This window comes from Variovorax sp. DAIF25 (genome assembly GCF_050711835.1).
GTDB lineage: Bacteria > Pseudomonadota > Gammaproteobacteria > Burkholderiales > Burkholderiaceae_C > Variovorax.
The window spans coordinates 840,191-897,861 of the sequence record NZ_CP136636.1; the positions used below are offsets into that span (position 1 = coordinate 840,191).

Genomic DNA, 57,671 nt, shown 5'->3' on the forward strand with positions numbered 1-57,671 from the left:
GAAGCGGAGGGTCGCAGACAGTGGGGTCGCCTTTCTTTGCTTACTTTCTTTGGCGAGACAAAGAAAGTGAGCCGCCCGCCGGGGCGGGACCCGGCCGACAGCCTCCCGCCAGGAGCAAGCCCCGAAGAGGCCCGGAGGACCCGATGACCGAAGAAACCAAACCCGAAGGCAACGACGACCGCACCCGAGTCGTCCCCCGAACCACCCCCCTGGACGACAGCGCCACAGTTATCACGTCCGGCCAACCCACGCGCACCAACAGCCCGCTGTTCGCCCCCACGAACCCCCCGACAAATCCGGCCACGGGCCCATCCCAAGGAACACCCCACGAAGCCGGCCTCCTCCCCGTAGGCAGCCGCCTGGCCGAGTTCGAGATCACCCGAGTCATAGGCCAGGGCGGCTTCGGCGTCGTCTACGAAGCCTGGGACCACACCCTCGAACGCGTCGTAGCCATCAAGGAATACCTCCCTTCCTCCCTCTCCACCCGCCAGGGCGACGGCAGCGTAGTCCCCTTGTCGGAACGCCACCGCGAAACCTTCGACCTAGGCATGCGCAGCTTCATCAACGAAGCCCGCCTGCTCGCCCAGTTCGACCACCCCTCGCTGCTCAAGGTCTACCGCTTCTGGCAGGAGCGCGGCACCACCTACATGGTGATGCCCTTCTACCGCGGCGACACCCTGCGCCAGGCGCTGGTGTCGATCCCCGCGGGCGTCGACGAGGCCTGGCTGGTGCGCATCATGGACGGCGTCACGCAGGCGCTCGGCGTGATGCACGGCGCCAACTGCTATCACCGCGACATCGCGCCCGACAACATCATCCTGCTCGAAGGCTCGGGCCGGCCGGTGGTTCTCGACTTCGGCGCGGCGCGGCGCGTGATCACCGACAAGACGCAGGCGATCACGGTGATCCTCAAGCCGGGCTACGCGCCGATCGAGCAGTACGCCGAGATGCCCGACATGTCGCAGGGCGCATGGACCGACGTCTACGCGCTCGCGGCCGTGATGCACGTGGCCGTGTGCGGCCGCGCGCCGCCGCCGTCGGTGGCACGCCTCCTGTCCGACAGCTACGTGCCGCTCGCGGGCAACGAGATCCTGCGCCAGCGCTACAGCCCGCAGCTGCTCGCGGCGATCGACGCCGGGCTCGGCGTGCGGCCCGAGGCGCGGCCGCAGTCGATGGCCGAGCTGCGCGCGGCGCTCGGGCTCGAGACCAGCCAGAGCATCGCGCCGCCCGCGCATCCCTCGCAGCATTCGCGCGGCACGTCGGCGACACCGGGGCCGAACAGCCGCAGCGGCGGTGGCGGCAAGACCGTGGTGCTACCGCCCGCGCCGGCACCGTCGGCGGGCACGCGCTCGGGCGGCGGCAAGACGGCCGTGGCGCTGGTCTCGGTGGCGCTGCTCGCGGCCGCGGCCGGCGGCGGCTGGTGGTGGTTCCAGGGCCGCGGCCATGGCGACACGCCGCCGCCGATCGCGAGCGCGCCGCCGCCGCCCGCGCCGGCGCCATCGCCGCGCACGCCGCTCGAATCGCTGCAGTCGCTGGCTGGCGGTGCCGCGGCCGGCTTCGAGGTCACGGCCTCGGCCAGGAAGCCCGAGGTGGCGATCGGCAAGGACAAGCTGGCCTTCGAGGTGCGCAGCAAGCGCGACGGCTTCGTCTACGTGTTCCTGCTGTCCAGCGGCGGCGAGATGTTCCTGCTGTTCCCGAACCTGCTCGACAAGTACAACAAGATCACCGCCGGCAGCCCCCTCGCGCTGCCGCGTGCCTCGTGGCCGATGGAGGCCGGTGGGCCCGCCGGGACCAACCAGTTCGCGGTGCTCGTCAGCGAGCACGAGCGCGACTTCGGTGCCTCCGGCGTGCAGAACGAGGGCGTGTTCCCGCAGTTTCCGCTGCCGGTGCTCGCGGCCCTCGAGACCACCCGCGGCAGCGGACCTTCCCCCCTGCTGGGCAAGCCGGTATGCGCGCCCAACACCCCCTGCAACGACGTCTATGGCGTCGCCAATTTCAAAATCGTCGAGAAGTAATCGTCTGTAGAGCGTGACCCGACGGGCCACCTTTCCACGAAGGAGATCTTCACCATGAACAAGCACCTGCCGGCCCTCGCGCCGACGCCCGCGCCGGCCCTGCACCGGGCCGCCGTGGCAGCCGCGACCGCCGCCGCCGCCTTCCTCGCGGGCTGCGCCGTGCCGCCGCCCGCCGCGACCGAGACGCCCGCCGCCAGCACCGACACGGCCGCGGCGGCGCCTGCTCCCGCCCCGGCGCCGCGCCCGCCCTCGAGCGGCAGCGTGGCCGGCCAGGCGCGCACCTTCTCGACCCAGCTCGCGACCTACACCGCGGTCGGCTTCGATGCCGTGCCGGGCTGGACGCGCGACGACTTCGCCGAGAGCTGGCCCGCCTTCCTCGGCAGTTGCAAGGTGCTCAACGGCCGCGGCACCGAGTGGAAGTCGGTCTGCGACCGCGCGGTCAAGGTCGACGGCAAGAGCAATCCCTCGATCCGCAACTTCTTCGAGACCGAGTTCTCGGTCTACCAGATCCGCGACGACGACCGCCGCCCCGACGGCGTGGTCACGGGCTACTTCGAGCCCGAGATCCAGGGCAGCCGGAGCTACGCGCCGCCGTTCATCTACCCGGTGTACGGCCAGCCCGAGGACATGCTGTTCGCCGACGCGCGCAAGCTGCCCGCGGGCGACGGCACCGTGGCCGCGCGCGTGCAGGGCCGCAACGTGGTGGTGCAGACCGGCCTGAGCACGCGCGACATGGGCGCGCCGGGCCTCTACGCGCTCGACCTCTCGGGCATCGTGCGCGACACGCTCGACCGCAAGGTGCGCCTGCGCGTCGAGGGCAAGCAGCTGCTGCCGTACTACACGCGCGAGGAGATCGAGACCAAGGGCGCGCCCAACGCCAAGGTGCTGGCATTCGTCTCGAGCGCCACCGCGCTCTACGAGATGCAGATCCAGGGCTCGGGCCGCATCCGCCTGGCCAGCGGCGAGATGATCCGCGTCGCCTACGCCGAGCAGAACGGCCAGCCGTTCCGGCCCACGCTGGCGCAGGCCGCCAACGGCAAGCCGCGCAGCCCGGTCAAGGTGCGCGGCTCGTCGATCGAGCTCGACCTCGACGACGGCGACGACGACGATGCCGGCAACGTCTCGACCACCATCCGCACGCGCGGCTTCACGCTGGCGCGGCCCGCCACCAGCGGCGCGGTGATGGTGCCCGGCCGGCGCGCGGCCGGCCCGGTGGCCGGCACCGGCATCAAGGACCCGAGCTACGTGTTCTTCAAGGAGGCGACCACGCCCGGCGGCCCGGTGGGCGCCTTCGGCGTGCCGCTGTCGGCCGGCCGCTCGATCGCGGTCGATCCGCGCAGCACGCCGCTCGGCTACCCGGTGTTCGTCTCGACGCGCACGCCCGGCAGCGGCGCGCCGATGCAGCGCCTGACCATCGCGCAGGACACCGGCGGCGCGATCCGTGGCGCGGTGCGCGCCGACTATTTCTTCGGCAACGGCCAGCAGGCCGCGACCAATGCGCGCCGCATGAAGGAACGCGGCCAGCTCTGGATATTGCTGCCGCGCGGCCTGGCGGTGGCGAGCGCCGCCGTGTCCTCGGCGATCCGCACCCGCGGCGCGCCGGTCGGCGCCGGCCTCGCGCAATGCCTGGTGCCCACCGAGGGCGTCTGCGAGGACGATTGAGGAGATGACAGCGTGAATGCCGCCACGAGGCCCGGCCCCGGCCGTTGAATCCATGCAGGAAACGCTGTCGTCCGAGGAAAGCGGAGAACTCGTGCGCCTGTGGCGCCGGCGCCAGACGCTGACGTCGAACGACATGGGCCGCATGTACCGCATCGTGGGCGACGCGCTGGTGGCCTGCAATCCGCCCGAGCTGCAGGTGCTCGGCGAAGGGCGCCAGGAGCTGGTGGCGCAGTTCATCTACGTCAAGGTGCTGCGGCTCGATGCCGATCCCGACGAGGCCGAGGAGCGCGCGGGCCACAGCGCGCCCTCGACCGCCTTCGCGCTGTGCGCCTATTTCCGCCGCTACCTGATCGACTGCACGCGCTCGGCCGCCTTCAAGCGCAAGCTGTCGATCGGCGACCAGATCACCGAGGCCCAGCTCGAGGACGAACTGGGCGCCGACGAGGACCTCGAGGGCTGCCTGGCCGAGCACGGCCTCAGCAGCCTCGCAGTGCAGCAGGCGGCGCGCGCCTTCATCGCCGAGCTGCCCGAGCCCGAGCGCATCCTGCTGTGCGAGGGCTTCGGCAAGGAGGCCGAGGGCGGCCTGTCGGGCATCGCCTCGCGCCATGCCATCGCCTCCTACCACTACCGCGCGGGCCGGCTCGGCCTGGTGCACAAGCGCGAGGGCCTGACCGCCGACTACGCCAAGACCCGGCTCGGTGGCTGGCTCCAGGGCACGCTGGGCATCGCCATCGAGGCCGACAACATGGCGGCGATCCTGCAGGTTTTCAAAATCCTGGGCGCTGAAGCGTCTTATGCCTGAAGACATAGCCATTCAGGAACAGACGCCATGACCACCCATCTCTGGCCACCGCTCAGCGCGATCCGCAGCGCCTTCGAAACCGGGCCCGGCGCCGCTTCGGCGTTCGCGCCCGAGACGCCCGGGCTCGCGACCGTCGCCATGCCCGGCGCGCGCGGCGAAGCGCCCGCAGCGCCCGAAGCGGCTGCAGCGCCGCCGCCGGTCGACCTGCTGCTGCCGCTGGCCGAGCTCGCGCGCCGCCGCGAGGCCGTTGCGCAGCGCAGCTTCGGCGCGCGCTGGGCGCCGGGCCGGCTGGTCAGCGTGGTGCACGAGGGCCGGCTGCTCGGCGTGCTGCTCGACCGCTGCATCCACGGCGAACTCTGGCAGGGCTGGATGGCGGCCGGCGAGGCCGACTGGGCCTCGGCCTTCGACGTGCTGCTCGAGCCCGACGACGAACCCTTCGAGCCGGCCTTCGGACTGATCCAGGCCTGGAACGTGTTGACGCTCGAGCCGAGCCCGCAACTGGCGGCGCGCGTGCTCGGCGAGGTCTCGGCCACGCGGCTCGCCGCGATCCGCGCGGTGCACGACGAGTGGGCCGCGCAGGCCGCGCCCGCCATCGCGCCCGAGCCCGGCCGCATCGCGCTGCGCACCGTGGGCGGCGTGTTCGCCGTGCTGTCGGGCACGCCGCTGGGCCCGCGCGATCCGCGCGTCGAATACCAGTCGCTGTACCGCGACGCGGCATCGCAGCTCGGCGCGGCCTGGCTGCCGGCCGCGCGCAACGCACCCGGCCCGGCCGCCGCGCCGCGCGCGCGGCCCCAGCCCGGGCCCGAGGGCGGCTGGTGGGGCAGCGTGCGGCGCTGGCTCGGCGCCGACGGCTGGATGCGGCCCGCGTTCGCGGTGCTGGCCCTGTGCGTGGTGGTGCAGAACGCGGGCCTGTTCGGCGGCCACGATGCGCAGGACGACGTGCGCTTCCGCGCCGTGCCCACGGCACCGGCCGCGGCCGGTGCCGATCTCACGGTGCGCTGGAAGGACGGCGTGCGCGTGGACGAGGCCGACCGGCTGCTGCAGGCGATCTCGGCCGACGTGGTCGGCGGTCCCGGCAGCAACGGCGTGTGGCGGCTGCGCGTGCCCGACGTGGAGAAGAGCCTGCAGGTGCTGGCCGCTTCGCCGCTGGTCGAAGCGGCGGTACGGGCGTCGGAGCGGCCATGAGCCATGGCGCGCGACCTCCGGCCCGGCTCCCTCCCCCGCTGGGGGAGGGCTGGGGTGGGGGCACGCGGCGCTCGATGGTGGCGCGGTGGCTGCTGCTGCTCGCGCTCGCCTGCCTCGCCCCGCGCGCCTTCGCCACCCAGCGCGCGCTGCTCGTGGGCGTCTCCGAACTCGTCAACCAGCCGCAGTCGCTGTGGCTGCAGGCGCCGCGCAACGACGTGGCGCTGATGCGCGACGCGTTGCTCAGGCAGGGCTTCGGCGCCGGCGACATCACGACGCTGGCCGATGGCGTGAGCGGTGCCGCGCTGCCCGAGTCGCAGGCCATCCATGACGCGCTGTCGCGGCTGCTCGCGCAGTCGCGCAGCGGCGACTTCGTGCTGCTCTATTTCTCGGGCCACGGCACGCGCTGGCGCGATGCCACCAAGCGCTACCAGGAGCCCGACGGGCTGGCCGAGAACTTCCTCGCGCGCGACGTGCGCGGTGCCGTCGGCGTCGACAGCGCGCTCGCGGGCGGCGTGCGCGACGTCGACTTCGACGGCTGGGTGCAGGCCTTCCTCGCGCGCGGCGTGTTCGTCTGGTCGGTGTTCGACACCTGCGCCGCCACCTCGATGACGCGCAATGCCGCCGCCGCCGTGCCCGCCGTGGCCGAAGGCCCGGCCGACGACGAGGTGCGCTGGCGCGGCCTGCGCGCGGGCCAGCTGCGCGCCGCGCCGGCGGCCTCGCCGCTCGCCGCCCCCGCCGCGCCGCCCGTGGCCGAGCGCGTGGCGCGCGCACGCTACGTCGCCTTCTTCGCCTCCGAGAGCCACCAGATCACGCCCGAGCTGCGGTTGCCGCGCCAGGGCCGCAACGCGCGGCCGCAGGGCCTGCTGACCTGGGCCGTGGCCGGCGCGCTCGAACGCCGGCCCGCCACCTGGCGCGAGCTGTTCGACGGCGTGCTCGCGCTCTACCCGCCGGTGATCGACGAACTGGCGCAGCGCTTCCCGACCCGCGAGCTGCCCTCGCCGGTGGCCGAGGGCAACCTCGATGCGCCGCTGTTCGCCAACAGCGCCGGCGCCGTCTCCACCTTGCCGGTGTGGCGCGCGCAGCGCAGCGGCGACAGCCTGGTGCTGCAGGCCGGCCTGGCCGACGGCCTGCAGCCGCAGCAGGAACTGCGCATCAACGCCACGCTCGAGGACGGCACCGTGCGCAGCGTGCAGGCGCGCGCATCGCAGGTCGACCTCGACGGTGCGAGCCTCGCGGTGCCCGCCGCGCTGCGCGAGCTGCCGGGCGCGGTGCTGTGGAGCGCCTCGCCGCTGGCCGCGCCGCCTTCGACCGCGCTGCGCGTGCGCAGCGACGGCCCGCTGCCGCCCGGCATCGGCCTCGACTACCCGGCCTCGGTGGTGGCGGTGGGCGCGGGCGCGCCGGCCGACCTGCGCTGGAGCGACCTCGGCGCGGCCGGCCAGCGCCTCGAATGGCAGTCGCCGGCGCTCGGTGCCGGCAGCGAGCGCCTGGGCGACAAGGCCGCGGTGCGGCGCCGGCTCGAGACGCTGGCGCGGCTCAAGTGGTGGCGCCAGCTCTGCGCGCTCGGCGAGGGCACGCAGATGCCGATCGACGGCTTCGAGGCCGTGCTCGAGATCTGGAACGGCGACCGGCTCGCGCGCAGCGGGCCGCTGCGCACCAGCGGGGCGAACCTGCTGCCGCTGCGTGACGGCGAGCGCGCGGCGCTGAACGTGCGCAACACCAGCGGCCATTCGGTCGACATGGTGGTCGCGGGCATCGACGCGCAGGGCCGTCCGCGCGCCGAGTACCCGTCCGATCCCGGCGAGAGCAACCGCTTCGAGCGCGGCACGCGCGAGGCGCCGGCCGCCAAGCGCTTCGAGCTGCCCTGGCTCTCGGCCGAGGGCGCGCGCCTGTTCGTGCTGGCCACGCCGGCCGCGCCGCAGAGCGGGCCGCGGCTGTTCGGCGCCGCGGTCGAGCCGGTGCTGGCCGACCTGCGCGTGCGCGGCCAGGTGGAGCCGCCGCGGCGCCGCCTCTACGCGGCGATGTTGTCCTGGGGCGCCGCGGACGCCGCGCCCCGATGATTTTTTCAAGGAGATTGCAATGAGCTTTTCTGCAGAAGGCGCCCTCGATCCCGACGAGCTGCTGCGCCTGCTCGACCTGATGGCCGGCGAACCGGTCAACGACTTCCTGATGTCGATCGACAACCGCGGCACCAAGGTCAAGGGCGAATCGGAACGCGGCCTCGAGTTCATCGACATCGGCGGCTACTGCCACCAGATGGAGGTGGTGTCGCCGCCCGGCTCGACCAAGGGCTCGGTGCGCGTGCATCCCTTCGTCATCGTGCGCGAGGTCGATGCCGCCACCGCGTCGATCGCGAGCCTGCTGTTCAGCCAGGAGGCCAACCTCGAGGTCTCGATCTTCGTCTACCGCGCCAGCGGCGACCACCTGCCGTCGCAGCCCTTCTTCGAGGTCATCCTGACCGGCGCGCGCGTCGTGAGCCAGGCCATCCTCACCGGCGGCACGCCGCGCCAGCCGCGCGAGGTGACCGTGTTCGAGAGCCGCAACGTGCAGATCAAGACCGCGCCGCAGCTCGCCTCGGGCATCCGCGGCGCCGTGCGCACCGCGGTCATCGCGGCCACCCAGTGAAGCGGAGCCAGCCATGACCACCGCCGCCGAATTCCTCAAGGCCGCCGATCCGGTGGCCGCCCTCAAGGCGCTGAGCGACGACGTGCGCGCCAAGCCCGCCGACAGCAAGCCGCGCGTCTTCATGGCGCAGCTGCTGTGCGTGCTGGGCCAGTGGGAGCGCGCGCTCAACCAGTTGACGGTCGCGGCCGAGCTCGATGCGCTCGCCGTTCCGATGAAGCAGGTGTACGGCGATGCCGTGCGCTGCGAAGGCCTGCGCGCCGAGGTGTTTGCCGGCACGCGCACGCCCATGATCTTCGGCCAGCCCGACGAATGGCTGGCGCTGCTCATCGAGTCGCTGCTGCGGCAGGGACGCGGTGAGGCCGAGCTGGCCGAAGACCTGCGCCAGCGCGCCTTCGACGCGGCGCCGGCCATCGCCGGCAGCATCGACGGCGTGCCCTTCGACTGGCTGTCCGACGCCGACATGCGGCTGGGCCCGGTGCTCGAGGCCTTCGTCAACGGCAAGTACTACTGGATCCCCTATGCGCGGCTCGCCTGCGTGAAGATCGAGCCGCCCGAGGACCTGCGCGACTGCGTGTGGATGCCCGCGCACCTGGACTTCGAGAACGGCGGCGAGACGCTGGCGCTGATCCCCACGCGCTACGAAGGCACCGAGCGCTGCAGCGACGGCCAGCTGCTGCTCGCGCGCCGCACCGAGTGGCGCGAGCTGCGGCCCGAGGTCTGGGCCGGCCATGGCCAGCGCGTGTTCGGCACCGACGCCGGCGAGTACGCGCTGATGGACGTGCGCGAGATCGTGTTCACGGCCGCCGCTCCGGAAGAAGAAAGCGGCGAAGCGAACGGCGAAGAAAGCGGCGCAGGTGGTTGACCTCACCGCGCAGGAGCGGCTGCAGCCCTCGCTGCTCGACCGGCTGGTCGACAGCGCGCCCGACGAGCAGCGCGAGGGCGACGACAAGCGCACGCTCACCAAGCAGGCGCTGCGCGCGGCCGTGCTGCGCGACCTGAGCTGGCTCTTCAACGCCACCAGCTACGGCCTCGGCATGGACGACCGCCAGTACCCGAATGCCGCGCGCTCCGTCATCAACTACGGATTGCCTATGCTGTCTGGCCAGTTCACCTCGTCGATACAGCGTGTCAGCATGGAACAGGCTCTGAAGAACGCGATCCTGCAGTTCGAGCCACGCATCCTCTCACGCACTCTCGAAGTGGAACTCGTCATGGAAGGCTCCGCCCTGGACTCGCACAACTGCGTCGGCCTGCAGATCCGCGGCATGCTGTGGGCGCAGCCGGTGCCGCTGGAGTTCCTCATGCGCAGCCGGGTCGACCTGGAAGAAGGACGCATCGAGATCGAGGACGCGACCCAGAAGCCATGACGCCGCCGGCCCCGCATCCCGCTTCGCCGCGCGCCGGTTCCCGCCTGCCGCGGGGCGCGCGCGGGCCGCTGGCCACCTGGAGGTAGCGCCGCGATGGATCCCCGACTGCTGAGCCTGTACGAGCAGGAACTGCGCTACTTCCGCGAGAGCTCGGCCGAGTTCGCGCGCGCCTTTCCGAAGATCGCCAACCGGCTCGGCATCGAAGGCCAGGAGGTCGCCGATCCCTACGTCGAGCGCCTGATCGAGGCCACGGCCTTCCTGTCGGCGCGCGTCAACCTCAAGCTCGATGCCGAGTACCCGCGCTTCACCGGCCACCTGCTCGACATCGTCTATCCGCACTTCCTCGCGCCCACGCCCGCGATGGCGGTGGTCAGCATGGTGCACGACCCCGACGACGCCAACCTCGCCGTGGGGCCGACCCTGCCGCGCGGCGCGGGCCTGCGCTCGCGGCACGCGGTCGGGCAGAGCACCTACTGCGAGTTCCGCACCGCGAGCGCGATGCGGCTGTGGCCGCTGGAGCTGCTGCGTGCCCAGTACTTCAGCTACGCGCCCGACCTGCCGCTGGCCACGCACCCGCAGTCGCGCGCCATCCGCGGCGGCCTGCGCATGGTGCTGCGCACCACCGCCGACCTGAACTTCAGCCAGATCGCGCTCGACGACCTGGTGCTGCACCTGGGCGGTGCCGACGACGTGGCCTGGCAGCTGCACGAATGCGCGCTGGGCCAGCCCATCGGCGTGCTGGTGCGGCCGCTGGGCGCCGGCGGCGCGCTGCAGGGCGAGGCGCGCAGCCTGCCGCCGAGCGCCATCGGCGTGGTCGGCTTCGAGGACGACGAGGCGCTGCTGCCGGTCACGGCCACCGGCTTCTCGGGCTTCCGGCTGCTGCAGGAGTACTTCGCGTTTCCGCAGCGCTTCCAGTTCCTCAAGATCTCGGGCCTGCAGTCGGTGCTGCCGTCGATGCCGGTGACGCAGATCGAGATCGTGCTGCTGTTCTCGCGCGGCGACGCGGCGCTCGAGAAGCTGGTGACGGCCGAGAACGTGCAGCTGCACTGCGTGCCCGTGGTCAACCTGTTCAACAAGCGGCTCGACCGCGTGCCGCTCAGCGAAGGCGTGAGCCAGTTCCACCTGGTGCCCGACCGCACGCGGCCGCAGGACTTCGAGGTGCACACCGTGACCGAGGTCGTCGGCCACGGCGCGCCGGGCGCGGACTCGGGCTCGGCGGCCGCGGTGGAGCAGCTGTTCCGGCCCTTCTACTCGGCCTTCCACGGCACGCGCCACAGCCATCCCGCCTACTACACGACCACGCGCGAGCCGCGCATGCTGTCGGTGCGCCAGCGCACCGAGGGCAACCGCAGCAGCCACATCGGCTCCGAGGTCTACATGCAGATCGTCGATCCGCAGCAGGCGCCGTACGCGGCCAGCCTGCGCCAGCTCGCGGTGTCGGCGCTGTGCACCAACCGCGACCTGCCGCTGTTGCTGCCGATGGGCCGCGACAACGACTTCGACTGCGTCGACTCCTTCCCCGCGCAGCGCGTGCGCATGGTGCGCGGGCCCTCGCGGCCGGTGTCGCCGGTGGTGAGCCAGGGGCTGGGCTGGCGCGTGCTCGACCACCTCGCGCTCAACTACCTGTCGATCTCCGACAGCTCGCCGCAGCAGGGCGCGGCCGCGCTGCGCGAGACGCTGATGCTCTACGCCTCGCATGCCGACGAGATGCGCCAGGGCCAGGTGCGCGGGCTGCTGTCGGTCAGCAGCAAGGCGGTGGCGCGCCGGCTGCCGATGAAGGGGCCCATCGCCTTCGGGCGCGGCCTGGAGATCACGCTCGAGGTCGACAAGGACGCCTTCCACGGCCACAGCGTGTTCCTGTTCGGTGCCGTGCTCGCGCGCTACCTGGCGCGTCACGTCGAGGTCAACCATTTCGTCGAGACCGTGGTGCGCATCGCGGGCAAGGGCGAGAACATGCGCTGGAGGCCGCTGTGCGGGACGCGCCAGATCCTCTAGCCGCGCCCGCGCTGCCGGCGACGCCCGAGGGAACGGTGGCCGCGCGCGTCGATGCCGCGCTGCGCCGGTGGTCCGACCAGCCCTGGGCCTACGACTACTTCGCGGTGCTGCGCCGGCTCGAGTCGGCCGCCGCCACCACGCCGCGCTGGGGCCGCGCGCTGCTGCCGAGCGCCGAGCCGGTGCGCGTGGGCCAGGAGCCCTCGCTGTCGTTCGCGCCCGCCGCCTTCAGCCGCTTCGAGCCGGCCGGCGCGCATTCGCCGCCGCGGCTGCGCCAGCACTTCTTCGCCTACATCGGCCCCAACGGGCCGTTGCCGGTGCACCTGAGCGACTTCATCCGCGAGCGCAGCCTGAACCACGGCGACCCGACCTGGCTCGCCTTCCTCGACAGCTTCCTGCACCGCTTCTCGCTGCACTTCTACCGCGCCTGGGCGCAGGCGCGGCCCGCGGTCGCGCTCGACCGGCCCGGCGAGGACCGCTTCCGGCTGCAGATCGGCGCGCTGGTGGGCATCGGCACGCCGGGACGCACCGGACGCGACGAGATCCACGACGACGCGCGGCTGCACTTCTCGGGCTGGCTCGCGCGTCGCGTGCACAGCGCCGAAGGGGTCGAGTCGGTGCTGTGCAGCTACTTCGGCGTGCCGATGAAGCTCGAGCGCTGGGTTGGCCACTGGATGAGCCTGCCCGATGCCGAACTCACGCGGCTGGGCCGCGGCGAGAGCTCGTGCGCCATGGGCATGGGCGCGATGCTCGGCACCCGCGCCTGGGACCGCCAGCACCGCGTGCGCCTGCACGTCGGGCCGCTCGACCTCGCGCGCTACCGCATGTTCCTGCCGATCGGCGACGCGCAGCCCGTGCTGCAGCGCTGGATGCTGCAGCTGCTGGGCGGCGAGCTCGAGTGGGATGCCGAACTGGTGCTGCGCAAGGAGCAGGTGCCGCCCACGCGGCTCGGCCAGCAGCGCGGCAACGCGCCGCGGCTGGGCTGGATCTCGTGGCTCGGCGAGCGCCCGCGTTCGCGCGACGCGAGCGACGTGCGCATCGCGAGCCGACCCGGTGGCGAGGCGCATCCGCGCGCGCCGGCCTTTCAATGAAACCCCTTTCGTTCGTCTTGAAGAGATACGGAGTCCTCCATGAGTGAAATCAGCCGCACCGCCCTGTTCGGGAAACTCAATTCGCTGGCCTACAAGGCCATCGAAGGCGCGACCGTCTTCTGCAAGATGCGCGGCAACCCGTACGTCGAGCTCGAGCACTGGTTCGCGCAGCTGCTGCAGGCGCAGGACTCCGACCTGCACCGCGTGATCCAGCACTACGGCCTCGACGTCTCGGTGATCGCCAAGGACATGACGGCCGCGCTCGACCGCCTGCCGCGCGGCGCCACCGCCATCAGCGACTTCTCGCCGCACATCGAGAACGCGATCGAGCGCGCCTGGACCTACGCCACCCTGCAGTTCGGCGAGGCGCAGGTGCGCACCGGCTACCTGCTGGTGGGCATGCTCAAGACGCAGAGCCTGCGCAACCCGCTGTTCGGCCTGTCGAAGCAGTTCGAGAAGGTCAAGGTCGAGGACCTGGCCGAGAACTTCGTGAAGATCTGCGATGCCTCGCCCGAGGCCCAGATGCGCGCGCAGGACGGCACCGGCATGGGCAGCGGCGCGCCCGGCGAGGACGCGGGCGCGATGGCGCCGGCCGCCATGGGCAAGGGCGATGCGCTCAAGAAGTTCGCGGTCGACCTGACCGAGAAGGCGAAGAAGGGCGAGATGGACCCGGTGACGGGCCGCGACGAGGAGATCCGCCAGATCGTCGACATCCTGATGCGCCGGCGCCAGAACAACCCGCTGCTGACCGGCGAGGCCGGCGTCGGCAAGACCGCCGTGGTCGAGGGCTTCGCGCAGCGCCTGGCGCGCGGCGACGTGCCGCCGCAGCTCAAGGACGTGAAGCTGCTCACGCTCGACATCGGCCTGCTGCAGGCCGGCGCGAGCATGAAGGGCGAGTTCGAGCAGCGCCTGCGCCAGGTGATCGACGAGGTGCAGAGCTCGCCCACGCCGATCATCCTGTTCATCGACGAGATCCACACCCTGGTGGGCGCGGGCGGCGCGGCCGGCACCGGCGACGCGGCCAACCTGCTGAAGCCCGCGCTGGCGCGCGGCAACCTGCGCACCATCGGCGCCACCACCTGGGCCGAGTACAAGAAGTACATCGAGAAGGACCCGGCGCTGACCCGGCGCTTCCAGGTCGTGCAGGTGCCCGAGCCCGACGAGACCAAGGCCATCCTGATGCTGCGCGGCGTGGCCAGCGTGCTCGAGAAGCACCACCGCGTGCAGCTGCTCGACGAGGCCATCGAGGCCGCCGTGAAGCTGTCGCACCGCTACATTCCCGCGCGCCAGCTGCCCGACAAGGCCGTGAGCCTGCTCGACACCGCCTGCGCGCGCGTGGCCGTGAGCCAGCATGCGACGCCGCCCGAGGTCGAGGACTGCATGCGCCGCATCGAGGGCCTGACGGTCGAGCAGGAGATCATCGGCCGCGAGGAGGCGATCGGCATCGACGTCACCAAGCGCGCGGCGCAGGTGTCGGCGCTGCTGGCCGAGTCGAAGGCGCAGCTCGAGGTGCTCAATGCACGCTGGCAGGAAGAGAAGGGCCTGGTCGACCGGCTGCTGGAACTGCGCGCGAAGCTGCGCACGGGGAACAAGCCGGTGGATGCGGCGGCCGCCGGTGAGGCCGCGCCCGCCGAGGCCGCGCCCGACCGCGCCGCGCTGCTGGCCGAGCTGCACGAGCTGCAGGCGAAGATCCACGCGGTGCAGGGCGAGTCGCCGCTGATCCTGCCCTCGGTCGACGAACAGGCCGTGGCCTCGGTGGTCGCCGACTGGACCGGCATCCCGGTCGGGCGCATGGTCAAGAACGAGGTCGAGGCGGTGCTCAAGCTCGCCGACACGCTGAACCAGCGCGTGATCGGCCAGAAGCACGGCCTCGAGATGATCGCGCGCCGCATCCAGACCTCGCGCGCGCGGCTGGACAACCCGCAGAAGCCGATCGGCGTGTTCATGCTGTGCGGCACCTCGGGCGTCGGCAAGACCGAGACCGCGCTCGCGCTGGCCGAGGCGCTGTATGGCGGCGAGCAGAACATCATCACCATCAACATGAGCGAGTTCCAGGAGGCGCACACCGTCTCCACGCTCAAGGGCGCGCCCCCGGGCTACGTGGGCTACGGCGAGGGCGGCATCCTGACCGAGGCCGTGCGCCGCCGGCCCTACAGCGTGGTGCTGCTCGACGAGGTCGAGAAGGCCCATCCCGACGTGCACGAGATCTTCTTCCAGGTCTTCGACAAGGGCTGGATGGAGGACGGCGAGGGCCGCATGATCGATTTCAAGAACACGATCATCCTGCTGACCACCAACGCCGGCAGCGAGCTGGTCATGAGCATGTGCCGCGACCCCGAGCTGCTGCCCGACCCGAATGCGCTGGCCGATGCGCTGAAGGCACCGCTGATGAAGGTGTTCCCGCCCGCGCTGCTGGGCCGCATCGTGACCATTCCCTACTACCCGCTGTCGCCCGAGATGATGAAGAAGATCGTGCGGCTGCAGCTGGGCCGCATCAAGAAGCGCGTCGAGACCAACCACGGCGTGCCCTTCGAGTACAGCGACGCGGTGGTCGACCAGGTGGTCGCGCGCTGCCAGGACCCGGAATCGGGCGGGCGCGTGATCGACGCCATCCTGACCAACACCGTGCTGCCCACGATCTCGGTCGAGTACCTGCAGCGCCTGGCCGCCGGCGGCGAGATCCGCCGCGTCGCGCTCGACGTCAAGGACGCCGACTTCACCTACGCCTTCGATTGACATGGCGCCGCGGCCGGCACGCTGAGGCGCTCCCAACCAGAAAGACAGCAAGATGGCCGAGCACGAGTTCCGCATCGACAGCGAATCACCCGTCAACAAGGACCTGATGTTCTGGCGCATCGTGGGCCACGAGGGGCTGTCGCGCCCGTCGTCCTACGAGCTCACCGTGCTGTCGCAGGACCGGACCATCGATCCGCGCCAGATCCTCGGCCACGCCTTCGACGTGGTGATCGGCTTCGCGGACGCCGACGACCAGAAGCACGAGCGGCATGCGCGCGGCCATGCGGTGCGCGTGGTGCGCGGCGGACAGGTCGGGCGCTTCTTCGAATACCGCATCAGCCTGCGCTCGTGGTTCGGCCTGCTGACCAAGCGCATCAACTCGTGCATCCTGCAGGACAAGCCGGTGCTCGACGTGCTCGATGCCGTGCTGACCGACAGCCCCATCAAGGCCCACGCGAAGACCGAGCCCGCGGGCGTGATCGGCGTGCACGAGGCGCGCCGCTACTGCGTGCAGTTCCAGGAGAGCGACTACAACTTCCTGTCGCGCATCCTCGAGGACGAGGGCGTCTACTACTGGTTCGATTCCTTCGACTCGCCGGGCGTGATGCACCTGGCCGATTCCACCGGCATGGCGCACGGGCCGCTGCCGGCCGCCGCGGTGCTGAACTACGCCGGCGACGGCGCGAGCGAGGCGCGCTTCAACGAGATCGAGCGCTGGGTCAGCGCGCGCCAGCTGCGCTCGGGCAAGTACGAGTCGCGCGACGTGAACTACAAGGCGATCAACACGCTGCTGAGCGGGCACGGCGAGATGGTTCCCGCGCACGAGCTGGCGGACCTGGAGGTGTTCGAGTATCCGGGCGGCTATTTCACGCCGGAGCAATCCGATGTCGTGCTCGAGGTCCGCGCGGGCGAGCTGCCGGCACGCCAGACGCTGCACTGGGCCGTCACGCGCTGGCCCGACGTGGCGGTCGGCCACACCTTCACCTTCAAGGGCGATCCGGACGGCACGCGCGACGGCGACTACCTGATCGGCGGCTGCGTCTTCGTCGCCACCCATCCGGGCTACGAAGGCATGGGCACCTTCGTCGCGCCGCGGCCGACCGCGGAGCTGCTGCGCGAGGCGCTGCGCGACGACGCGGTCAATGCCGGCTGCACCGATGCCCTGCTCGAGCTGATCGACACCACGCCCACCTTGCGCGAGGGCGTGCGCGGCACCAGCGCCTTCCTGATCACCTCGCTGCCCGCCAACCACATCTTCCGGCCGCCGCGGCTCACGCCGCGCGTGACCATGCCGGGCCCGCAGAGCGCCATCGTGGTGGGCGGCAAGGGCAAGGAGCACGACGTCGACCCCATGGGTCGCGTCAAGGTGCACTTCCACTGGGATCGCAAGGATTTCCAGGACGATCGCTCGACCTGCTGGATCCGCGTCTCGCAGCCCTGGGCCGGCAAGAACTGGGGCGGCTACTTCGCGCCGCGCATCAACCAGGAGGTGATCGTCGAGTTCATGAACGGCGATCCCGACCGGCCGATCGTCACCGGCCGCGTCTACAACGACGACCAGCAGATCCCGTACAAGTCGGCCACGCAGAGCGGCTTCAAGACCCGCTCCACGCCCGGCGGTGGGCCCTCGAACTACAACGAGATCATGTTCGAGGACAAGAAGGGGGCCGAGCTCGTCAACATCCATGCCGAGCGGAACATGGCGACGACGGTGGAGAACGACGACTCCACCCACGTCATGAACGACCAGTCGCTGACGGTCGACCGCCACCGGACCATCATGGTCAAGGGCAAGGAAGAGCACACGGTCATGAAGACGCAGATGAACCACGTGGTTCTGACGCAGACCAACAAGTTCGACGCCGACACCTTCACCACCACGCTGGGCAACCAGAGCGTCGGCACGAAGGGCAAGCAGGACACCGTGGTCAACGGGCCGGTGACCTCGCACACGAACAACACCTACACCCTCACCAGCGTGGGCGCGTTCTCGCAGACCTCGGCGTCGGTGACGGTCAATTCGGTGGGCGCGGTGGCGCTGACCTCGGGCGCGAACATCGCGGTGGGCTCGATCGCCGAGATGAAGATGACCACCAACGCCGACCGCATCGATGCCTCGGTCGGCTCGCACAGCATCTTCGCCAACGCGATCAAGGCGGTCTCGAACTCGAACCTGGAGCTGCTCGCCGTCGGCAACATCAACGCGACGTCGAACGGCTCGAACACCACGGTGATGGGAGCGAACTCCAGCGGCTACATCGGCGTGAACAGCGAGGCCAACATGGGCATGGCGCGCTCCACCTTCATGGGGCTGTCGATCGACACCATGATGGGCCTGAGCATGTCGTCCTGTCTCGCGGTGCAGATGGAGGCCGCGGCGGCGCTCAAGCTCGGCTTCTCGGGCTTCGACCTGAGCCAGGCCGGCATCGACATGGAACAGGACGGGATCAAGGTCATCATGCCGGGCGCGCCGGGTGCGACCTCGGGCGGCGCTGCGGCGCTGGGTGCGTCCATCGGGGCCGCGATCGGCGCGATCGCCTATTCGGCCGTGGCCGCCTATGCCGACATCTCGGCGACCAACACGCAGTACAAGGACGCGGCGAAGGCCCTCGAGGAGGCCGCCTCGCAGGCCGACAAGCTCGGGCTGCATTCCATGGCGAAGCGCCTGGAGGCGGCCATGAAGATCGCCGATGCGCGCCGGGAGAAGGGTTGGTACAACCCCGACAACATGCGCCTGCATTCGGCACCGGCCGACGATGCCGCGCAGTACACGGGCGACGGCCCGACCGCCAATCCCGAGAATGCCGTGGCCGCCACCCGCCCGGCGCCCGGAAGCCCGCCCCCCGAGATGCCGGTGGCGCCACCCGCCCCGCCCGCCAGCCGCGACCTGCCCGTTGCGCCCATCCCGCCCGCGCCATGACGGGGCCCGTCCACCCTTGCCGGCAGGGCCGGCCTGCTTCCCGATGTACATCCACAAACCCCACGTCGCCGCGCTGAGCTTCCGGCCCATCGAGTACCGCTCGAAGGCCGGCCTGTGCATCAGCACGATGCTGTTCGTGCCGCTGTCGCCGGAAGGCGGCGGGTTGCTGCGCGAGCAGTCGATGTGGAACTGCATCGCGAAGCAGATGGCCGTGCCGCTGGTCGACGAGGGCGTGGCCAAGCTCACCGCCGAGTTCCTCGTGGTGGGCCGCGTGCATGCACGCGAGCCCGGCTCGCGCGGCGCGGTGGCGCGCGTGCGCCTGGGCCCCGTGGCCAAGGCGGTGATGGCGTTCTCGCCGCGCTACTGGGACGGTGCGCGCGTGGTGCAGTCCGAGGTCTACCGGCCGGTGGCGCTGGACTGGGCCAATGCCTGGGGCGGCCCGGCGGTGGCCGAGAACCCGCAGGGCGGCGGCGCGGCTGCCGTCGACGGCGTGCACTGGCTGCCGTCGCTGGAGCTGCCGCAATCGCGCATCACCGCGCCGGGCGACGTGGTGCAGCCCGCCGGTTTCGGCGCGCTCGACGTGATGCATCCGCAGCGCGCGGCGCTGCGCGGCACCTACGACGAGAACTATCTCAAGCAGCATGCGCCGGGCTTCCCTCCCGACGTGGACTGGCGCCACTTCAACATGGCGCCGCGCGACCAGTGGCTCGATGCGCCGCTGCGCGGCGACGAGCCCTTCGCGCTCGAGAACCTGCATCCCGACAAGCCGCTGCTGCAGGGCCAGCTGCCGGGCCTGCGGGCGCGGGTGTTCGCCAACTACAGGTTGCCGCCCGAGCAGGCGGCGCAGGGCGGCGAGACCCACAAGCTCAAGGAAGTGCCGATGCGTCTGACCACGGTGTGGTTCTTCCCCGAGGTCGAGCGCATGCTGCTGGTCTGGCACGGCCTGGCCGAGGTGGCCGAGTACGACGGCAGCGACATCGACCACCTGATGACGGCCGTCGAGCGCGTCGGCGAGCCGCGCGAGGACGCCCACTATGCCGACGTGCTGGCGCGGCGGCTCGACCCGGTGCATGGCGGCATCGACAGCCTCGACGATGCCGACCTGGTGGCCGCGGGCATCGACACCACCGACCCCGAGTTCGAGAAGAGCGCCGAGATCTACCGGATGGACGGCCTGCAGGGCGATGCGCAGTTCCGCCGCGCCGAGATCGACGTGGCGCTCGCGCGCGAGAAGGTCGCGGCGCTCGGCAAGGACCCCGATGCCCTGGGCCTGAAGCCGCCGGTGCGCGAGAAGCCGCCGACGCTGGCCGAGCTTCCCGCGTACATCAAGGCCAGCCAGAAGGAGGCCGAGATCCAGCAGGTGGCGGTGGCGCAGGACCTGCTGGAGCAGCTCGAGCGGCTGCTGGCCATGAGCGAGGGCGAGACCCGGCGCATGGCCGAACTGGCCCACCGCGGCCCGCCGGACTACACCGCCGCGAAGCACCTGGCCGAACTCAAGGCCATGTTCGACAAGCTGCCGATGCCCGAGGCCTCGCTGCTCGAGAAACTGCGCGACCGCGAGGGCGCCGAGCGCCTGGGCTACCTGCAGTCGGCGCACCTGCAACCGCCGGCGTACGCGCTGCGGGGCGAGGCGGGCGCCGCACGCAGGCGCGAGGTGCAGTGGCTGCTCGAGCAGGGGCATCGCACGCTGCCGTGGATCGACCTCACCGGTGTCGACCTGTCGGGCCTCGACCTGCACGGGGTCGATTTCTCGGGGGCCTGGCTCGAGAGCGCCAACCTGCGGCAGGCCAACGTGTCGGCCTGCACCTTCACCGGCGCGGTGCTCGCGCATGCCGACATGCGCGGCTGCATGGCGATCGAGGCCGACTTCCGCGGCGCCAACCTGGGTCGCGCCAGGCTGGAGGACGCGGTCTTCGACCGCGCGGACCTGACCGGCGCCATGCTGATGCAGACGCCGCTCGCGAAGACGCAGATGCGGCGCGCCCGGCTCGGCGGCGCGAACCTGCTCGAGACCCTCTGGGGCGTGGCCGACTGGAGCGGCGCGCAGCTCGCCGGCAATGTCTTCTACAAGCTCGCGCTGCAGGGCCTGGACCTGCGCGAGGCCGATCTCAGCGGTGCCAACTTCATCGAATGCGATCTGCGCGGGGTCGACCTGTCGGGCGCGCTGCTGCAGTCGACCGTCTTCCTGACCTGCCAGCTCCAGGGCGCGCGCATGGTGGGCGCGCGTGCCAAGGGCGTGGTGTTCGCGAAGAACACCGTGCTCGACGGCGTCGATGCCGGCGGTGCCGACCTGTCGAACGCGAACCTCGGCGAATGCAGCGCCATCGGCCTGCGCGCGCCCAAGGCGCTGCTCGACGGCGCGAACCTCGGCATGGCCGACCTGCGGGATGCCGACCTGCGGCTGGCATCGGCCAAGGGCGCGCTGCTGCGCAAGACGCGGCTCGGCCGCGCGCGGCTGGCCGGCGTGAACTTCCACGATGCCATCCTGAGCCACGCCAACCTGATCGGTGCCGACTTCCGGCGCGCCAACCTCTTCGGCAGCGACCTCACGCGCGTCGCGCTGAGCGGCGACACCCAGTTCGACGGCGCGCTGCTGACGCGCAGCCGCACCTGGCCGCGCCTGAGCGCCGCGCAGCAGGCGGCAGCCGCGGCGCGCGAGGCCGCGGACCGCGCCGGGGGGGCCGCATGAAGGTCAGTGCCGAACTCCTGTCGCTGGGTGCCGGCCTGGGCGAGGCTTTCGAGGGCCAGGATTTCAGCGGCGGCCACTATGCCCGGAGCTTCCTGGGCGGTGGCATCTTCACGCAATGCCGCTGGGGCGGCGCCGACCTGCGCGAGGCCGACGCGCGCGAGGCCGTGTTCGATCAGTGCGCGATGGGCGGCACGCTGTTCGCCGGCGCCAATCTGCGCCATGCGACGTTCAACCGCTGCAAGCTCGACCATGCGGATTTCCGCGGCGCGAACCTGCACACCACCACCTTCAACGAGTGCGACCTCACGCACGCGCAGTTCGGCGAGGCGACGATGGCCATGGCCAGGATCCATGGCTGCACGCTCGAGCATGCCGGCATGCGGGGCGCGAACCTGGAGTCGGCCGTGTTCTCGCAGTCGAAGCTGGTCGACGTCAACGCCGACGACTCGCGCTGGGTGCACACGGTGGTGATCGGCTGCGACCTCCAGCGCATGACCTGGGCCGGCGCGCCGATGACCCGCGTGGTGTTCTCGAAGTTGAGCCTGCAGAACATGCGCTTCGACGGCGGCAGCTACGAGTCCTGCCAGTTCTCCGATGCCGACCTCAGCGGCAGCAGCTTCGCGCGCGCACGGCTGTCGCAATGCAACTTCCAGGGCAGCACCCTGAACGGCTGCGACTTCGGCCATGCCCAGGCGCCGCACGCCATCTTCTGCGGCGCCAAGGGCGAGAACGTGCGCTTCACCCAGGCGCAGCTGCGCCAGGCGCTGTTCACCGAGGCCGAGCTGCCGGGCGCGCACTTCGGTGCCGCCCAGCTGCACCAGTGCCACTTCGCGCAGGCAAAGCTGGCGCGCGCGGTGTTCGCCGGCGCCGACTGCACCTACGCCGACTTCCGGCACGCCGATCTCGAAGGTGCCGACCTGCGCGACGCGGAACTCTTCCGCGCCGTCTTCCATCGCGCGCAGCTGCAGGACATCCAGGCCACCGACCGGAGCCGGGCTCTGGGCACCGATCCCGAACTCGCGCGCGCCGAGCAATGGGCCGCCGCCTGAGGCGGTGCGCGAACGCCATCTTCTTCACGAGACACCCATGACCGCCACTCTCAGCAGCCGTCCCGACACCCGCCATGCCGCGGCACCACGTTCGTCGGCGAAGCGGGCCGTGCGCCCGTCGCCCGCGCCCGCCATCGCCCCGCAGGCGCCGCCCGCGCAGGCCGGCTGGCACCGTGCCACCGTGCTGGAGCTGCCGGCGCGGGGATTGCGGCTGCGGATCGGTGCCGGTGCGCAGGAGGTCGACGCGCGCCAGGCCTTCAGTTGCCTGGTGGCGCTGCAGGCGGGCGACACCGTTGCTGCGCTGCTCGACGAGCAGCGGCAATGGTGGGTGATGTCGGTGCTCGAACGCAGCGGCGCGCAGGACCTGGTGCTGCAGGGACGGGGCCGCCTCGAACTGAGCGCGCCCACTGTCAGCGCCAAGGCCGGGGAGCTGCTGCAGTTCGCCGCGCCGCAGGTGCGCCTGAGCTGCGAGCAGGCCGACGCGGTGGGCGAGCGCCTGAACCTCGTCGGCGGGGCCTTCAAGGCGATCGGCGCCACGCTGGCCACCCTGTTCGACCGCGTGCAGCACCGCAGCAAGCAGTACACGCGCAGCACCGAGGGGCTCGATCGCACCCAGGCCGAGCACATGGAGCTGCAGGCCCGGCAACTGCTGCAGGTGCACAGCGAGCATGCGCTGATCGAGGGCGAGCGGCTGGTCAAGGCGCGCGGCGCGCAGATCCACTTCGGCTAGGAGGCACCACGATGTTCGCCAACTGCCAGATGATGGGCACCGACATGGGGTTTCCCGACGTGTGCCTCACGCCGACGCCGGCCGGGCCGGTGCCCATTCCGTACCCGAACATCGCGATGGGGCCGATGGCCATCCCGAACTGTCCGACGATCCTCTTCATGTGCGTGCCGGCGCACAACCTCGGGACCACCATCCCCATGACCAACGGCGACAACTCCGGCCTGAACATGGGCGTGGCCTCGGGCACGGTCATGGGGCCGGCGCGCCACGTGACCGGCGCGTTCACCGTGCTGCTCAACGGCATGCCGGCCACGCGGCTGACCAGCATGTCGCTGCAGAACAGCACCAACTGTCCGGGCGCGCGCATCGTGCCGAGCCAGGCGCTGGTGCTGCTGCTGTCGCCCTAGGCATACATCTTCCGGCGAGATTGCCAAGCCGTCCCCCGGAATAAATACTCCTTCCGAGTTTCGTCGCAAGCTCGCGCACAGCTGTAGGGGCGTCGCCCTGGGGGCCGGTTCATGATCCAAATCACTGTTGTCACCCGCCAAGGCGTCCCGGCGGGGCCGTCCTTGTCGGCGAATTTCGGCCCCGAGGGCGGCACCATCGGCCGCGCCGACACCAACACGCTGGTCCTCGACGATCCCGACCGCACCGTCTCGCGCGTGCATGCCCAGGTGCTGTGCCGCGACGGCCAGTACTTCGCCATCGACCGCGGCAGCAACCCGATGCAGTGCAACGGCGTGTCGCTGGGCTCGGGCAAGGAAGCGGCGCTGACCGATGGCGCGCGCCTGGTGGTCGGCAGCTTCGAACTCGTGGTGCGCGCGCAGGCCGCCGCGCCCGCACCGGCACCGGCCGCCGCACCGTTCGCGATCCCCGAAACCATCATGGGCCTCTCGGGCGCGGCGCCGGCATCGGCCACCGCGACCAGCGACGATCCCTTCGCCGACCTGCTCGCGGGCCTCGCGCCGCCGGCTGCGCCCGCGCCCGCGCCGGGCCGATCGTCCCAACAATCGTCATCCTCATCGCCGGCGGCGGCCGACTCGCTGCTGTTCCCCGACCCCATGGCCACCGGCTCGCGCAATGCGCAGGCCGCGCAGATCGATCCCTTCGCCAACCTGCTCGGCCCCGACCCGGCCTCGGCACCGGCCGGCGGGCTCGGTGCGCTCGACGACTTCTCCGACCTCGGCGCGCCGCCCGCGCACGGCAAGGCCGCGGGCATCGACGAGCTGTTCGGCGGCGCGGCCGGTGGCGGCGGCATCGGCGGCGATCCGCTCGCGCTGTCGCCGCTGGCCGATCCGCTGCTGCAGCCCAACACCGCGAACGATGCCGATCCGCTGGCCGCGCTGCAGCGCGCCGCGCCGGCCACGCCGATGGCGCGTTCCGACCACCTGCCGATCGAGCAGTTCGGCTTCACGCCGCCGAAGGCGATCACGCCGCCGCCACCGGCCGCGGTGCCGCCGCCGCCCGCGCCCGTCGCGGCACCCATCCCCGCGCCACGCGCCGCGCCGCTGCCCGAGCTGCCCGCCTTCGACGACATGACGGGCCTGCCGATCCGCATCAGCGGCCCCGACACCGCGGGCCGCCCCCTGCCGCCGCTGTCCGCGCCGCCGCCGGCACCCGCGCCGCGCGCGCCCGCGCCCGTCGCCGCCGCGCCCGTCGAGCGCATCGCGAGCGACGACGAGCTGCTGGCCGCCTTCCTGCGCGGCCTCGGCGGCACGCACCAGCCGCCGGAGATGCTCACGCCGGGCCTGATGGAGCGCATCGGCTCGATGCTGCGCAGCGCCACCGAAGGCACGCTGCAGCTGCTGCTCACGCGCCAGGAGTTCAAGCGCGAGGTGCGCGCCGAGGTCACGATGATCGCGGCCCAGGCCAACAACCCGCTGAAGTTCTCGCCCACGGTCGAGGTCGCGCTGGCGCACCTGCTGGGGCCGGGCGTGCGCGGCTTCATGCCGGCCGAGGCCGCGATGCGCGATGCCTTCAACGACCTGCGCGCGCACCAGTTCGGCGTGATGGTCGGCCTGCGCGCGGCGCTGGCGCACGTCATCGCGCGCTTCGAGCCCGAGGAGCTCGAGAAGAAGATCAGTTCGAAGTCGGCGCTCGACGCGCTGTTCGCGGCCAACCGCAAGGCCAAGCTGTGGGACCAGTTCGTGGCGCTGTACGGCGGCATCGCGACGGAGGCCGAGGACGACTTCCACAACCTGTTCGGCAAGGCCTTCCTCGAGGCCTACGAGGCGCAGATGGCGCGCCTGAAATCCGACGACTGAGGCGCGCGCGACCGCTGCACCGCAGAACAAGAACCCACGACACGCACGACCGACGCGAGGAGCCCCGCTTGGAAATCGAAATCGTCACGCTGTCCCGCCAGGGCGGCCGCAGCTACAACGAAGACGTTCACGGCCATTGGCACGACGAGCGCCATGTCGCCTGCCTGGTGGCCGACGGCGCCGGCGGCCATGGCGGCGGCGACGTGGCGGCGGCCACGGTGCGCGCGAGCGTGCTGGGCGCGTTCTCGGCCGGCCCCAGCCTCGACGCGGGCGTGCTGCGCGGCCTGATCGAGCAGGCCAACCGCGACGTGGTGACGCGCCAGGCCGAGGGCGGCACGCTGGCGGGCATGCGCTCCACGGTGGTGTTCGCGGCCATCGACCTCGAGGTCCATGCGCTGGCCTGGGTGCACAGCGGCGACAGCCGGGCCTACCTGTTCCGTGGCGGCGCGATCGTCGCGCGCACCACCGACCACAGCCTGGTGCAGCAGATGGTGGCCGGTGGCATGCTCGACGAGGAGGGCGCGCGCCTGCATCCGCAGCGCAACATGCTGCTGTCGGCGCTGGGCTCGCTCGAGGAAGAACCGGACATCGCGGTGTCGGACCGCATGCGGCTCTTGCCGGGCGACGTGCTGCTGCTGTGCAGCGACGGCGTGTGGGAGCCGCTGGGCGACGAATGCCTGGTCGAGACCCTGCATGCCTCGCGCACGCCCAGCCAGTGGGTCGAGCAGATCGAGGCGCAGATCGTCGCGCGCGCGAAGCCGGGCCACGACAACTACACGGCGCTCACGCTGTGGGTGATCGACGCCGCCGAGGACGAGACGCGGCTGCTACCGGTCGAGGCGCAGCCCGAGCCGCGCGATCCCGACGACACCGTCCTCGGTTGACGGAACGGGCGGCGGCGCGCCGCCGTCCTTTTTCTTTCTTCCTCGCAAAGAGAAACGGCCCGCGATGCCCTCGAGCAGAGGACGCGGGCCGAATGGCGTGGAGCTTGCCGCGCTCGCGCGGCGAAGTCCCGGGGGATCTCAGCGGGTCTCGGTGGTGGCCACGTTCCAGCCGAACTTGACGTCGCCGGTGGTGGCGCCCTTGTCGTTCTGGGCCTTGTAGGCGAACTCGATGTCCTTGTAGGTCACGACCACGTTCTCGAGCACGTCGCCGCCTTGCGAACCGGCCGGGGCCACGTTCGAGATGAAGACTTCCTTCATCGTGACCTTGAGGTACTCGCCCTGGCCGTCGCCGGACTTGCGGCAGGTCAGGACCGCGTCCTTGAAGTGCTTGCCGCTGACGCAGTTCTTGGCCAGCACGGGCGAGGCCTTGTCGAAGATGTGCACGAAGGTGAAGAAGCCGGGCTGCGCCTTGCCCTTGCCCGAGCCGCCGCCCGATGCCGCGCCGGAGGTGTTCGCCACGTCCCACGACCACGACAGGATCTCGATCTCGTCCTTGTGATCCTTGTGGGTGGCCTCGCCGGTGACGCCGTCGAACTTGATGTGGAAATCGGATGCCATCTTGCTACTCCTGTGATGCCTGCGATGCGCGGGCGATGGTTGACGAAAGAGAAAGTTTTTTTGGGGCTACCGGCCGCTGCGGGTGGGGCTTCGGCCGGTAGTGATCTCAGAACGAAGAAGCGGGCGGGATTTCAAACCCACCCGATGGCCTATGCCGCGCCCTTGGCGGACGGCAGCTTGGAGACCAGGCGCAGCGAGACCGTCAGGCCCTCGAGCTGGTAGTGCGGGCGCAGGAAGAACTTGGAGGAGTAGTAGCCGGGATTGCCCTCCACCTCCTCGACCACCACCTCGGCCGCGGCCAGCGGCTTCTGGGCCTTGGTGACTTCGGACGAGTTCGCCGGGTCGCCGTCCACGTAGTTCATGATCCATTTGTTGAGCCAGCGCTGCATCTCGTCGCGTTCCTTGAACGAGCCGACCTTGTCGCGCACGATGCACTTGAGGTAATGCGCGAAGCGGTTGCAGGCGAACAGGTAGGGCAGGCGCGCGGCCAGGTTGGCGTTGGCGGTGGCGTCGGGATCGTCGTACTCGGCCGGCTTGTGCAGCGACTGGGCGCCGATGAAGGCCGCGAAGTCGGAGTTCTTGCGGTGGATCAGCGACAGCAGGCCGGCCTTCGAGAGCTCGGCCTCGCGCCGGTCGCTGATCGCGATCTCGGTCGGGCACTTCTGGTCCACGCCGCCGTCGTCGCTCGGGAAGGTGTGCAGCGGCAGGTTCTCGACCGCGCCGCCCGACTCGATGCCGCGGATGCGCGAACCCCAGCCGTAGAGCTTGTACGAGCGGTTGATGTTGGTGGCCATCGCATAGGCGGCATTGGCCCAGGCGTACTTGCTGTGGTCGGCGCCGGCGGTGTCCTCCTCGAAGTCGAACTCCTCCACCGGGTTGGTGTTGGCGCCGTAGGGCGTGCGCGCCAGGAAGCGCGGCATGCACAGGCCCAGGTACTTCGCGTCGTCCGACTCGCGCAGCGAGCGCCAGCCGGCGTACTCGGGCGTGAGGAAGATCTTGGTCAGGTCGCGCGGGTTGGCGAGCTCCTGCCACGATTCCATCTGCATCAGGTTCGGGCTCGCGCCGGTGATGAAGGGAGCGTGGGCCGAGGCGGCGATCTTGGCCATCTCGCCGAGCAGCTCGACGTCGGGCGGGCTCTGGTCGAAGTGGTAGTCGCCGACGATGGCGCCGAAGGGCTCGCCACCGAACTGGCCGTACTCCTGCTCGTAGATCTTCTTGAACATCGGGCTCTGGTCCCAGGCCGCGCCCTTGAACTTCTTGAGGTTCTTGGCGAGCTCCTGCTTCGAGATGTCCATCACCCGGATCTTCAGGTTCTCGTCGGTCTCGGTGTTGTTCACCATGTAGTGCAGGCCGCGCCACGCACTCTCGAGCTTCTGGTAGTCGGGGTGGTGGATGATCCGGTTGACCTGCTCGGTGAGCTTGGCGTCGATCGCCGCGATCATCGACTGGATCGACTTCGTGACGTCCTTGCCGATGACCTCGCTGTTGGCCAGCGCCTGCTGGGCCAGCGTGAGCACGGCGGCTTCGACCGCGCTCTTGGCTTCGTCGCTGCGCGGCTTGAATTCCTTCTGCAGCAGCGACGAAAAGTCGCTGCCCGCGTACGCGACGTCTTTCAACGCGCTCTGTTCGAGTGCTTCGGCCATGGTGGGTTACTCCTCGTGAACCGGATGTGGAAGTCGGAATGGGACAGTGATCAGGCGGCCGGCGGGGTGGTGCCGTCCTCGGGCTTCTTGGTCGCGGCCAGCGACTGCAGCAGCGCCGGGTCCTCGAGCACCTTGGCCAGCAGTTCCTCGGCGCCGTTCTTGCCGTCCATGTAGGTGACGAGGTTCGACAGCTGGGTGCGCGCCTCGAGCAGCTTGTTGAGCGCGCCGACCTTGCGCGCCACGGCGGCGGGCGAGAAGTCCTCCATGTTCTCGAAGGTCAGCTCGACCTTGAGCTCGCCCTCGCCGGTCAGCGAGTTCTCGACCGCAAAGGCCGCGCGCGGCTTCATGGCCTTCATGCGCGAGTCGAAGTTGTCGACGTCGAACTCGAGGAACTTGCGGTCGGTCACGGGTGCCAGCGGGTCGGCGGGCTTGCCCGACAGGTCGGCCAGCACGCCCATCACGAAGGGCAGCTGGATCTTCTTCTCGGCGCCGTAGAGTTCGACGTCGTATTCGATCTGCACCCGGGGCGCCCGGTTGCGGGCGATGAATTTCTGACTGCTCTTGGCCATGGCGATGCTCCTTGCGGGGGTGAAACGGGGTGGGTCGATCCAGGGATGGAAAGGGGAGGGGACGAGGGGAAGAGGCGGCGGAAGGGCCTCAGTCCGAGGCGCGGCGACCGGTCACGTTCTCGATCGTGTCGAGCGCGTTCGGCGCGAGGTTGGCCATGATCTCGAGGAAGCTCACGCCGATCAGCTTCTTGGCGCGCTCGATCAAAAGCGGCGCGGGATTGCCGGGCTCGGTGGTCTCGAGGAAGCGGATCACGCGGTCGAGCATCTTCAGCGCGTCCTCGCGGGTCTGGATCTCGCCGCGCGCGGCCGCGGGGCGCGCGCCGCCTCCGCCCGCGGCAGCCTCGCCGCCGTCGTCCGCGCCCGCCGCGCCGGCCTCCTCGGGCACGCCGATCGCGGCGCTGCAGGCCTTCTGCACGGTGCGCGCGATGGTGCGCAGCGCGCCCAGGTCGATGGCGTCGGAACGGCCGGTGCGCTCCACCAGCAGTGCCTGCAGCTGGTCGATCAGGGCCGGCGCGCCGATCGCGGCCTCGATGCGCTCGGGCTGCGCGGCCTGCAGGGCCTCGAGGCCGGCCTGCAGCTGCGGCGCGGAGTAGAGCGGCTCGCCGTTCGCCGCGAGCGTGCCCTGGACCACCGCGATGTCGCGCACGCGGATCGAGCCCACGCCCGGCGCCGCGCCCACCTGGGCGTCGTAGAGGTCGCGCAGCACCATGGTCTCGTCGTTCAACGGCGCGAGCGCGTTCAGGCGCATCGTCGGGTCGTTGTCGTCGTCGGCATCGAGCGTTGGATGTATGCCGTCCCAGAAGCGGTCGAGCAATCCGGTCAAAAGGCGCAGGCCGGCGACGAAGCCGGGCACGCCCTGCAACCGGGTGGCGGCACGCAGCATCAGCACCGCGGCGCGCACGTCCTTGCTGCGGCGCAGGATGGCGTCGGACTGCTCGGCCACGCTGCGCCAGTCCGGCTCCACCGCGGGAATGACGGTGTCGCCGAACTGCTGTTCGGGCTTGCCCTGCGACGCGGTCACGAGCGCGGTGAAGTCCGCGTCGTACTCGAGGTCGGTGCCGCTCGGCGCGCTGTCGCCGATCGGTGTGAGCAGTGCATCTGCGAGTTCGTTGGTGAGCATGTTGCCTGTTGAATGTGGCTGGTGATAATCAAAGATGCCTCTCAACCGGTCAATGCAACGAAGGGAATAGCATGCGAGCGCTCGGTACACACCATTCGTCCTATGGAGGCCTTCCGGCCACGGCTTCGCGCCGGCACGTGGCGGCCTTCGGCCTCGCTGCCGCGGCGCTCTTTCTCGCGGGCTGCGCGAGCAAGCCGCCCCCCGAAGTGAAGACGCCCGTGTCGCTGACGCTGGTGGCGGGCCCCGATGCCAATCCCGACGCGCGCGGCCGCGCATCGCCGCTCACGGTGCGCGCCTACGTGCTCAAGACGCCGGGCGCCTTCGAGAGCGCCGACTTCTTCTCGCTGTTCGAGAAGGACCAGGCCACGCTCGGCGCCGAGCTGGTGCAGCGCGAGGAAACGCTGCTGCGCCCCGGCGAGAGCCGCAAGTTCGATTTCGTGCTGCAGCCCGACGCCAAGATGATCGGCGTGATGGGCGCGTTCCGCGACCTCGACCGCGCGCGCTGGCGCGAGGTGCGGCCGCTCGAGGTCGGCAAGATCAACACCATCACCGTGACCTACGGCGCGCGCCAGATCCGCATCGATCAGAAGGCGGAGCCGATCAAGGAGAAGTAGGCGCCGCGCGGCGCGGGGTCGGGCGGCGTTCACATCGCGTCCAGGCCCGTGTCGCGGTCCGCGGGCGGCAGCCGGCCGGGACGCACCAGCGAGGCGTCCGCCGGCAGGAAGCGATGGAACAGGTCGCCCGTGAAGGCGCCATTGCCGCCCGCCGCGCCGCCGGCCACCGTCAGGTAGAGGCCGCGCCAGCGCAATCCCCGGGCCTCGCGCGCCTTGCGGCCATGGCTGTCGAACAGCGCCTCGGCCGCCAGCCTGAGCCCCGGCTGCAGGCTTCGCACCCCCTCCACGAACGAATGCACCGCGAGCCGGCCCGAAGCGCCCGACTGCTCGCGCAGCAATCCCATGCGCAGCGCATGCAGCCGCGCGGCGATCGGCTCGAACACCGCATCGAGCCGCTCGGCGGCGCTGCCGGCATCGGGCATCGGCTGTTCCACGGGCAGCCGATGGCCCAGGGCCTGCGCCAGCACCTCGGGCGGCAGCGTGCCGCGCAGCGCGCCATAGCCTTCGAGCCCTTCGAGGCCCGTGACCACGAGGTAGAACGGCAACTGCAGCCGCAGGGTGCGGCCCGCCTCCTCGACCAGCCGGCGCAGCCGCGCGATGCGCATGCGGAAGGCGATCGCGTCGGCCGGTGCCTCGCGCAGCGCCTGCGCCCCGATGCAGGCCACGATGCCGTGCAACGGCAGACGCTCGCGGCGTTCGGCCAGCGCCAGCAGCGCCGCGAGCCAGAGGGCGCGCGACTGCGGCGCGTCGGCCGGGTCCTCGAGCACGCGCGCATCGATCTCGATGGCGGCCATGGCACCGCCGGTCCACCAGCGCCAGCCTCTGCGCACCGGGCCGGTCGGCGCGTCGTCCGACGGGTCCGCATCGAGCGGCGAGGCGGCGAGCAGCCCCGGCAGGTCGGCGGCCGCATCGCCGAGGAACAGCAGCCATGGCGCGCTCGGCGTCGCGCAGCGGCCGAAGTCCTCGTCATCGAGGCTCTCGCCGGCGGCGCGCGGGCGCGGCGCCAGCCGCAGCCGCTGCTGCGCGCGCGCCATCGCCTCGTGCAGGCGCTCGACGGCCTGCGCATCGGCCGCGCGCGAGGGCGGCCGCAGCGTGGCGATGCGCTGTTGCAGCGCGCGCCGGCGCGCGCCGCGCCCGGCATCGCGCACCACGGCGCAGAGCACCGCGAAGCCGAGCGCGCACAGCGCGAGCAGCGGCCAGAAGAGGTGGGCGGGCGGCAGGGTGTGCATGGCGGCGGCGCGCGCGTCAGCGCGCCTCGGTCTCGAGGAACACGAAGTCGGCGATCAGCCGGTCGCCGCCCTTGTTGGCCGCGAGCGCCTCGCGCAGCTGCAGCAGGTAGGCCGAGGCCAGTTCGAACGGCGGCCGGTCGGCGGTCTCGTGGAAGGGCATCGGCGAGGAGATCACGGTCACCAGCACGCTGCCGAAGGGCGGGCTCACGAGCCAGCTCGAGGGGATGTCGCGCCCGAGCTCCAGCTTCTCGCCGGCATGCAGGCGGGTCGGCGCGCGGCCCGCGTTGAGGTGCATCACCGAGCCGTCGGCGGTGTAGTAGTCGACCCACAGCACGCTGTCGTGGCGCGGCGCGGTGACCTCCACGCGCACCGTGTCGCCCTCGCGCAGGCGGCGCTGCCGCGCGGAGGGCAGGTCCAGCCCGAGGCCGTAGGCCTTGTCGGCATTGCGTGCCTGGTAGGGCTTGAGGATCGCGAACACCTCGCAGTGCGGCCAGACGCGCACGCCGAGCTCGAAGCGCGGCGCCTTCACGCCCGGCAGCTGGCCCACGTCGTGCTGCACGTTGGCCACGTCGGCCGGCAGCGAGACGAAGCCGCTGACCTTGAGCGTGCCGCCGGCTTCCACCGCCACCGCGAGGTCGGCGCAGGCGTAGCTCTGCAGCTGCTGCTCGACGCGCTGCGCGAGGTCGGCCTCGGGCCGCGGCGCGCCCGCCAGCCAGGCCCACAGCAGGTAGAGCAGCGGCACCAGCAGCGCCAGCGCCGCGCTCGCGCGCAGCAGCGAGCGGTCGCGCCGGTGCATGTCGATCGGGGCCGGCGGGTCGGGCCCGTCGTAGGGCTGGGGCGTGATGTGCTGCTGCGCGAGGCTGCCGAGCGCGAGCGGCTGCTGCCGCAGCTGGCGTGCGTGCAGGTCCTTGAGCTTGCCGAGTTCGCCGCGGTCGCCGTGCTCGAAGTAGTACTGGCCCTTGAAGCCCAGCGCCAGCGCATGCCAGTAGACCTCGCGCACCTCGTCGTCGCGCGCGCCCAGCGCCGACAGGTGGTGGAAGAACTCGCTGTGGGCATTGTTCGAGGCGAACAGCTGCACCTGCAGCGGTGCCGCGCCCCGGCCCGCGCCCGGGTGGCGCGCGAGGATCTCGTCGATCCAGGCGACCATCGCGAAGGCGGCCGATTCGAGCTGCGCGGGCAGAAGCGGCGTGGCCGCGGCGCGCGCGCTTTCGCGCGCCGCGTCGAGCAGCTGGCGGGCCTGGACCTGCGCGGCGTCGTGCGCGAGCGCGGGGCGGTTCGCGGCGATCGCGGCATCGAGCGCGAGCCCGAACGAGACGAAGGCCGAATAGCAGTCGATCAGGCGGGCCATGAAGACACGCGCGCCGGCTCAGGCCGCGGCGAGGCGCGCAGGCAGCGCGGGGCGCCGCACGAGAGATGCCCCGCACCGGCGCCTGCTTCGTTGGCACATGCCCATGTCTCGCTTCCTTCGGGTTGACGATCATTCTTCTCAGCGGCCCCGGGGGGCGCCATATCGCTTGGGGCCTATGCCGTTCGTGGAGCGCGCCAGCCTTGCTGCGCGGGGCATTCGCCGGTATCGTCGGCGGTCGCTGAGTCAATGCACGCTGGGGCGAGCTTCGTGACCCCTTCTCAAGCGTTGAAAGGCCTTAAGTCATGAAAATTCTGATCGCCGACGACCACCGGCTTGTCATCGAAGCGGTCAAGGCCAAGTTGTCCGAGCTGGAGCCCGGCATCGAGTTCGTGCTGGTCATGAGCGTCGACGAGCTGCTCGCCGGTGCCACCGACGACCTCGACCTGGCATTGATCGACCTCAACATGCCCGGCGCCGACGGGCAGGCCCACATCGACGAGATCCGCCGCCGCCATCCGGCCGTGCCGGTGATCGTGCTGTCGGGCTACGAGGACCCGGCCATCATGCGCGCCGCCCTCGAGCGCGGCGTGCTCGGCTTCATTCCCAAGGCCTATTCGCCCGAGGTCATGCTGTCGGCCGTGCGGCTGGTGCTGGCCGGCGGCGTCTACGTGCCGCCGATGATGCTGACCGCGCTGCCGCCCGGCATCGTGGCCGGCGTGGCGCCGCAGCCCGGCGCCGACACCGCGCGCGCGCCGGCCTCCTCGCAGACGCTCGAGCACCTGCGCAACGTGCTGACCGAGCGGCAGGTCGAGGTGCTGCAGCTGCTGTCGCAGGGCAAGCCCAACAAGCTGATCGGCCGCAGCCTCGGCATCAGCGAGGGCACGGTCAAGATCCACCTCGCGGCGATCTTCCGCGCGCTCAACGTGCGCAATCGCACCGAGGCGGTGGTGGCGGCACAGGCCTTGACCGAAGCGCAGGCCTGACCTGACCTGACCCAGGCCCGAGACCGTTCGGGCCGCCCCTCTCGTTTCAGCGCCGTTGCGCCGCCTGCGCCACCGCGCGCGGCACCTTCACCCGCATGTCGAGCAGCATCTGCCCCATGCCCTTGCCCAGCGGGTCCATGCGCATCGACGAGGGCCCGCCGCCGTCGAGCGCCCCGTGCAGCAGCAGGTTCATCGCCGCGATGCCCGGCAGGTGGAAGCGCTCGACCTTGCCGTGCACCAGGTGCGCGAAGTAGGCGCCCACCGCCTCGGGCGTGACGCGCGACCACAGCAGCGGCAGCCACTCGGGCCGGCGCGCCACCAGGCCGATGTTCGAGAGGTCGCCCTTGTCGCCGCTGCGCGCCCAGGCCAGGTCGATGAGCCGCAGTTCGACCTGTTCGCCGCCGTCGTCGGCGAAGGGCGGCGGTTCCGCCATCGGCGGCGCGGCACCATCGCCCGCGCCCGGCGGGATCGCCACGGCCTGCCGCTCGCCGTCGATCGCGAACGCGACCGGCACCTGCTCCTTGGCCAGCAGGAACGCGAAGGGCTTGACCAGCGGCGACACCGAGGGCCGGCCGCCGCCGGGGCCCGTGGTGCCCGGCGACCACGAGGTGCCCGCGGGCGCGATCTCGCGCGCGAAGATCTCGAGCGCGGCCTTCTGCGGATGGTCGACCGCCACGCGCATCATCGCCTCGCGCACGCCGTGGGTGCGCGCATGCGGGCCGTAGAGCGTCTCGGCGCCGATCGCCTCGATGTGGCTGCGCGTGAAGGGCGCCAGGCCCAGGCGCGCGAGGATGCCGCCGGTGCGCTCGAGGATCGCCTCGGCCGTGCGCCGCGCCTTGCGCTCGGCATCGATGCCCACGATCACCAGGCTGCCCGCGCAGCGGAAGCCGTCGAGCTGCGTGGCCGAGACCTTGTAGGCCGGCGTCGGCGCGCGGCCGCGCGCGGGGCCCACGCGCACGCGGTCGGGGCCCTCCTGCTCGATCGTCACGGCGCGGAAATCGCAGCTCACGTCAGGCAGCAGGTAGGCGCCGGGGTCGCCGATCTCGTAGAGCAGCTGCTCGGCCACCGCGGCGCGGATCACCTTGCCGCCCGTGCCCTCGGGCTTGGTCACGACGAAGCTGCCGTCGGCCTGGCATTCGACAATCGGGTAGCCGATGTTCGCCCAGTCGGGGATGTCTTCCCAGTCGGTGTGCAGGCCGCCCGTGGCCTGGCAGCCGCATTCGATGATGTGGCCCGCGAGGCTGCCCGAGGCCAGCCGGTCGAAGTCGCCGGGCTGCCAGCCGAACTCGTGCATCAGCGGCCCGAGCGTGACCGCGCTGTCGACGCAGCGGCCCGTGATCACCACGTCGGCGCCCGCGGCCAGCGCGGCGGCGATCGGCAGCGCGCCCAGGTAGGCGTTGGCGCTCAGTACCTTCTCGGGCAGGGCCTCGCCCGTGAACATGTCGCGCGTGTCCGCGGCACGCAGTTCGGCCATGCGCGCGCCGAGGTCGTCGCCCTCGACCACCGCGATGCGCAGCGGCACGCCCTGGGCCTCGGCCAGCGCGCGCAGCGCGGCGGCGCAGCCCTGCGGATGGATGCCGCCGGCGTTGCTCACCACCTTGATGCCTTGGCGCTTGATCTCGGCGAGCACCGGCTTCATCGCGATCTCGACGAAGTCGGTGGCGTAGCCGAGCTCGGGCTTCTTCGCGCGCGCCGCGGCCAGGATCGCCATCGTGGTCTCGGCCAGGTAGTCGAACACCAGGTAGTCGAGCCGGCCGTGCTGCACGAGCTGCGGCGCGGCCACCATGCTGTCGCCCCAGAAGCCCGAGGCGCCGCCGATGCGGACGGTCTTGGTCGGTGCGGTGGTGGATGAAGGCATGGCGGTCCTCGGTGGCGGATGGAAGGGCCAGCTTAGCGAGACGGGCGCGGCGCGGCTTGCGTCGAGTCGCTGCGCCTCGCGTCGCCGGGCGCAGCCTGTTGGCGCAAGACCGGCGGGGCGCCCGCCGCTAGCCTCGTGCGCCAAGGAGACACCATGGAATTCCTGGACGCCCCACCGCTGCCTTTCTACTTCTCCGCCGAGCACGAAGCCTTCCGTGCCGGCCTGCGCGCCTTCGTGGCACGCGAGATCGCGCCCTTCGTGACCGAATGGGACGAGGCCGAGACCTTCCCGCGCGAGCTCTACCGGCGCGCGGCCGGGCTCGGCGTGCTGGGCCTGGGCTATCCCGAGGCGCTCGGCGGCACGCCGGCCGACCTGTTCCATCAGCTGATCGTGGCCGAGGAATTCGCGCGCTGCGGCGCGGGCGGCGTGCAGGCCTCGCTGAACTCGCACAGCATCGCGCTGCCGCCGATCCTCAAGGCCGGCAGCGAGGAACTCAAGCAGCGCGTGATCCCGCCGGTGCTGGCCGGCGAGAAGATCGCCGCGCTCGCGATCACCGAGCCCTCGGGCGGCTCCGACGTCGCGGCGCTTCGGACCACCGCGGTGCGCGACGGCGACCACTATGTGGTGAACGGCGAGAAGACCTTCATCACCTCGGGCGTGCGCGCCGACTTCATCACCACCGCCGTGCGCACCGATCCCGCGAACAAGGGGGCGGGCGGCATCTCGCTGCTGGTGATCGAGGGCGACACGCCGGGGCTCGCGCGCACCTCGCTCAAGAAGATGGGCTGGTGGAGCTCCGACACCGCGCACCTGCGTTTCGAGAACTGCCGCGTGCCCGCGCGCAACCTGGTGGGCACGGAGAACCAGGGCTTCAAGCTGGTGATGAACAACTTCAACGGCGAGCGCCTCCTGATGTCGGCGCTGGCCTGCGGCTTCGCCGAGGTCTGCCTCGAGGAGGCGGTGGACTGGGCGCGGCAGCGCGTCTCCTTCGGCGTGCCGCTGGCCGAGCGCCAGGTGGTGCGCCACAAGCTCATGGACATGACCCTGCGCGTCGATGCCGCGCGCACCCTGGTCTACGACCTGGCCTACCGCATCGAGCACGGCCTGGCCGATCCGGCGAAACTCGTGGCGCGCGTGTGCCTCGCGAAGGTGCAGGCGACCCAGGCCATGCAGTTCTGCGCCGACCAGGCGGTGCAGTTGCTGGGCGGCATGGGCTTCATGCGCGGCACGCGCAGCGAACGCATCTACCGCGAGGTCAAGGTGATGATGATCGGCGGCGGATCGGAAGAGATCATGAAGGACCTGGCGGCCCGGCAGCTCGGGCTCTGAAGCACGAGAAGGACAACGCACACGATGAACGATTCGACGAACGGCCCCAACGCCGAGACCGCGCGCGACCTGCGCGACGAGTACGTCGAGCTCGCCGCGCTGTGCGCCACGCTCACGCCCGAGCAGTGGCGCGCGCCCAGCGTGTTCTACGGCTGGTCGCCCTGGGACGAGATCGCCCACCTGTGCTTCTTCGACCAGACCTCGATGCTCGCGCTGAACGATCCCGAGGCCTTCGTGCGCGATGCCGCGGCACTCAACGCGCAGTTCGCGCAGGGCCGCGAGATCAGCTCGCTGGCGCGCGAGAAGTACGGCTCGCTCGACGGACCCGCGATGCTCGCGCTGTGGCAGCCGATCTCGATGCAGCTGGCCGACGCGCTCGCGGCGCTCGACCCGAAGGCGCGGCTGCCCTGGTACGGGCCGATGATGAGCGCGCGCTCGTTCGCGACCGCGCGGCTGATGGAGACCTGGGCCCATGGCCAGGACATCTGGGACCTGATGCGCCGGCGCCGGCCGGCCAGCGCGCGGCTGCGCCACATCGCCCACATCGGCGCCACCACCTTCGGCTGGACCTTCGTCAACCGCCAGCTGCCGGTGCCCGAGCCCGCGCCCTTCATCGAGCTCGACGCGCCCGGCGGCCAGACCTGGCGTTGGGGCGATCCGGCCTCGGCGGAATCGGTGCGCGGCGATGCGCTCGACTTCTGCCTGGTCGTGACCCAGCGCCGCCACCTCGCCGACACCGCGCTGCGCTGCACGCCGGGCAGCGCCACGCAGTGGCTGTCGATCGCCCAGTGCTTCGCGGGGCCGCCGGCCGATCCGCCGGCGCCGGGCGTGCGCGCGGTGGTCTACGACGCGGAATGAGCGCCGGGCAGCCGCTGTCGCTGGCGCTGCGCGAGGCGATCGAACCGGCGCTCGCGCGGCTGCGCGCGGGCGGCGCCGAGGGCTGCCTGTCGGACCTGACGTTCTCGAACCTCTGGCTGTTCCGCGAGGCCCACGACTACCGCTATATCGGGCCCGAAGACGACGGCTGGCCGCGCATTTCGGGCCGCACCTACGACGGCACGCGCCACCTGATCCCGCTGTTCGCGTTGCCGCAGGCGCCACCCGAGGCCCTGGCCGCGATGCTCGAAGACCACGACTGCTTCTATCCGCTGTCGCGGCGCGACATCGAAGGCCTGAGCGCCGACCGCTTCGCGCTGAGCGCCTCGCCCGACGACGCCGACTACCTCTACGACGCCAGCCGCTTCGCCGACTACGCCGGCCGCGCGCTGGCCTGGAAGCGCAGCCAGGTGCGGCAGCTGCTCGCGCAGTGCACGCCGCGCGCCGAGGCCTTCGGTCCCGCCTCGGCCGGTGCCGCGCTGCGCGTGCTCGAGGCCTGGATGGCGCAGAAGGGCAAGGCCGCGGGCGAAGCCGACGAGGCGCCGTGCCGCGCAGCCATCGCCGATGCGGCGGCGCTCGGGCTCGAGGGCTTCGTGCATTTCGCGCACGACGAACCGCTGGGCTTCGTGCTCGCGCAGGAACTGCAGCCCGGCGTGTTCGCGATGCGCTTCGCCAAGGGGCTCGACAGCCACGCGGGCATCTACCCGCACATGTTCCAGCACTTCTGCCAGCAGTTCGAGGCCCGGTTCGGCCGGCCGGTGCGCTGGCTCAACTTCGAGCAGGACATGGGCATCGCGGGCTTCCGGCGCAGCAAGCGCTCGTACGCGCCGGCGGCGATGGTGCAGAAGTTCAGGGCACGGTTATTGCGCTGAGCCGGCGCGGCGGCGGGTATTCTTCCGCCGCCCACCGTACCGACCGCATCCGCCGCGAGGAGCCCGCATGACCCGGACCACCGATTCCCTTCATCGACGCTGGACGCGCGCCGCATCCGCGGTCGTTGCCGCTGTCGCCGCCGGCTTCGCATTCGCGGCCCAGGCCGCCGACTACACCGGCCCGCTGTTCGACACCCACCTGCACTACAACGAAGAGGCCTGGAACGGCAGCAGCGGCCCGTTCCCGCCGGCCGAGGCGCTCGCGCGCATGCAGCGCAACGGCGTGCGCGCCATCGTCGGCAACTCGCGGCCCAACGACGGTACGCGCACGCTCGCGGCGTTGCGCGAGACCCGCGAGGCCGGCGTCACCGTGGTGCCCTTCGTGCGGCTGTACCGCAACCGCGCCGACTACAACAACTGGTTCCGCGACGAGAGCATCCACGAGATGGTGCTGGCCGAACTCGAGCGCGGCACCGCGAGCGGACCCTACCGCGGCATCGGCGAGTTCCATCTCTACGAGAGCGCCAATGCCAACGGCCCGGTCGCGAAGAAGCTGATGGCGCTGGCCGAGCGCAGGCAGCTCGCGGTGCTCGCGCACGTGGACGACGAGGCAGTCGACCTGCTGATGGCCAACACGCCGAGCCAGGGCCGCGACACGCGGCTGATCTGGGCCCACACCGGCATCGGCGGCACGCCGGTGGCGCGCGTGCGCCAGATGCTCGAGCGCTATCCGAAGCTGATGGGCGAGCTGTCGTACCGACCGGGTCTGGTCTGCGAGGGCGGCACGCTGTGCGCGCCGTGGCGCGAGCTGATCCTGGCCTTTCCCGATCGCTTCCTGATCGGCTCCGACACCTGGGTCAACCAGCGCTGGAGCGCCTACGACGAGCTGATGCGCGGCTACCGCGGCTGGCTCGGCGAGCTGCCGCCCGCGGTGGCGCAGCGCGTGGCATGGGACAACGCGGCCGGGCTGTTCGGCGTGCGCTGATCCCGCGTTCGGGGGCACAGCCACTGGGCACAAGACGCCCCGGGGGGCGCTGCCTAAGCTGCCATGGACTCTTCCGCAGACCATGGCCACCATCGAATCGACCCTCTCCCCCCACGGCGAAGCCTTCCAGGCCAATCGCGCCCACATGCTCGCGCTGCTCGAGCGCGTACGCGGCTGCGAGCAGCGCGCCGCCGCCACCTCGGAGCGCTCGCGCGAACGCTTCGAGAAACGCGGCCAGCTGCTGCCGCGCGAGCGGCTGTCGCTGCTGCTCGACCCCGGCACGCCCTTCCTCGAACTCTGCTCGCTCGCCGGGCTGGGCCTGGACAACCCCGACCTCGACAAGAGCGTGCCCGGCGGCGGCGTGATCGCGGGCATCGGCCAGGTCTCGGGCCTGCGCGTGATGGTCAATGCTTCCGACTCGGGCATCGACGCCGGCGCGCTGCAGCCCATGGGCATCCCGAAGCAGCTGCGCATCCAGGAACTCGCGCTCGAGAACCGGCTGCCCTACGTGCAGCTGGTCGAGAGCGCGGGCGCCAACCTCATGACCTACAAGGTCGAGGAATTCGTGACCGGCGGCAGCCTGTTCCGCAACCTCGCGCGGCTGTCGGCCGCCGGCCTGCCGGTGCTGACCGTCACGCACGGTTCCTCGACCGCGGGCGGCGCCTACCAGACCGGCCTGTCGGACTACATCGTGATGGTGCGCGACCGCTCGCGCGCCTTCCTCGCGGGGCCGCCGCTGCTGAAGGCCGCCACGGGCGAGATCGCGACCGAGGAGGAACTGGGCGGCGCGCTGATGCACAGCTCGGTGTCGGGGCTCGGCGACTACCTGGCCGAGGACGACCGCGACGCGATCCGCATCGCGCGCGAGATCCTCGCCCACATCGACTGGAACCGCGAGCTGCCGGCGCCGCCGTCGCGCCGCTTCAAGCCGCCGCGCTTCGACGCCGAGGAACTGCTGGGCATCATGCCGGCCGACCTCAAGCGGCCGGTCGACATGAAGCAGGTGATCGCGCGCATCGCCGACGACTCCGAGTTCCTCGAGTTCGGCGCCGGCTACGGCAGCGCCACCGTGGTTGGCCACTTCAAGATCGAAGGGCTGCCCGTGGGCGTGGTCACCAACAACGGCCCGATCGACAACGCGGGCGCCACCAAGGCCGCGCACTTCATCCAGGCCTGCTGCCAGTCGCGCACGCCGATCCTCTACCTGCAGAACACCACCGGCTTCATGGTCGGGCGCGCGCACGAGGAGGGCGGGATGATCAAGCACGGCTCGAAGATGATCCAGGCCGTGACCAACGCGACCGTGCCGCAGATCACGATCTACTGCGGCGCATCGTTCGGCGCCGGCAACTACGGCATGTGCGGGCGCGGCTTCCATCCGCGCTTCTGCTTCTCGTGGCCCAACGCGCGCACCGCCGTGATGGGCGGCGAGCAGGCGGCGCAGACCATGGTCAACGTGACCGAGGCCGCGATGCGGCGCAAGGGCGGCGAGGTCGACCGCGCGAAGCTCGCGGAGATGGAGCGCCGCATCGTCGAGCGCTTCGACAGCCAGATGAGCGTGTTCACCACCAGCGCGCACGTGCTCGACGACGGCGTGATCGATCCGCGCGACACGCGCGCCGTGCTCGCGAAGCTGCTGGCCGTGTGCCACGAGGCCGAGCTGCGCGAGCCGCAGCCGATGCAGTTCTCGGTCGCGCGGCCATGAGCGAGGGGAAGCAGTCCATGACCCAGGCCACGCCCTTCCACAAGATCCTGATCGCCAATCGCGGCGAGATCGCGCTGCGCGTGATGCGCAGCGCGCGCGCCCTCGGCTACCGCACGGTGGCGGTGTATTCGAGCGCCGATGCCGGTGCGCGCCATGTGCGCGAGGCCGACCAGGCCGTGTGCATCGGCGAGGCGCTGCCCGCGCAGTCCTACCTGCGCATCGAGGCCATCGTCGAGGCCGCGCGCCGCACCGGTGCCGACGCGGTGCACCCGGGCTACGGCTTCCTGGCCGAGAACGCCGCCTTCGCGCGCGCCTGCAGGGAGGCCGGGCTGGTCTTCATCGGCCCCTCGGGCGAGGCCATCGAGGCCATGGGCCACAAGGCCGGCGCCAAGGCGCTGATGCAGGCCGCGGGCGTGCCCTGCATACCGGGCTACCAGGGCGAGGACCAGGGCGAGGAACGGCTCGCGCAGGAGGCCGCGCGCATCGGCTTCCCGGTGATGATCAAGGCCACGGCCGGCGGCGGCGGGCGCGGCATGCGGCTGGTGCCGTCGGCCGAGGAGTTCGCCCCCCTGCTGCGCAGCGCGCGCTCGGAGGCGCAGAGCGCCTTCGGCGATCCCGAGGTGATCCTCGAGCGCGCGATCGCGCAGCCGCGGCACATCGAGATCCAGGTCTTCGCCGATCGCCACGGCCATGCCATCCACCTGGGCGAGCGCGACTGCTCGGTGCAGCGACGGCACCAGAAGCTGATCGAGGAGGCGCCCTCGCCGGCGGTGGACGGCGCGCTGCGCGAACGCATGGGCGCGGCCGCGGTGGCGGCCGTGAAGGCGATCCGTTACGAGGGCGCGGGCACGCTCGAGTTCCTGCTCGACGGCGACGGAAATTTCTACTTCATGGAAATGAACACGCGGCTGCAGGTCGAGCATCCGGTGACCGAGGCCGTGACCGGCCTCGACCTGGTGGAGCTGCAACTGCGCGTGGCCGCGGGCGAGCCGCTGCCGCTCGCGCAGCAGGACGTGCGCTTCGAGGGCCATGCGATCGAGGTGCGGCTGTGCGCGGAAGATGCGGCGCAGGGCTTCGTGCCGCAGAGCGGAACGCTCGCGCTGTGGCGGATGCCGCCGCAACTGCGCGCCGAGCATGCGCTGCATTCGGGCGCCGAGGTGCCGCCGTATTACGACTCGATGATCGCCAAGCTCGTGGCCCATGGCCGCACGCGCGAGGAGGCGCGGCGCAAGCTGGCCACGGGGCTCGAGGACGCGGTGGCGCTGGGCGTGACCACCAACCAGGCCTTCCTGCGCGCCTGCCTCGTGCATCCGGTGTTCGCGGCGGGCGGTGCCACCACGGCCTTCATCGGCGAGCACCAGGCGGCGCTGCTGCAGGCCGACGAGGCCGTAGCCGCACGCGCGGCGGCGCTCGCGGCGGTGCTGCTGTACGAGCGCGCCGATGACACACAGGCGCGACGGCTGCCGCACAAGTTGCCGATCTCGCTGCGCTTCGAACTCGCGGGGCAGACGCGGCATGCGAGCGTCGCGTTGATCGCGTCGCGCCGATTCCAGGTCACGCTCGATGCGCAGGCCTTTGAGATCGAGCTGATCGAGCACGGCGACGACGGCGTGCGCTTCGCCTGCGATGGCGTGCACGAGAGCGCCGCGTACTGGCGCGACGGCACCCAGCTGTGGCTGCAGTACCGCGACCGTGCGCTGCGCATCGAGGACACCACGCGTGCGGCCTCCGCGCGCCAGGGCGGCGCGGGTGGCGGCGACGGCAAGCTGCGCGCCTCGATGAACGGCCGCGTGGTCGCGGTGCTGGCCGAGCCCGGCCAGGTCGTGCGCGCGGGGCAGCCGCTGCTCACGCTCGAGGCGATGAAGATGGAGCACGTGCATGCCGCGCCGGTGAGCGGCCGGCTGGCCGCGCTGCATGTGCGCATCGGCGACCAGGTCGAGGCGCGCCGTGTCGTGGCCGAGATCGAGGTCGATGCCCCCGTTGCCGAAGGAGTCGCGCCATGAGCACCGCCGCCGTCCTGCACGAGAAGCGCGACCGCGCCTTCTGGATCACCATCAATCGTCCCGACAAGCGCAACGCGCTCAACGCCGAGGTGGTGGCCGGCATTCGCGAAGGCTGGCGCCTCGCGCATGCCGATCGCGAGGTGCGCGCCATCGTGCTGACCGGCGCGGGCGAGAAGGCCTTCTGCGCCGGCGGCGACCTGCAGCCCGGCGCGGGCTTCGCGTTCGACCTCGCGCAGCCCACGCTCGACTATGCCGACCTGCTGCGCGAGACGCAGAACGGCACCCTGCCGAGCATCGCGCGCATCAACGGCACCTGCATGGCCGGCGGCATCGGCCTCTTGTGCATGACCGACCTCGCGGTGGCCGCCGACACGGTGCAGTTCGGCCTGCCCGAAGTGAAGATCGGCCTGTTCCCGATGCAGGTGCTGAGCCTGCTGCAGCGCATCGTGCCGCGCCGCACCCTGCGCGAGTGGTGCCTGAGCGGCGAGCCCTTCGGCGCGGCCGAGGCGAAGGAAGCCGGTCTGCTGAACCACGTGGTGCCGGCCGACGCACTCGATGCGAAGACGCAATGGCTGCTCGAGCGCCTGACCGACAAGTCGCCGACCGCGATCCGCCGCGGCAAGTACGCGATGCGCGCGCTCGAGGCCATGTCCTTCGACGAGGGCATCGCCTTCACCGAGGGACAGATCGCGCTGCTCGCGGGCACGCAGGATGCGAAGGAAGGGCTGGCCTCGTTCAACGAGAAGCGCAGGCCGGTCTGGACCGGACGCTGAGCGCTTCGCACGCGCATCGCCGATGCGCCGAATCGATGACCGGACGCAATGTCCGGAATTAGCGCCGGCGCATTGAACGTCCGGCGCAAACATTGCTCCGAGATGTTGTGTTCGGCAACGGCATGTCAATTCGATGCCGATTCGGCGCATTGCGCGCTGCATGCCGGGCTGGCGTGAGTCATCGGATTCGAACTCGAAAACGAGTCCAAAAGCGCTCATGTCCAAAGATGTTCGGGTGTCTCTTCTCGATGTTCGGGAAGACGGCGCATCGGATGCCCGTTTCCGGACGGTGACAACCCCGCGCGCGACGCCCGCCTGTCGGTGAGGGCATCGGAATTTTGATTCGCAGAATCAACGGGTTAGCCGATTTTTTCCGAGGACCCAGCACGCCTTTCGCTGTCCTCGGCCGTCCTCCCCGCCTCGTCTTTCTCACCGAAAAGTTCGGGTGAAATTGAAGCCGTGTTCCGGTGAATTTTTCAACTGAGCGTCATCGACGATCTTCAAACTCGATTTGTCGCCAAGGCAATGGCGGCATGTTGATTCAAGGGTATTGGGACGCTGTATTTGTCGGCGAAGAGGTGCCCGAGATCTGCTCATTCGGTTCTTATTTTTTCTCAAACTTTTTCAGTTTGTTTAGGAGCAATTCGATGATTTCCGTTAATTTCAAGCGCAACGCGCTGTCGGCGCTGGTCGCGGTCGGTGTGATGACCATGGCCGCGGGCGCTTCGGCTCAGGTCGCGGGTGGCGGTGCAACGTTGCCCGAAGGCCTCTATGGCAAGGCCCTGACTGCCACGACGTCGAGCACCGGTATTCTGAACAAGACGGCTGCGGGCACGGTCCCCAGCCCGGGCTTCAACGCCTATGTCGGCGTGGGCAGCGGCGCGGGCAAGAACTCCTTCTTCCAGAACAACTCGGGCCTGCTGACGGTTGGCGGCGCTCCCTACTACTCGCCGGCAGTGACCGTCGACTACGCTGGCAGCGATTCGCTGGTGACCGCCGCCGAACAATCGGGCTACGACGCTCACACCACGCTGGGCAAGACGAGCTTCGGTCGCCTGATCCAGGTGCCGGCTGTCCTGACCTCGGTGACCGTGCCCTACAACATCGCAGGCCGTACCTCGGTGAACCTGACCAGCGCCCAGCTGGCCCAGATCTTCGCTGACCCGACCATCACCAACTGGAACCAGGTCCCCGGCTTCTCGGCCCTGAACCAGCCGATCAAGGTCATCTATCGCTCCGAAAGCAGCGGCACGACCGAGATCTTCCTGCGCCACCTCAACGCCGTGAACAACACGCTGGTGCCTTCGGTCGGCACCACGTACGCCTCGGTCGTGAACGTCAGCAACACCAGCAAGTACATCCCCGCGACCGGCAGCGACGGCGTGGTGGCTGCCCTGGCTGCCAACCCCTACTCGATCACCTACGTGAGCCCGGACAAGGTTGCGTTCGCTGATGCGACCAAGGTCGTGGCCATCACCCGCACCATCAGCGGCGTGACGAGCAACCTGCTGCCGACCGAGGTGAATGTGACGGCCGCACTGACCGGCATCAATCCCCCGGCCGCTTCGGCGCCGGCCACCAGCTGGGGCATCGGCTACGTCGCGTCCGGCGTGAGCCCCCTGGCCAATCCCTCGGCGGGCTATCCGATCGTTGGCGCGACCAACCTGATCTTCAGCCAGTGCTATGCCAGCGCGGCCGACAACGTCCGCATCCGCAACTTCTTCCGCCAGCACTACAACACCACGGACAACGATGCCGCGATCACCGCGCACTCGTTCATCAAGCTGCCGGCCAACTGGAGGACCGCCGTTTTCGACGCCTTCTACACCGCGACCAGCCCGGAGAGCATCGGCTACACGAGCGTCTGCACCGGCAAGGGCCGTCCGGCCTGAGTGTGATGCCTAGGGTTTGAGAGGCCCGTCAGGCTTGGCGCCGCGGGCTCGCTTCCAACCCTTCGTTCAGGTCGGCCAGACATTCGTGTCTGGCCGACCTTCGAACTTTCAGCAGGGCATCGATCGCCCCTGCAAAAGTGGGTGGGCGAACCGTGCTCGCGCAATCCCTTCGGATCTCTGTTGGACAACCGCTCGAGGAGTGGTCAATGAAATTCCCTGTCTTCCAGTGCAAGGCGCTGCTCGTCGTCGGTGCGATGACGTGGGCCCTTGCCGCATCGGCCCAGGTCGTGGGTGGCGGTGGAACCTTGCCCGAAGGTCTCTATGGCAAGGCGCAGTTTCCCGTCGGCACGACGGGCATCCTGAACAGGACGCCGGTTCCCGGCTTCAACGCCTATGTCGGCGTGGGCAGCGGCGCGGGCAAGAGCGCGTTCTTCCAGAACAACTCGAACCTGTTGGTCTGGAACCATGACGCCAATGCGTCGACGCCGAACGTGCCGTTCTACCCGACGCCGGTGACCGTGGATTACGCCGGCAGCGACTCGCTGGTGACCGCGGCCGAAGAAACCGCCTATGACGCGCACCCCACGCTGGGCAGGGCGCGCTTCGGCCCATTGATCCAGGTTCCGGTCGTTCTCGCGGCGGTGACCGTGCCCTACAACATCCCGGGCCGCAGCTCGGTGAACCTGACCAGTGCCCAACTGGCACAGATCTTCGCCGACCCGACCATCACCCACTGGAACCAGGTCGCCGGTCTCTCGAGCCTGAACCAGCCGATCAAGGTCATCTACCGCGCCGAAAGCAGCGGCACGACCGAAATCTTCCTGCGCCATCTCAATGCCGTGAACAACGTGCTGGTGCCTTCGGTCGGCAGCAGCTACGCATCGGTCGTGAACGTCGGCAACACCAGCAAGTACATCCCCGTGACCGGCAGCGATGGCGTGATGGCGGCCCTGCTGGCCACTCCCTATGCGATCGCCTACGTGAGCCCGGAGAAGGTGGCCCTCGGCGACCCGGCCAAGGTCGTGGCGATCAGCCGCGCGAGCGGCGGCGTGCTGCAGAATTTTCTGCCGTCGCAGGTGGACGTCGCGGCGGCGCTCGGCACCCCGGCCAGTGCGGGCGCCATCCTCCCCCCGACCGGGCCGGCCGCTACGCAGGCCCGCAACTGGGGCATCGGCTACGTGGCCTCCGGCGTGAGCCCGCTGGCCAATCCCTCGCGCGGTTATCCGATCGTGGGTGCGACCCACCTGATCTTCAGCCAGTGCTATGCCAGCGCGGCCGACAACACCCGGATTCGCAACTTCTTCGCCCAGCACTACGGCAGCGCGAACAGCGACGTCGTGCATCCCTTCATCAAGCTGCCGGCCCACTGGCGCACGGCCATCTACAACACCTTCTTCGCCACCAACAGCGTGCAGCGCATCGGCAACCCGGACGTCTGCACCGGCAAGGGCCGCCCGATCTGAGACGGATGATGAAAGAGAAAAAACCGAGATTCAACATCCCCTACGGCCAGCCCAGCAGCATCCCGATGCATGCCCTGGACAAGGAGCTGTCGAAGCAGGCCGAGATCGCGCAGACCACGCCGGTGCTGGTCGACCGCTATGGCGAACCCTGGGTCTGGATCGTCTCGCATGCCTTGTGGCTCGAGAACGACGGGCTCGAGGCCTTCGTGCAGAGCGAACACGGGCTGGTCGATCTGCGCACGGCGATCGATGGCCTGCTGTCGGATGACGATCCGGTCCTCGACGAACTGAGCGCCCAATGCGCGAGCGTCGCCGATGCGCGGATCATCGTGCGCGCCTGGCTGCTGCAGATCGTCTATTCGCTGCCCGACCCCAAGCGCGTGCGCCAGGGCCTGGGCTACAACATGCTGTGGCGCTGGTTCGTCGGCTATCTGCTGCGCTCCGAGCCGCTGCCCGAGCCGCGCGCCTTCGTCCAGGACATGAACAAGGTCAGCGCCCATTCGCACGTGGTGGGCATCGTCTTCCGCTGCCTGGCCAACAGTGCGTTGCTCCAGGGCGGCTCGGAGGAGTTCCGCATCAACCATGGCCTGCTGCGCACCCTGCGGGCCCAGCACCTCGACACGACGGGCCGCTGATGCGCCGACTCTAGGTCCGTGGGCCTCGCTCCGGATAGACGAAGCCGATCCGCGCATGCACCCCGCCCGCGTGCGCGAACGAGAGCCAGCCGAAAAACCAGGCCAGCAGCAGGTTCCACAGCAGCGCGGTGGCGACCGCGGCCAGTGTGGCGGGGCCGTGCGCGGCCGGCCAGGTGATGTCGGGCAGGAACCCGCTGCCCCAGCCGGCCGCGAGGAACAGGGCCGAGCCCAGGTGCCGGCTCATGCTGCGGTAGTGCAGCGCGAGCGTCTCGCGGCAGGCATAGGGCTGCCGGTGCTGGCGCTGGTTGATGCGCGCGATGCTCACCGCATTGACGAGCGCGACGATGCCCGGCAGCGAGAACCAGAAGGCGGGGTGGTCGCTGCGTGCATCGATCGCCAGCAGCGTGCCCACGAGCCAGAAGCTCGGTGCCATCGCCGTTGCCATCAGCCACGAGGCCGGCAGGCACGCCCGCCAGGGCGCGCGCCAGTGCAGGGCGCTGGGCGCGTCGGGGGCATCGGTCCAGGCGTGCGGGGCGGCCGAAGGCGCCCAGGCGGGCACCGCCGATGCCGCATCGCCCGGGGACAGCCAACGGCGTAAAGCCGCTTTTATCGTCATCTGATAGTGTTTTCGAGGATGTGGAGGGAGCTTCGGCGAGCTGCTCTCCTATAGACGGATGCGCGGACCCATTCCCGCAATCCGTCGGTGGCGGCGGCTGCCGCCCATCGTTCCTGCGCCGTCGGCCGTCAGACGAAAGAAAACACTCGGCCGCCAAGAATTTCGAAGATCGGTCTGCGGGTTTGCCAGTTGGTACTCGTCTAGAAAAACGGTCGCCCACGCCACGGTGCGTGCAGCCGGCCTGGTTTCGACATCCACTTCGGCAGGAATACTCATGAGCACACGCGGGGGCAGCGGCAGGGAACGGGCAGGGCAGGCGGGGGGCACGTCGTCATGGCGCCTGGCCCCGATGGCGCGGGCCATCGCGGTGCTGGTGGCGGCGGGCGGCATGATCGGCGGCGCGCACGCGCAGCGCGCCTTCAGTGCGGGCTGGATGGCGCAGAAGAACCTGAACCAGAGCACCGCGGTGCAGACGGGCCGGCTGGCCAACGGCATGGCGGCATCGGCCCTGACCAGCCCGCAGGCGCAGCAGCAGCGTGCCAACGAGCAGCTCGGCCGCTCGATCAACAACCTGAACCTGGCGGCACGCGGCATCGCGGCGCAGCAGGCCGCGCAGGCGGCCGCGCGTCGCGCCGCGGGCAACGATCCCTCGGTGCCCGACGGCCTGGCCGAGGGCGGCCTCGAGATCGACACCAACAGCCTCACCGCCGGTTGGCACAACGCCAATGCACCGGTGCAGACGCAGGTCGATGGCCGCACCAATGTCGAGATCCAGCAGACCGGCGACAAGGCGATCCTCAACTGGGAGACCTTCAACGTCGGGCGCAACACCACGGTCGACTTCAAGCAGGACCCGAGCTGGGCCGTGCTCAACAAGGTCAACGATCCGCAGGCGCGCCCTTCGCGGATCCAGGGCCAGATCAAGGCCGACGGCACGGTGCTGATCGCCAACCGCAACGGCGTGGTGTTCTCGGGCACCAGCCAGGTCGACACGCGCAACCTCGTGGCCGCCGCGGCCAGGATCACCGACGACCAGTTCCGCGGCGGCGGTGTGTACGGCAGCGATACGACCGCGAGCTTCACCGATGCGCTGGGCAAGGTCGAGGTGCGGGCCGGCGCGCAGATCAGCACACGCACGCCCCAGTCGGCCACGCAGGGCGGCGGCTACGTGATGCTGCTGGGCAGCGAGGTGCACAACGCCGGGCAGATCACCACGCCGTCGGGCCAGACGCTGCTCGCCGCCGGCGACAGCTTCTTCATCCGCAAGGGCGTGGGCTCGACCGGCAACCAGCTCTCCACCACGCGCGGCAACGAGGTGACGCCCGCGTTCGGCCCCGACAGCCTGGCGGGCAAGGTCGTCAACAGCGGGCTGATCCAGGCGCCGCTGGGCGATGTCACGCTGACCGGGCGCGAGGTGCGCCAGGACGGCGTGGTCCTGAGCAGCACCTCGGTCAACACCCGCGGCACGGTCCACCTGAAGGCGATCGGCGATGCCGGCACGGTGACGCTGGGCGCGGGCAGCACCACGGCCATCGTGCTGGACACCGGCAATGCCACCGCGCTCGACAGCCAGCGCGCGGGTCTGATGGCGCCGGTCATCGACAGCACGGGCGACATCGTCGCGGCCGGCAACGACCGCAGGGATCTCTCGCGCATCGAGATCGGCAGCGGCGGCACGGCCGACTTCGAGGGCGGCTCGCTGACGCTGGCCACCGGCGGCCAGGTGATGGTCGATGCGAAGCGGCGCAGCCTGGTGCGCGATGGCGCGCTCATCGACGTCTCGGGCGCCATCGGCGTCAAGGTCTCGATGGAGTCCAACAACGTCAAGGTCAACATCCAGGGCAACGAACAGCGCGATGCCCCGATCAACCGCGACGGCAAGAGCCTCAACAACAACGACGTCTGGATCGACCGCCGCAGCCTGGTCTTCGTGCCCAAGGGCACCAACGGCTATGCCAGCGACCGCTGGTACACGGCCGGCGGGCTGCTCGAGGTGTCGGGCTATCTGGGCACCCAGGGCCACACGGTGGGCGAATGGATGGCGCAGGGCGGTATCGTGCAGTTCTCGGGCAACGACGTCGTCACCCAGAGCGGCTCGCTGGTCAACCTGTCGGGCGGCACGCTCGATGTGCAGACCGGCTTTCTCAGGCAGAGCTGGCTCAAGGGTTCGGACGGCCGGCTCTACGAAGTGTCGAGGGCGCCGGGCGACCTGCTCTACAAGGGCCTGTACAAGGGCTTCGAGGACGAGCACGCGCGCTGGGGCAAGAACACCACCGACTATTTCTACAACCCGCTGATCGGCCCGCAGCGGCGATTGGAGAGCGGCTACACCGCGGGCCGCGATGCCGGCGTGCTGGTGATCGGCACGAAGAGCGCGGTGCTCGAGGGCGAGATCGCGGGCGACACCTTCCAGGGCAGCCGCCAGACGCAGGCGGCGCAGGCCGCGCTCGACGGCTACAACCAGTCGCAGCAGGCGGTGGCGCGCCGCGGTCAGCTGGTGGTGGGCAGCTACGTACCCTATTACGTCAAGAGCAGCGGCAGCTGGGTGTACGGCCTGAGCGCCAATGCCGACACGCCGCAGAACGTGGTCATCGCCGAAGAGGCGCGCAAGATCGCCGCCGGCCTGGGCCTGGACGGCGTGCTGCCCGACGACCGCGGCACGACCTTGTACCTGGACAGCGCGCAGCTCAGCGGCTTCGAGCTCGGCGGCATCAGGATCGCCGCGGGCCGGCGCATCGCGGTGGAGGGCGCGCTGCAGATGGCGCCGGCCGGCGAGATCACGCTGTATGGGCCGCAGGTCGAGGTGAAGGCCGATCTCCGCAGCGCGGGCGGAACGATCCGCCTCGGCAATGTGCTCGAGCAGGTCAGCGGCAACCTCCGCATCGAAGACACCATCCTGGCGGCGCCGAACGGCGTGACGGCCGGTGTCACCGTCGCGGATGGCGTCAAGGTCGACACGCAGGGCCTGTGGAGCAACCTGCTGAAGGACCCCGCGGATATCGCCGCGCTGCCGTACCGAAACGGTGGGCGCGTCTCGCTGCGCAGCACGGGCGATGTCACGCTGGCGCAGGGCTCGCTGATCGATGTGTCCTCGGGCGCGGCGATCATGAGCGATGCCAGTGTCAAGGGCGGCAAGGGCGGTGACATCACATTGCAGGCCGGTCTCGGCGCCGCGAGTGCCGGTGCGGGCTCCGAACCCGTCGAGGGCGGGCTGACCCTGCAGGGAGAACTGCGCGCCCACGGTGTCGCGGGCGGCGGCACTCTGGATCTGCAGACAGGGCGGGTGCTGATCGGCGGCGCCCCCGATGCGCCCGCGGAGCTCGGGACGCTGCGCCTCGATGGCGACTTCTTCACCCAGGGCTTCTCGCGCTACAAGGTCGTGGGCGAGCACGGAACGACGGTGGCCGACGGTGCGCAGGTCGAGGCGAGGATGCCGGTCTTTCGCCTCGTGGCGGGCGCCAAGGATCTGCCGACCGGCAGCCCGTCTTCCGCGGCGCTCGAGGTCTGGGCGCCGCCGTTGTACCAGGAGGATCCCACGGCGGGCGTGCTGACCCGGCGTGCCGGCGCCAGCCTGGAATTGCAGGCCGGCGATGCCACGACGACTGCGGGTTCGACCACGCTGCGGATCGGCCGCGATGCGCGCGTCGCGGTCGACCCCGGGCAGTCCATCGCGCTGCGCAGCGCCGGGCAACTGACCGTGGACGGCCGGCTCGATGCCTGGGGCGGTCGCATCGAGCTGGGCAGCGTCGCCGCACGGCTGAGCCTCGACGAAGCCAAGGGGCTGTCGGTCTGGATCGGCGAGCATGCCGTGCTCGACGTGGCCGCGCGCGCGGCCACTGCGATGGACGTGCAGGGGCGCCGCTATGGCCTGGTGGGCGATGGCGGGCAGATCGTGATCGGTGGCGAGGTCGATCCGCGCGACGGCAGCAGCTCGGCCGTGGACCGGTTCGTGGTGCTGCGCGAAGGCGCACTGCTCGATGCCTCCGGCGCCCAGGCAATTCTCGACGTGCCGGGACAGGGCCGCGTGGCGGTGGCGAGCAATGGGGGGGCGATTTCACTCGGATCGAACCACGGCCTCTACCTCGATGGCGAAATGCGTGCGCTGGCCGGTGGTACAGGGGCGGCGGGTGGCCAGCTGTCGGTGAGCATCGCCAACTTCAATGTCGTCGCCGACACCTCTCAAGCCACGCCAGCTCTCATGCGTCAGATCCGCGAACTGGTGCTGGGCCAGGAGAAGGCGCCGGGAGCGCTGGCCGTCGGCATCGAAGCTGCTGAAGCCGCAGGCCAATTGACATACGGCCATGCACGCCTGGGCGCCGATCAGGTCAAGGCCGGCGGCTTCGATACGCTGACCCTGCACAGCGGCGGCATGATCGCCTTCGATGGCAACGTTTCCTTGACGCTGGGTCAGGCGCTGAATCTCTATGCCGGTGCGCTCGGATGGACCGACGCTGCGCCTGCGGACAGCCGGGTCCGGTTGGCGGCACCCTTCGTGCGCCTGATTTCCTCCGCGCTGCTCGAGGGACCTTCGAACGCGCGCATCGATCGATTGGGCATGCACTATGGCGATTCGCGGCTGAACGTCTCCGGGCAACCTCTGATGGGCAGCCTGAGCCTGGAAGCAGGCCGCCTGCTCGAGGTGCGCGGTGGCAAGGGCCTCGGCAGTGGTGGGCGGCTGACGATTCCGGGCATTGCGAGTGCAGACGACCAACTGATCGACCGGCGCGGCATCGCGCAGATCGCACTGCGCAGCGGCGGGGATCTGCGCTTCGATTCGGGCACGCTCTACGCGCCGGGGGATCTGACCCTGGCCGCGGCGCAGATCTATCCGGTCACCGGCGTCGAGGCGGCGGTCTATGCCGGTTGGCGCGGCAAGGTCCCCGGCTTCGATCCCGAGCGCATCCTGACGCTGGCGCGCACCACCGACGAACTGCCCGAACTGCCGTATTCGGTGTTCGGCAGCCTCACGCTGGGCGCGGCCGTGATCGATCAGGGCGGCGTGCTGCGCGCGCCGCTGGGCGCGCTGAATCTCGGCGTGAACAAGGGCGGCGACGCGGGCAGCATCACGCGCGCCGTGAACCTGCTCGCGGGCAGCGAGACCTCCGCCAGCGCGGCGGGCCTGGTCATGCCCTATGGCGGCACGAGTGACGGCGTGGCCTGGCAGTACGCCGGCGAGCAGGTCAAGCTGCAGGGCGTGGGGACGGCCGCCGTGGGCAGCGTGCGCCTGCTGGGCGAGCACGTGGACGTGCGCGAAGGCGCCACGATCGATCTGTCGGGCGGCGGCACGCTCGCGGGCGCGGGCTTCGTGTCGGGACGCGGAGGCTCCACCGATGCGCGTTTCAATCCGCTGGTGCAGATCAATGCAAAGGGTGGCTTCACGCTGCCTGGACTCGGCAGCAATCCGGTCTACGCGATCGTGCCGGGCAAGCAGGCGAGCCAGGCACCGCTGGGTGGAGAAGCAGGCGCGGTGGACCCGCTCGTGGGCCAGCAGATCACCATCGGCGCGGGCGTGCCCGGCCTGCCCGCGGGCACCTACACGCTGATGCCCTCGACCTATGCGCTGCTGCCGGGTGCCTTCCGCGTGGAGATCAATGGCGCGGGCGCAGCACGGGAACAGGGCGTGCCGACGGTGCCTATGGCGATGCGCAATCGCTCGTGGTCCACCGCGGGCCGCCTGTCGGTGGCGGGTACTTCCATCGGCGACAGCCTGGCCAGCCAGGTGATCCTGACACCGGCCGACGTGCTGCGCACCTACTCGCAGTACAACGAAACCTCCTACGCCGATTTCGTGCGCGCCGATGCCGCGCGGCTCGGTGTGCCGCGCGCCCAGTTCGAGGCGGATGCCAAGGCCCTGCTGCTCGAACTGGCCGACCGCACGGCGAACCGGCAGGAGCTCAGCTTCCGGTTCGACGGCACGGTGCTCGGCAATCCGGCAAAGGGCGGGTACGGCAGCACGCTGGCCGTGCTCGGCAGCACGATCGAGATCCTGGGTGATGGTGCCCCGGACATGGCGCACGGCGCCGCGCTGCGAGCCGCGGACCTCGGCAAGATCGACGTGAACCGGATCGCCATCGGCGGCATGCCGCTGGCGGTGTACGGCCAGGGGGGCAACCTCGTGCGCTTCAACCTCGGTGCCGCACCCGCCCGCGGCATCGTCGTGCGCAGCGGCGCGGTGCTCACGGCGCCCGAAGTGATGCTGATCACCCAAGGCAACGCGGTGGACAGCGCGCCCATCGAGATCGAGCGCGGCGCCGTCATCAGCACCTTGGGGCAAGGTGCGGCGGCCTACGACTCGGGCAACGGATTCATCTACCAGCCTGGCATCACCAGCGTGGTGGCGGTCTCCAATGGTCGCCTGCAATGGCTGGCGCCGGGAAAAACCGACAACGGGTCGCCGGGCCCCATCCGCGTCGGCGCCTGTGCGTCGGGCGACTGCACGGGAACGACCCGCCTGTATTCGGAAGGCAGCATCGCCTTCGCCACCGACAACGAATTCGAACTCGACAGCGCGGTGCGCTACGGCACGCGCCACCTGAGCCTCGCGGTCGGTGCCTTCAATGTCGGCAGCCCCGAATCGCTGGCCGCAGCGAGCGCCCGCGGTGCGCTGGCCCCGGGTCTCGCACTCAACCAGCAGGTGATGGACCGCCTGCTGCAGGGCGACACCGAGGCCGGCGCGCCGGCGCTGGAGACGCTGGAACTGATCGCGGGTGGTTCGCTGAACTTCCTTGGCTCCGTGAGCCTGTCCACGCTGGACGCGAACGGCAAGTCGCGGCTGGACAACCTGATGCTGACCACGCCGGCCATCTACGGCTACGGCGGTGTCGGCGACACGGCCCGGATCCAGACCGGCCACCTGATCTGGAATGGCGCGGCCGGACAGCCCGGCGCGGTGGTGGCCGATGGCGCCGGCACGGGAAGCGGCAGCCTGGACCTGCAGGCCGAGCGCATCAGCTTCGGCTACGGCCCCTATGGCCAGCCCGATGGCATCAGCGCGCTCGACCGCCAGGTGCTGGGCTTCGCCAACGTCAACCTCGCGGCCAGCGAGCGCATCACCGCGAACAACAAGGGCACGCTGGCGGTCTACCAGCGGCAGGGCGAGTACGTGGCCGGCAAGGGCTACCAGTACAGCGGCGGCAACCTGAACATCGTCACGCCGCTGTTCACCGGCGAAGCGGGCTCGGTCAACCGCATCAAGGCGGGCGGGGCGATCTCCGTCACCGCGCCGGCCTCGGGCGCCGCCGATGCGGCACCGATCCAGGCGCTGGGCGCCGAACTGTCGCTGACGGCCGGCGGCGCGTTGAACCTCGACACCACCGTGGCGCTGCCCAGCGGCAAGCTCACGCTCACCGCCGAGACCGACCTCGTGCTGGGCCCGCGGGCGCGCCTCGACCTGGCGGGACGCAGCATCACCTTCTTCGACGACCCGGGCGCCACCCAGTACAGCTGGGGCGGCGATGCCACGCTGGAAAGCCGCCGCGGCAACATCCGCCAGGCCGCGGAGTCGGTCATCGATCTCTCGGCCGACAACAACCAGGCGGGGCGCCTGACCGCCATCGCACTGGACGAGGCCGCGGGCCTGGTCGACCTGCAGGGCCGCATCCTCGGCGGCGCCAGCGGCCGCTACAACGCGGGCGGCACCCTGGTGCCCTACCTGGCCGGCGGCATCGAACTGCGGGCCCAGCGCCTGGGCGGCGCCGGCAGCCTGGATGAGCAGTTCGCGGCGCTGAACCAGCGCTTGAACCTCGGCGAGGTGTTCGGACTGCGCAGCTTCCAGTTGAAGCAGGGCAGCCTGACCATCGGCAACGAGCTCAAGGCCAGCCAGGTCGAGGTCTCGGTGGACAACGGTCATCTCACGGTGGCGGGCACGGTCGATGCCAGCGGCGAGCGCGTCGGAAGCATCCGCCTGGCCGCGAAGCAGGGCCTGACATTGGCGGGCAGTGCCGTGCTCGACGCGCACGGCACGCAGCTGCGGCTGGACAGCTACGGCCAGATCATCGACAGCCCGAACCGGGCCATGGTCGAGCTCAATTCGGGCGACGGTTTGCTGACCTTGGCCGAAGGCGCGCGCATCGACCTGCGCCACGGCACCGACGATGCGCGGGTGAAGGCGCGTCCCGCGCTGTACGACGGCCGCGAGCGCGGCACGCTGGACCTGTATGCGCCACGCATCGATGGCGCGGGCGGCGCGGGCACGAGCGCAGCGGCCACCCATGGCGATATCGCGATCGATGCGAGCGGCCGGCTCGACATCCGGGGCGCGCGGTCGATCGCGGTCAATGCCGTGCAGCGCTACGCCGACGCCGAGTACGGCAAGGTCAAGGGCCCGGACGGACAGCCCGTGCTCGACCTGTCCGCCGATGGCCGGCCCTATCAGGTGATCGACCAGAAATACCTCGACAAAAAGCACGGCGCCAGCACGGCATTCATCGGCAAGGCCCTGGCCAATGCCGACCTGCTGAACCGCAAGCTCGCGGGATTGAACAACGCGAGCTATCGCGACGCCTTCCATCTGCGGCCGGCCGTGGAGATCGT

General features: G+C 70.7%; 39 protein-coding genes (1 of these 39 cut by a window edge). 31 read left to right on the top strand and 8 right to left on the bottom strand.

Annotation, left to right across the window (positions count from 1 at the left end; translation table 11 throughout):
• Nucleotides 1–143: 143 nt before the first annotated feature.
• The 18 genes from R0232_RS03895 to R0232_RS03980 all read left to right on the top strand — a co-directional run bounded on the left by R0232_RS03895 (nucleotide 144) and on the right by R0232_RS03980 (nucleotide 26,008).
• Nucleotides 144–2,015, top strand: a complete 1,872-nt coding sequence (locus R0232_RS03895; protein WP_431511291.1) for a protein kinase domain-containing protein — start codon at nucleotides 144–146, stop codon at nucleotides 2,013–2,015.
• Between the two features lie 54 nt (nucleotides 2,016–2,069).
• A complete protein-coding gene (mltA, locus tag R0232_RS03900) occupies nucleotides 2,070–3,677 on the top strand; it encodes a murein transglycosylase A (RefSeq protein ID WP_093350812.1) in 1,608 nt (535 codons plus the stop codon).
• Between the two features lie 52 nt (nucleotides 3,678–3,729).
• Entirely contained in the window at nucleotides 3,730–4,479 is a 750-nt protein-coding gene (locus R0232_RS03905) for a hypothetical protein (protein WP_093350814.1), read from the top strand.
• A 27-nt stretch (nucleotides 4,480–4,506) separates the two neighbouring features.
• Nucleotides 4,507–5,664 (top strand): hypothetical protein, encoded by a 1,158-nt coding sequence (locus R0232_RS03910; RefSeq protein ID WP_431511292.1) that lies wholly within the window; start codon nucleotides 4,507–4,509, stop codon nucleotides 5,662–5,664.
• Nucleotides 5,661–7,721 carry a caspase family protein gene (locus tag R0232_RS03915; RefSeq protein WP_431511293.1) on the top strand — a complete coding sequence of 687 codons (2,061 nt, stop codon included), beginning with the start codon at nucleotides 5,661–5,663 and terminating at the stop codon, nucleotides 7,719–7,721. The genes R0232_RS03910 and R0232_RS03915 overlap by 4 nt, the downstream gene beginning before the upstream one ends.
• 19 nt (nucleotides 7,722–7,740) lie before the next feature.
• Nucleotides 7,741–8,286 carry a type VI secretion system tube protein Hcp gene (locus R0232_RS03920; protein ID WP_093350822.1) on the top strand — a complete coding sequence of 182 codons (546 nt, stop codon included), beginning with the start codon at nucleotides 7,741–7,743 and terminating at the stop codon, nucleotides 8,284–8,286.
• A 13-nt stretch (nucleotides 8,287–8,299) separates the two neighbouring features.
• Nucleotides 8,300–9,148, top strand: a complete 849-nt coding sequence (locus tag R0232_RS03925) for a type VI secretion system accessory protein TagJ (protein WP_398499442.1) — start codon at nucleotides 8,300–8,302, stop codon at nucleotides 9,146–9,148.
• Nucleotides 9,141–9,653, top strand: a complete 513-nt coding sequence (gene tssE, locus R0232_RS03930) for a type VI secretion system baseplate subunit TssE (RefSeq protein ID WP_093350827.1) — start codon at nucleotides 9,141–9,143, stop codon at nucleotides 9,651–9,653. The genes R0232_RS03925 and tssE overlap by 8 nt, the downstream gene beginning before the upstream one ends.
• Nucleotides 9,654–9,746: 93 nt before the next feature.
• A complete protein-coding gene (gene tssF / locus R0232_RS03935; protein ID WP_296781257.1) occupies nucleotides 9,747–11,648 on the top strand; it encodes a type VI secretion system baseplate subunit TssF in 1,902 nt (633 codons plus the stop codon).
• Nucleotides 11,624–12,736 (top strand): type VI secretion system baseplate subunit TssG, encoded by a 1,113-nt coding sequence (gene tssG, locus R0232_RS03940; protein WP_431511294.1) that lies wholly within the window; start codon nucleotides 11,624–11,626, stop codon nucleotides 12,734–12,736. Before tssF ends, tssG begins: the two co-directional genes overlap by 25 nt.
• Nucleotides 12,737–12,775: 39 nt before the next feature.
• Nucleotides 12,776–15,472, top strand: a complete 2,697-nt coding sequence (tssH, locus tag R0232_RS03945; protein ID WP_296781255.1) for a type VI secretion system ATPase TssH — start codon at nucleotides 12,776–12,778, stop codon at nucleotides 15,470–15,472.
• A 52-nt stretch (nucleotides 15,473–15,524) separates the two neighbouring features.
• Nucleotides 15,525–18,392, top strand: a complete 2,868-nt coding sequence (locus tag R0232_RS03950; RefSeq protein ID WP_431511295.1) for a type VI secretion system Vgr family protein — start codon at nucleotides 15,525–15,527, stop codon at nucleotides 18,390–18,392.
• Between the two features lie 43 nt (nucleotides 18,393–18,435).
• Complete coding sequence (locus tag R0232_RS03955; protein ID WP_431511296.1) at nucleotides 18,436–21,081, top strand: DUF2169 domain-containing protein; 2,646 nt, start codon at nucleotides 18,436–18,438, stop codon at nucleotides 21,079–21,081.
• Entirely contained in the window at nucleotides 21,078–22,130 is a 1,053-nt protein-coding gene (locus R0232_RS03960) for a pentapeptide repeat-containing protein (RefSeq protein WP_431511297.1), read from the top strand. The genes R0232_RS03955 and R0232_RS03960 overlap by 4 nt, the downstream gene beginning before the upstream one ends.
• Before the next feature lie 37 nt (nucleotides 22,131–22,167).
• On the top strand, nucleotides 22,168–22,860 hold the full coding sequence (locus tag R0232_RS03965; RefSeq protein WP_431511298.1) for a DUF3540 domain-containing protein: 693 nt from the start codon (nucleotides 22,168–22,170) through the stop codon (nucleotides 22,858–22,860).
• 11 nt (nucleotides 22,861–22,871) lie between these two features.
• A complete protein-coding gene (locus R0232_RS03970; protein WP_208512552.1) occupies nucleotides 22,872–23,267 on the top strand; it encodes a DUF4150 domain-containing protein in 396 nt (131 codons plus the stop codon).
• 111 nt (nucleotides 23,268–23,378) lie between these two features.
• The gene (tagH, locus tag R0232_RS03975) at nucleotides 23,379–25,124 is read left to right on the top strand and encodes a type VI secretion system-associated FHA domain protein TagH (RefSeq protein WP_431511299.1); all 1,746 of its coding nucleotides are present in this window, start codon (nucleotides 23,379–23,381) and stop codon (nucleotides 25,122–25,124) included.
• A gap of 68 nt (nucleotides 25,125–25,192) precedes the next feature.
• Complete coding sequence (locus R0232_RS03980; protein ID WP_296781249.1) at nucleotides 25,193–26,008, top strand: PP2C family protein-serine/threonine phosphatase; 816 nt, start codon at nucleotides 25,193–25,195, stop codon at nucleotides 26,006–26,008.
• A 138-nt stretch (nucleotides 26,009–26,146) separates the two neighbouring features.
• Here the strand turns inward: R0232_RS03980 and R0232_RS03985 are convergent, their stop codons facing one another.
• The 4 genes from R0232_RS03985 to tssA form a co-directional block, all read right to left on the bottom strand.
• A complete protein-coding gene (locus tag R0232_RS03985) occupies nucleotides 26,147–26,626 on the bottom strand; it encodes an Hcp family type VI secretion system effector (RefSeq protein WP_203204145.1) in 480 nt (159 codons plus the stop codon).
• Nucleotides 26,627–26,775: 149 nt separating this feature from the next.
• Nucleotides 26,776–28,269 (bottom strand): type VI secretion system contractile sheath large subunit, encoded by a 1,494-nt coding sequence (tssC, locus tag R0232_RS03990; RefSeq protein ID WP_093350857.1) that lies wholly within the window; start codon nucleotides 28,267–28,269, stop codon nucleotides 26,776–26,778.
• 50 nt (nucleotides 28,270–28,319) lie between these two features.
• Complete coding sequence (gene tssB / locus R0232_RS03995; protein ID WP_093350860.1) at nucleotides 28,320–28,838, bottom strand: type VI secretion system contractile sheath small subunit; 519 nt, start codon at nucleotides 28,836–28,838, stop codon at nucleotides 28,320–28,322.
• 88 nt (nucleotides 28,839–28,926) lie between these two features.
• A complete protein-coding gene (gene tssA, locus R0232_RS04000; RefSeq protein ID WP_431511300.1) occupies nucleotides 28,927–29,958 on the bottom strand; it encodes a type VI secretion system protein TssA in 1,032 nt (343 codons plus the stop codon).
• A 71-nt stretch (nucleotides 29,959–30,029) separates the two neighbouring features.
• Between tssA and tssJ the strand changes: the two genes are divergently transcribed.
• Nucleotides 30,030–30,572 (top strand): type VI secretion system lipoprotein TssJ, encoded by a 543-nt coding sequence (tssJ, locus tag R0232_RS04005; RefSeq protein WP_208508480.1) that lies wholly within the window; start codon nucleotides 30,030–30,032, stop codon nucleotides 30,570–30,572.
• Nucleotides 30,573–30,601: 29 nt separating this feature from the next.
• Here the strand turns inward: tssJ and R0232_RS04010 are convergent, their stop codons facing one another.
• Nucleotides 30,602–31,801: a type VI secretion protein IcmF/TssM N-terminal domain-containing protein gene (locus R0232_RS04010; RefSeq protein WP_431511301.1), complete on the bottom strand. Its 1,200-nt coding sequence runs from the start codon at nucleotides 31,799–31,801 to the stop codon at nucleotides 30,602–30,604.
• Between the two features lie 16 nt (nucleotides 31,802–31,817).
• Entirely contained in the window at nucleotides 31,818–33,149 is a 1,332-nt protein-coding gene (locus R0232_RS04015) for a DotU family type IV/VI secretion system protein (protein WP_431511302.1), read from the bottom strand.
• Nucleotides 33,150–33,451: 302 nt separating this feature from the next.
• Between R0232_RS04015 and R0232_RS04020 the strand changes: the two genes are divergently transcribed.
• Nucleotides 33,452–34,132, top strand: coding sequence for a response regulator transcription factor (locus tag R0232_RS04020; RefSeq protein WP_093350872.1), 681 nt, complete (start codon nucleotides 33,452–33,454; stop codon nucleotides 34,130–34,132).
• Nucleotides 34,133–34,178: 46 nt separating this feature from the next.
• Here R0232_RS04020 and R0232_RS04025 read toward each other — a convergent pair whose 3' ends face one another.
• A complete protein-coding gene (locus R0232_RS04025; RefSeq protein WP_431511303.1) occupies nucleotides 34,179–35,990 on the bottom strand; it encodes an acyclic terpene utilization AtuA family protein in 1,812 nt (603 codons plus the stop codon).
• 153 nt (nucleotides 35,991–36,143) lie between these two features.
• On the opposite strand from R0232_RS04025, the gene R0232_RS04030 reads away from it, so the two are divergent.
• From R0232_RS04030 to R0232_RS04075, 10 genes are all read left to right on the top strand, one after another.
• Complete coding sequence (locus tag R0232_RS04030) at nucleotides 36,144–37,319, top strand: acyl-CoA dehydrogenase family protein (RefSeq protein WP_093350878.1); 1,176 nt, start codon at nucleotides 36,144–36,146, stop codon at nucleotides 37,317–37,319.
• Between the two features lie 24 nt (nucleotides 37,320–37,343).
• Nucleotides 37,344–38,177: a TIGR03084 family metal-binding protein gene (locus R0232_RS04035; RefSeq protein WP_431511304.1), complete on the top strand. Its 834-nt coding sequence runs from the start codon at nucleotides 37,344–37,346 to the stop codon at nucleotides 38,175–38,177.
• Nucleotides 38,174–39,067, top strand: coding sequence for a phosphatidylglycerol lysyltransferase domain-containing protein (locus R0232_RS04040; RefSeq protein ID WP_431511305.1), 894 nt, complete (start codon nucleotides 38,174–38,176; stop codon nucleotides 39,065–39,067). Before R0232_RS04035 ends, R0232_RS04040 begins: the two co-directional genes overlap by 4 nt.
• 67 nt (nucleotides 39,068–39,134) lie before the next feature.
• Entirely contained in the window at nucleotides 39,135–40,052 is a 918-nt protein-coding gene (locus R0232_RS04045) for an amidohydrolase family protein (protein ID WP_431511306.1), read from the top strand.
• Nucleotides 40,053–40,134: 82 nt separating this feature from the next.
• Nucleotides 40,135–41,757, top strand: coding sequence for an acyl-CoA carboxylase subunit beta (locus R0232_RS04050; RefSeq protein WP_431511307.1), 1,623 nt, complete (start codon nucleotides 40,135–40,137; stop codon nucleotides 41,755–41,757).
• 17 nt (nucleotides 41,758–41,774) lie between these two features.
• Nucleotides 41,775–43,760 carry an acetyl-CoA carboxylase biotin carboxylase subunit gene (locus R0232_RS04055; protein ID WP_431511308.1) on the top strand — a complete coding sequence of 662 codons (1,986 nt, stop codon included), beginning with the start codon at nucleotides 41,775–41,777 and terminating at the stop codon, nucleotides 43,758–43,760.
• Nucleotides 43,757–44,533, top strand: coding sequence for an enoyl-CoA hydratase/isomerase family protein (locus R0232_RS04060; protein ID WP_431511309.1), 777 nt, complete (start codon nucleotides 43,757–43,759; stop codon nucleotides 44,531–44,533). The genes R0232_RS04055 and R0232_RS04060 overlap by 4 nt, the downstream gene beginning before the upstream one ends.
• 647 nt (nucleotides 44,534–45,180) lie before the next feature.
• Complete coding sequence (locus tag R0232_RS04065) at nucleotides 45,181–46,425, top strand: substrate-binding domain-containing protein (protein WP_208508487.1); 1,245 nt, start codon at nucleotides 45,181–45,183, stop codon at nucleotides 46,423–46,425.
• A gap of 206 nt (nucleotides 46,426–46,631) precedes the next feature.
• Entirely contained in the window at nucleotides 46,632–47,888 is a 1,257-nt protein-coding gene (locus tag R0232_RS04070) for a substrate-binding domain-containing protein (protein ID WP_431511310.1), read from the top strand.
• 8 nt (nucleotides 47,889–47,896) lie between these two features.
• A complete protein-coding gene (locus tag R0232_RS04075; protein WP_208508485.1) occupies nucleotides 47,897–48,523 on the top strand; it encodes a transposase in 627 nt (208 codons plus the stop codon).
• Between the two features lie 10 nt (nucleotides 48,524–48,533).
• Here R0232_RS04075 and R0232_RS04080 read toward each other — a convergent pair whose 3' ends face one another.
• On the bottom strand, nucleotides 48,534–49,082 hold the full coding sequence (locus R0232_RS04080) for a hypothetical protein (RefSeq protein WP_431511311.1): 549 nt from the start codon (nucleotides 49,080–49,082) through the stop codon (nucleotides 48,534–48,536).
• Nucleotides 49,083–49,488: 406 nt separating this feature from the next.
• Between R0232_RS04080 and R0232_RS04085 the strand changes: the two genes are divergently transcribed.
• Nucleotides 49,489–57,671, top strand: the 5' portion of a protein-coding gene (locus tag R0232_RS04085) for a filamentous haemagglutinin family protein (protein WP_431511312.1). The gene runs 4,843 nt beyond the window's last position; 8,183 of the gene's 13,026 nt are visible here — the first part of the coding sequence; the start codon lies at nucleotides 49,489–49,491; its stop codon lies beyond the right edge, outside the window.

Coding starts and splice junctions, on each gene's coding strand:
- R0232_RS03895 (WP_431511291.1), top strand. CDS start 144: ATGACCGAAGAAACCAAACCCGAAGGCAACGACGACCGCACCCGAGTC.
- mltA (WP_093350812.1), top strand. CDS start 2,070: ATGAACAAGCACCTGCCGGCCCTCGCGCCGACGCCCGCGCCGGCCCTG.
- R0232_RS03905 (WP_093350814.1), top strand. CDS start 3,730: ATGCAGGAAACGCTGTCGTCCGAGGAAAGCGGAGAACTCGTGCGCCTG.
- R0232_RS03910 (WP_431511292.1), top strand. CDS start 4,507: ATGACCACCCATCTCTGGCCACCGCTCAGCGCGATCCGCAGCGCCTTC.
- R0232_RS03915 (WP_431511293.1), top strand. CDS start 5,661: ATGAGCCATGGCGCGCGACCTCCGGCCCGGCTCCCTCCCCCGCTGGGG.
- R0232_RS03920 (WP_093350822.1), top strand. CDS start 7,741: ATGAGCTTTTCTGCAGAAGGCGCCCTCGATCCCGACGAGCTGCTGCGC.
- R0232_RS03925 (WP_398499442.1), top strand. CDS start 8,300: ATGACCACCGCCGCCGAATTCCTCAAGGCCGCCGATCCGGTGGCCGCC.
- tssF (WP_296781257.1), top strand. CDS start 9,747: ATGGATCCCCGACTGCTGAGCCTGTACGAGCAGGAACTGCGCTACTTC.
- tssH (WP_296781255.1), top strand. CDS start 12,776: ATGAGTGAAATCAGCCGCACCGCCCTGTTCGGGAAACTCAATTCGCTG.
- R0232_RS03950 (WP_431511295.1), top strand. CDS start 15,525: ATGGCCGAGCACGAGTTCCGCATCGACAGCGAATCACCCGTCAACAAG.
- R0232_RS03955 (WP_431511296.1), top strand. CDS start 18,436: ATGTACATCCACAAACCCCACGTCGCCGCGCTGAGCTTCCGGCCCATC.
- R0232_RS03960 (WP_431511297.1), top strand. CDS start 21,078: ATGAAGGTCAGTGCCGAACTCCTGTCGCTGGGTGCCGGCCTGGGCGAG.
- R0232_RS03965 (WP_431511298.1), top strand. CDS start 22,168: ATGACCGCCACTCTCAGCAGCCGTCCCGACACCCGCCATGCCGCGGCA.
- R0232_RS03970 (WP_208512552.1), top strand. CDS start 22,872: ATGTTCGCCAACTGCCAGATGATGGGCACCGACATGGGGTTTCCCGAC.
- tagH (WP_431511299.1), top strand. CDS start 23,379: ATGATCCAAATCACTGTTGTCACCCGCCAAGGCGTCCCGGCGGGGCCG.
- R0232_RS03985 (WP_203204145.1), bottom strand. CDS start 26,626: ATGGCATCCGATTTCCACATCAAGTTCGACGGCGTCACCGGCGAGGCC.
- tssC (WP_093350857.1), bottom strand. CDS start 28,269: ATGGCCGAAGCACTCGAACAGAGCGCGTTGAAAGACGTCGCGTACGCG.
- tssB (WP_093350860.1), bottom strand. CDS start 28,838: ATGGCCAAGAGCAGTCAGAAATTCATCGCCCGCAACCGGGCGCCCCGG.
- tssA (WP_431511300.1), bottom strand. CDS start 29,958: ATGCTCACCAACGAACTCGCAGATGCACTGCTCACACCGATCGGCGAC.
- tssJ (WP_208508480.1), top strand. CDS start 30,030: ATGCGAGCGCTCGGTACACACCATTCGTCCTATGGAGGCCTTCCGGCC.
- R0232_RS04010 (WP_431511301.1), bottom strand. CDS start 31,801: ATGCACACCCTGCCGCCCGCCCACCTCTTCTGGCCGCTGCTCGCGCTG.
- R0232_RS04015 (WP_431511302.1), bottom strand. CDS start 33,149: ATGGCCCGCCTGATCGACTGCTATTCGGCCTTCGTCTCGTTCGGGCTC.
- R0232_RS04020 (WP_093350872.1), top strand. CDS start 33,452: ATGAAAATTCTGATCGCCGACGACCACCGGCTTGTCATCGAAGCGGTC.
- R0232_RS04025 (WP_431511303.1), bottom strand. CDS start 35,990: ATGCCTTCATCCACCACCGCACCGACCAAGACCGTCCGCATCGGCGGC.
- R0232_RS04030 (WP_093350878.1), top strand. CDS start 36,144: ATGGAATTCCTGGACGCCCCACCGCTGCCTTTCTACTTCTCCGCCGAG.
- R0232_RS04035 (WP_431511304.1), top strand. CDS start 37,344: ATGAACGATTCGACGAACGGCCCCAACGCCGAGACCGCGCGCGACCTG.
- R0232_RS04040 (WP_431511305.1), top strand. CDS start 38,174: ATGAGCGCCGGGCAGCCGCTGTCGCTGGCGCTGCGCGAGGCGATCGAA.
- R0232_RS04045 (WP_431511306.1), top strand. CDS start 39,135: ATGACCCGGACCACCGATTCCCTTCATCGACGCTGGACGCGCGCCGCA.
- R0232_RS04050 (WP_431511307.1), top strand. CDS start 40,135: ATGGCCACCATCGAATCGACCCTCTCCCCCCACGGCGAAGCCTTCCAG.
- R0232_RS04055 (WP_431511308.1), top strand. CDS start 41,775: ATGACCCAGGCCACGCCCTTCCACAAGATCCTGATCGCCAATCGCGGC.
- R0232_RS04060 (WP_431511309.1), top strand. CDS start 43,757: ATGAGCACCGCCGCCGTCCTGCACGAGAAGCGCGACCGCGCCTTCTGG.
- R0232_RS04065 (WP_208508487.1), top strand. CDS start 45,181: ATGATTTCCGTTAATTTCAAGCGCAACGCGCTGTCGGCGCTGGTCGCG.
- R0232_RS04070 (WP_431511310.1), top strand. CDS start 46,632: ATGAAATTCCCTGTCTTCCAGTGCAAGGCGCTGCTCGTCGTCGGTGCG.
- R0232_RS04075 (WP_208508485.1), top strand. CDS start 47,897: ATGAAAGAGAAAAAACCGAGATTCAACATCCCCTACGGCCAGCCCAGC.